Here is a 57,671-nt window from a genome sequence, read left to right on the forward strand (position 1 = left end):
GGATCGGCGTATATATTATAAGCATATGCTTTGGTCGAAGCTTGATCAGCATCTGCGCCAAAAAGTAACTGATGTTTGATACTTCCCGTATTGAAATTACCCGTCAGGTTTAATTGTTGATTCTTAGTAAATTCTTCTGTGGCACTGCGGCTTAAAGCTCTAGGAGCTAGACCTTGTGCATTGGCCTGTAATCTATCCGAACCATAATAATTGCGATTGTAGTTTTGTAAACTCGCTATTGCTGACAATTTCCAATTTTCATTGAAATTATGATCCAAAGCTACCTGACCATTCGTAGAATTGGTGTTATTGAAAGCACCATTTACATTTAAAAACGTTTCACGACCGACTTGATCATTGATTTTTCCCTCAACTGAGCCAATTCCAAAGTCAGGGGTGTAATTTGATTTCAGGTAATCAAAATTGAAGTTTAATTCGGTTTGATCCGAAATCTTATATAATACAGATGGATTTACATAGATTCTATCAGATTTTACTACATCCCTATAGCTATTGGCTGTACTTCCTGTACCTACAAATCGGAATGCTATCTTTTCTGATAGTGGTCCATAAATATCCAGCGTAGGCTTATAGGTGTCCCAAGATCCATAGCGCATGGAAACTTCGCCACCTAATTCAAATTTTGGTTTCTTGGTAACCAAATTGACAACAGCACCGCCAGTCACGCCGCCATATAATAGTGCGGCAGAACCTTTAAGTATTTCAACGGATTCTAATGTACTGGCTTCGATTTGTCCACCATTATTGGTTCGTGCACCGTTTTTGAAAATATTATTTCCACCCAGACTATAGCCTCTAGAAAAAAAATTTTCACCAACACCACCACGATTCGCACCCAAGGCTATACCATTTGCATTTTTTAATGCATCTCCGAGCGTGTTTATTTGTTGATCGCGAATTACTTGCTTGTTGATAATTTGTACGGATTGAGGCAAGTCTTTGTCTGTAATTCCTGATTTGGCAACACCTACTTTTTTATTGTTTACTGAATTGTAACCATGTATTTCAACTTGATCAATCTCATTGTGCGCTTTATGCACGACGAAAGGCTGCAAATTTGTTTCACTGCCTTTGGGCGATACGCGCAAGCTATCATTACGGTAACCAACACCTGATACAGTTAGGGTAAAATGACCAGTTTGTGGAACGTATAATTGAAAATGACCTGTGCTGTTTGAGGTTGTTTTGGCATTCGCTACTGAAATATTTACATTCGAAATCCCATTTCCTTGGTGGTCTACTAATTTACCTTTTACAGTTGTCTGGGCATGTGCAACAGCGCCTATACTCATGACACTCAGCAAAGAATAATATATTTTTGTTTTCATCCTTATTTAAACTAATTCTAAATTGAGAGCAAAACTAGTTTGTTGAATGAAATCAAAAAATAAATAATCCGATAAAAAGTTTAATAATCCGAAATAACTTGTGTATTTCAGACTTACATATATACCTTAAATGCAAAACGCCATCCCTCGGGATGGCGTTTAAAATATTTGTAAATGATTAATCAAATTTCCATCTTACAAAAGCTTCGATAGCTTCGTAATCTGCAAGACCCAATTGGTGGTACAAACCTGCAGTGTACGTTGTTCTATCTTCTGCTCTCACCCAGAACTCACGTGGATCATCACCAGGGAATACAGGAAGATCTTTTTGCGATTGGTGTTTGAAGATCGCTAAACGTTTGCGCTTAACCTCTTGTGGAGAAAGTGGAACTGCCATTTCGATCTCGTGGATAGGGAATTCGTACCATGCACCACGGTACAACCACAACCAACAATCTTTAGCCCATTCTTCCGTAGCACGTAATCTTGTCAATGCTTCCAAAATAATATCGAAACAAACCTTGTGCGTGCCGTGTGGATCGTGGAAATCACCAGCAGCAAATACTTGATGCGGTTTTACTTGACGCATCAATTCCATTGTTTGTTGTATATCATCCTCAAACGATACATCTTTCGAGAATTTTTGACGATCGTAGAAAGGTAAATCTTGGAAATGAATATTTTCATCAGGTAAACCAACAAAACGAGATCCCGCAATAGCTTCACCTTTACGGATGAATGCTTTTACTTTACGAATGATATCTGGATCGATTTCTTTCGGTTGTTTCTTCGCAAAATATGCATTAGACTCTTTATATAACTCGTCCAATTTAGAAGTATCTTCGCCTAATTCTTTTGTGATATCAGTCGCAAATTCTAAGAATCTTCTCGCATCATCATCCCATACCGCATTATTACCAGAAGTTTGGTAAGCTACGTGTACGTTATGACCTTGATCTGCCAAACGGATGAATGTACCACCCATTGAAATTACGTCATCATCAGGGTGTGGTGAGAACAAAATCGCATTTTTGCGTGCTGGTTCTGCACGCTCTGGACGATTTGAATCATCTACACCTGGTTTACCACCTGGCCAGCCTGTGATCGTACGTTGTAATTCGTTGAAAATACGGATATTGATGCTGTAAGCAGGACCTTTCGTTGTCGAAAGACTTGCCATACCATTGTTGTTATAATCGTCGTCGGTTAATTTTAAAATTGCTTTGTTCAATTTTAATGACAACCATACTACCGCTTTTTTGATTAATGAATCCGTCCATTCTACATCATGCGCTAACCAAGGTGTGTCAAAACGTGTCAACAAGCAAGCAGCACCTTCGTCCAAGATAAACTCTACATGATCAGAAAGTTGAAGGAAAGTTGCTGGAATATCCGAAGAGATTTCGCCTTCTACCGCTTTCTTAACGATTTCAGCTTTCTTCTCGTTCCAAGCCATTAAGATAATCTCTCTAGCTTTGAAAATCGTACCAACGCCCATTGTGATCGCTTTTGTAGGCACATTTTCTTTACCTCCAAAATCATGTGAGGCATCACGACGTGTCAAATCATCCAAAGTAACGATACGCGTACCGGAGTTTGGAGCAGATCCCGGCTCATTGAAACCGATGTGGCCTGTACGACCAATACCCAAAATCTGAATATCTAATCCACCTAAATTTGTGATTTTTTGCTCGTATGCTTCGCAGAAGGCTTGTACTTCGTCCTCATTTAAAGTTCCATCAGGAATATTGATGTTTTCGCGTGGAATATCCACGTGGTCAAACAAATTTTTATTCATGAAAGTAACATAGCTTTGCGCAGCTGTAGGTTGCATTGGATAGTATTCGTCCAAATTGAAAGTTACAACGTTTTTGAAGCTCAAACCTTCTTCTTTGTGAAGACGAACTAATTCTTTGTACACTTTAATGGGTGTCGCACCTGTAGCTAACCCTAATACAGCAGTCTCGCCCTTAGCTTGCTTCTCTTTAATGATAGAGGCAATACGATTTGCAACTTGAATCGAAGCAACGTCTTGATTTGGGAATACCGTAACCGGTACTTTTTCAAAACGTGTTTCCTCTAATAAATTTAATCTTGCCATTTATGAGGTATATATATGATAAATCGTGAATTGCAAATTTAACAATAAAAAGCCCTTGTTAATAAATAAAAAGCTAAATATTTATTATTTACTAAATAAAATAAAAAGTCAAACCGTTGCGCAATTTATAGGCTTAGCAAGTTTTGTAACGCCTGATTAAGAGTCTTCTCCTTTTTTGCAAAGCATATTCGGAGTAAATTTTGGTTAACCTCATTACTGTAGAACGCAGATACAGGAATTGTCGCTATTTTGAACTCTTTAGTAAGCTTTTCTGCAAAGTCTAGCTCTTTTTCTTGTGCTATCGCACTATAATCTACCAATAAAAAATACGTTCCTTCACATGGTAAAACCTTATATGGGCTAGAACTTAATTTATCTACCACAAAATCTCTCTTTTGTTGAAATAATGGAGTCAAAGATTGATAATAATCGACACCACTCAAATAATCTGCTACCGCAAATTGAATAGGGGTATTGACAGAAAAAACATTGAATTGATGGATTTTCCGAAACTCCGCCGTCAAAAATGGATTTGCCACGACATAACCCATTTTCCAACCTGTAGCATGCAATACTTTTCCAAAGGAAGCGACCACAAAACCATTCTGACGTAAAATAGCAGATTCTAAAATAGAAATATGCTTGTTCCCGTCAAAAACAATATGCTCATAGACTTCATCACTCAATACAAAAACGCCAGTTTCTTCCACGATATTCTCTAGTGCGGCGATATCTTCTTTAGCTAAAATTCTTCCTGTTGGATTATTGGGGTTGTTTATAATAATTAGCTTCGTGCGTTCTGTGATTTTTGATTTCACATAATTCCAATCAATAGCAAAATCAGGCGCATGGAGTTCGATTGGAACTACTTTTCCGCCAAAAGATTGTATACTCGGACTATACGAATCATAAGCAGGCTCGAAAATAATAACTTCATCGCCTGGATGTATCAATGTTCCAATCACCGAATACAATCCCTCCGTCCCTCCAGCAGTTATGGTAATTTCATCGTTCGGATCTAGCGCTATTTGGTAGTAATGGTTGTACTTCTCGCTAATCGCTTTTCGGAGCTCAATAGTTCCCGGCATGGGCGCATATTGATTAAACCCTTTCTGCATATATTGAGTCACAAGTGTTGTCAATTTTGGATCAATGTCAAAATCAGGAAATCCTTGTGAAAGATTAATAGATTGATGCTGCTGCGCGAGGAGCGACATTCGTGAAAAAATACTTACTGTCGAGTGGGGTAGCTTAGATTTAAAATTGCTTTGAAAACTTTGTGTCATTTTTGATTTTATAACTATACTAAAGTAGTAGATTATTTTATATTTGAACAATAAATCTTACTGGAATGAAAAAAATACTTTTTATAATAGCTCTCGTTTTTCCTGTATTAATTTTTGCGCAAACAAAAGAAGAAAAGATTAAGCAGATTTTGGAAAACCCAAAAGATCCTAACGTGCTTCAAGTTATTCAACGTTTGGATACGTATAATCCGGATTACAAAGAAATGCGTACGTATTTCAAAAAAGTGGATAAATCTGTTCGAAAATCTTTACAAGGAAAGATATTTGATCGGTATTTGAAAGCATTGGAAAATTCCTCTGTAGGGAAAAAGGCTCCAGGAATCACGCAGTTTGATTTAGCAGGGAATCCCTATTCTTTGCAAGATTTAAAAGGTAAATATGTTTTGGTTGATTTTTGGGCTTCCTGGTGTCCTCCATGCCGTGAAGAGAATCCGAAATTAGTGGCGATTTACAATGACTTTAAACACAAAAACTTTGAAATATTAGGCGTTTCTTTTGACAAAGACATCAATGCGTGGAAAAAAGCCATTGAAGATGATAAATTGACATGGAAGCATATTTCGGACTTACAGCATTGGAACAATGGCGCGGCTGGTGTGTATGGTATAAAGGCTATTCCACAAAATGTTTTAGTCAATCCCGAAGGGATAATTGTTGCGCGTAATTTGCATGGCGATGATCTGAGAAAAAAATTGGAAGAGGTATTGAAGTAGGATAAGCAGGAATTGAAAATATAAAATGCTTTATACAATACATCCGGGTAAAGCATTTTTATGTAATAATAAAACAACAAACCTCGCTTAAAAGAGTCTTTAAAGAGGTTTAATATTTTGATTTGTAGACTTTTAGGGGGGTTGTGCAACAGTTACAGATGTTGGTGGCAGTTTTTGTTTTTTATAAGGTTTTCGTTTAGAGTTTTTAATAGTTGATTATAATTTGTATTCATTGTTGCAACAGAAATATTATAAGGTGAACTATAATTTTCAAGATTAAATCTCATCAGTTTTTTTCTCAGCTTGTTGTCTTCTTTCTTAATATATTCCTCTGCATTATTGATTTGAATAATAATTATTTTTACGCTATTGATTTTTAGTTCTGCAAATCCTTCAATATCACCCCATTTTATATATTCGTTTTTTTTAGGGTTCACATTTACTCCATTTTCATCAATTATTAGCATTAATTTATTTTTTAATAACTTTTTTATTGAGACAAAAACACCAAAGCCAAAAAATAAAACTGATGTAATTCCTGAAATTTTTATGAACAGAGGATTTCTGACTCTGTAGCTAGCCATATTTTCAGCATTTAGAAAAAGATAGATACCAAGTATTACAAAAATTAAGGAACCTATTAGTAATAAAAGTGCTTTCTTTTTATTGGAGTAAAATTCTATTTTATTCATTTGTGGACGGGAGTTTGGATCATATATCGCCTAACCTTTAAATATACGCAACTATTTTAAAGTTGCTAGTTCAATATATTGATATACTGCTAAATCTACCGAGTTGTTTAAAAAGGAGGGCTTGTTAGTAAAAGGGTATCTGCGAATTAGCTATAGAATAAGTTAATTTGTTCCTCATTGCGATGAGGGAGGAAGAGAAATCTAAAATTAGTATTGACTAAGATTAAGGATTTAGATTTCTCTCTTTGTTCGAAATGACGGTTAATCTTAAACATTAAGATTACTTCGTCGCAATGACGATTGTCTTAATAGGTCGTGCAACCTACCCAAATAACGCCCTAAATATATCTTCTAATTTTGCTACAGGTCGGATAGCGATATTGTATTTCTTCGGATCTAGTCCTTTGGTATTGTGTTTTGGGATAAAAATTCCTTCAAATCCTAATTTCTCGGCTTCTGCTATACGTTGTTCGATACGGTTTACAGCGCGTATTTCACCGGATAAACCTACTTCTCCAGCAAAAGTAATATTTGTTGGCAATGCGATATCTTGTTGTGAGGAAATTATGGCTGCGATGACAGCCAAATCAATTGCAGGATCTTCTACACGTAGACCTCCTGTAATATTTAAAAATACATCCTGTGCACTTAGACGAAAACCAAAACGTTTTTCTAATACAGCTAGGAGCATATTCAATCTTTTGGTGTCAAATCCCGTAGAACTACGCTGTGGCGTACCAAAGGCAGAATTTCCGACCAAAGCCTGTACTTCTATCATCAATGGACGAATGCCTTCGAGCATCGTAGCAATTGCTACACCGCTAGTTGGTTCGTCGCGTTGAGAAATCATGATTTCGGAAGGATTGGACACCTCACGCAATCCCGAACCTTGCATTTCATAGATTCCTAATTCGGATGACGAGCCAAAACGATTTTTAACCGCACGTAAGATGCGGTACACGTGGTGACGATCACCTTCAAATTGCAATACGGTATCGACCATATGTTCCAACACTTTTGGACCAGCGATAGAACCATCTTTCGTAATGTGTCCTACAATAAATACAGGAACATTGCTCTCTTTTGCATAGCGTAATAATTCCGCAGTACATTCACGAACTTGCGAAACAGATCCTGGTGCAGATTCTATTTGTTGCGAATGCAAAGTTTGGATAGAGTCAATCACAACCAAATTCGGTTCAACTACTTCCGCTTGTTTGAATATATTTTGCGTTGAAGTTTCTGTTAAGATATAGCAGTTTGCTTTCGAATGTTGGGAAAGACGTTCTGCACGCATTTTAATTTGTTGTTCGCTCTCTTCTCCGGAAATATATAATACCTTAATCTGTGGTATAGAAAGTGCCAATTGCAACATCAATGTGGATTTACCAATGCCCGGCTCGCCGCCAATCAAAACCAAAGAACCTGGAACAATTCCACCTCCCAATACACGGTTAAATTCTTTGTCTGGTGTGATGATGCGCTGCTCTTCACTGTAAACAATTTCGTGAATGATGGCGGCTTTGTTCTGTCTTTTTGGTGAGCCGATTGTTGTCGTACTACGCCATTCGGGTACGCGCGAAGACGCTGGAGCAACTACTTCTTCTACAAAAGTATTCCATTGCTTGCACGATGGACATTGTCCAAGCCACTTAGGCGATTCATTGCCGCAAGATTGACAGAAATATGCCGATTTTGATTTTGCCATTAGGCTAAATTACTAAATTTTGAAAGTCACCAAAAAATATTTGCTGCAAGTTGTAACAATATCTACTTATTTTCGACCTATTAGCAATTATGAAAAAAGAAATCGAAAACGAGTTTACTAGTTTGCTGGAGTTACACCAAAATATCTTGCACAAGATATGTAAGTTCTATACCACGGATATCGATTCGCATAAAGATTTATTTCAGGAGATGGCCATTCAGATTTGGAAGGCTTACCCAACTTTCAGAGGCGATGCCAAATTTACGACTTGGGCTTATAGAATAGGGTTGAATACAGCCATTACGCTATATCGTGGTTCAAAACGAAAAGTAAGCACCGTTAAATGGGATATTTCGATTGAAAATATGCGATACGAAGAATACAATTCGGACGAAGAGCGCCAATTGCAACTCATCTATGCAGCCGTTAGGCAACTGAATGACATCGAAAAGGCAATGATCTATATGTATCTGGAAGATAAGGATTATGGCGAAATTTCGGAAACTCTGGGTATTAGCGAAGTGAATGCAAGAGTAAAAATGAACCGTATTAAAACTAGAATTAAAACTAAAATTGCTCAACAAGGAGGATTATCATGAATGAATTAGATTTATTAAAAACACATTGGCAAAAAGAAGAAGACTTTATAAAATTCAAACAAGAAGATATTATTACGATGATTCACAAAAGTTCGTCATCTATCGTAAAATGGCTGTTGATAATCTGTTCTTCAGAATTATTGCTGGGGTTAAGTTTATCTTTATTTCCTTTTTTTATATTTGAAATTCCTAATGAATTAACTATAGAATTTATTACTAATTGGGTGTTTGCAATTGCTTTTTATATCGTAATTATTTATTTCATATTTAGTTTCTTAAAATTATATAAAAGCATCAAAAGTTTTCAAAGCACAAAATTGTTACTTGATGGTATACTAGCAGTTCGAAAGAATACTGATCGTTATATCAAGTTTAATTTATTATGGTTGGTAGTTGCATTTATTAATCAGTACGTTTTTTTCTTAATTAAGGAACGTAATGAAATAGCAATATGGGGTAAAATTATATTTATAAGTGTGTTTTTAATTTTGTTTTTTCTGCTAATCAGAAAATTAGTAAAACTTTACTACAAATTGGTGTATGGATTCTTGTTAAAGAAATTGATGATAAATTACGATCATTTAATAGCAATAGATTCAGAAGAAAATTCTTAAACAAGCCTACCATTTTTATTCCAACACATTCAAAATAAAAGATTGTTTTAATATTTACTTACTATTCGAGCATAACTATTAATATTTGATTTCAAGTGCATTGGCAACTCCCCGTTTTTCCTTAGTTTAGAATATCTAATTCATTATTAATTAACTGTTATATGATAAAAATACATTCCAAATCAATCTACTTACTGCTTCTATTCACTGTATTCGGTTTTTCATCTTTTGCACAGGCAACACAAGATTCAATGAGCGCAGCTCCTTTATTCAAAGATGGTCAAGCGCAAATTGTACCTGCTTTTCAGGATGCGAAGAAATGGATACGCCATGACTTGTGGGTAGAAACTACATTTGATACGGATGGTGATGGAAAGCTTGACCGTATGCATGTGAGTGTTACACGTCCTTATCAAACAGAAAACAAGGAATTGAAATTGCCTGTTATCTACGAAACAAGTCCGTATTATGCAGGTGTAGCAGATGATATAGACGGCATCATGTGGGACGTAAATCATGAACTTGGTACTAAACCACCTAAACCTCGTGTGCATCCAAATGTAGTGCGAACAGGTAAAAGACCTATTATTTCAAATACTTTAATTGGGACATGGGTTCCTCGTGGATTTATCGTTGTGCATTCTTCTTCTCCGGGTACAGGTCTATCACAAGGTTCACCAACAGTAGGCGGTATTAATGAATCCTTAGCTCCCAAAGCTGTCATTGAATGGCTTTCCGGCAAAGATAATGGCTATACAACCCCTGATGGAGAAGAGAAAATAAACGCATTTTGGAGTACAGGCAATGTCGGAATGACGGGAACTTCCTACAATGGCACGCTTCCAATAGCTGCTGCGACTACTGGAGTTGAAGGATTGAAGGCGATAATTCCAGTTGCGCCAAATACTTCCTACTACCATTATTACCGTTCCAATGGTTTGGTGCGTAGTCCAGGTGGTTATTTGGGTGAGGACGTTGATGTATTGTACGATTTTATTCATAGTGGGGCAGAAGATAAGAGAGCTTATAATAATAAGACGTATCGCGATGGCGAAATATTCAATGGTATAGATAGAGCAAGTGGAGATTATAATGCTTTTTGGGCGGGTCGTGACTATTTGAATGCGATGAAAAACTTTAAGGCTGCGTTGTTAATGGCGCATGGTTTCAACGATTGGAACGTAATGCCCGAGCATAGTTATCGTATTTACTATGAAGCAAGAGCAAAAGGATTACCTGTGCAAATCTACTATCACCAAGGGGGGCACGGTGGTGAACCTCCTCATGCAATGATGAACAAATGGTTTACACGTTTTCTATTTAATATTGAAAATGGAGTGGAGAAAGACCCAAAATCTTGGATTGTACGTGAAAATGACAAACAAAACAATCCTACATCTTATGCTGATTATCCTAACCCTGCGGCTACAGATGTCAAGCTGTATTTGGGGAAGGGAGGCAATTCCGCAGGAACATTGCAATTGGTGAAACCAACAACTAAAAGCAAAGAAGTATTGGTAGATGATGTCTCTTTTTCGGGTAAAGATTTGGCAACGGCTAAAGAGTCTGAAAATCGTTTATTATACGTAAGTCCTGTGCTAAAACAAGACTTGCATATCTCAGGTATTGCTAGTGTATCAGTTAAATTAGCCGCAAGCAAATCTGCTGCGAATTTCTCTGTGTGGTTGGTCGCACTACCTTGGTCGGCTGATGAAAAATCCAAAATAACAGATAACATCATTACACGCGGTTGGGCAGATCCCCAAAATTATAAGTCAATTACCAAAGGAATTCCTTTAAAGGCGGGTAAATTCTATGACTTGAAATTTGATTTACAACCCGATGATCAAATTATACCAGCTGGCAAGCAAATTGGTTTAATGCTTTTCTCAAGTGATAAAGAATTTACGTTATGGCCAAAAGCTGGAACAGAAATTACAATAGACTTAAATGGAACAAGCATTAGCTTACCAATTGTAGGCGGTAAAGAGTCGTTTTTGAAGGCTACGGAATAAGTTATCACTAGTATATAAGAAGCGTTACCATATTAAATGTTAACGCTTCTTTTGTTAAACCTAGATTATGCATTAGCTTTTGATATTTTGTTGTAAGTATTTAACTTTAAGTATCTTATTTGTGTAATAATGTTCACCATTATGGTTAATTTGCCAATTGAATATTCAGACAAGCCCGTTACTGCTTTTGGAGGTATGAGTTTATTGAAACGCCTAGTTGATAAAGTTGGGATTATGGAACAACCTTCCCAGCTCTCGCTTCCATCCCCAGGCTCCAATCGAGGTTATAAACCTGAAGACTTAATCTTATCGTTTTGGCTTGGGATTTGGACAGGTGCTTCTCGTTATATTCATTGTGATTGGTTACGTCATGATAAGGTGTTGCAAGATATTTTCTGTTTGAAACAGATGCCCTCTCAAAGTACTTATAGTCGATATTTTGGTGAATTTAATCAAAGGGTAAACACCGAAGTATTCCCCGTTCTTCAAGACTGGTTTATGAATCAGTTTGATATCAATAACATCACTGTTGACTTCTATAGTACAGTTATTACCCGTCATGGAGAACAAGAAGGTAGTGCCAAAGGTTATAATCCTAATAAACGAGGTCGTAACTCACATCATCCCTTGATGGCTTTTATCAGTCAAACTCGCATGGTCGCTAATGCGTGGTTGCGCCCCGGTAATACAGCAGCAAGTTCTTCTTGTGTTAGTTTTATGCGAGAAACTTTTGAGCAATGTCTTAGCAGTAAAAAAGTAGGTTTGGTACGCGCAGATAGCGGATTTTATACAGAAGATATTTTATCCTATCTGGAAGAAGAAAAAAAAAACTATGTGATTGCTGTTCGTATGTATTCGACGGTAAAATCTGAGGTATTAGGTAATCGTGAGTGGATCTCTCTAGCTAAAGGTATTGAGCTTTCTGAAATGCGGTTTTCCCATCCTAATGGAAAACCCCATCGGTACATCATCGTTAAAAAACGTATGGAAGAAAGACCTAATAGTGGAGGGAAGTTATTCGAAGACCTTCCTGGATATCGATTCAGTTGTTATGTTACTAACTTGGATCTACCTCTAGATCAAATATGGAATTTGTATAACAGCAGAGCGGATTGTGAAAATAGAATCAAAGAACTTAAACAGGATTTTGGTTTAGAAAACTTCTGTCTAAAGGATTTTTGGGCTACAGAGGCTTCCTTCAGAATGATCATAGTAGCTTATAACTTAATCAGTTTATTCCGACATTTTGCACTTAATGAACGCAATACGGCAACACATCGAACATTGAAATCCTATTGCTTTGCATTAGGAGCTTGGACGGCTAACCATGCTGGAAAGAAGGTGCTAAAAATAGCATTACCTGTAAAAAGAAGACAATGGATGGACTCAATATTTACCAAAATTGAAAACCTTCCCCCTAAGCTTAATTATTCCTAATGCATATTGCGGGTTAAATAGTGTTAATAACAACTAATTTTCATTTTCTGCTGTAACCCTTTATGTTTTATTATCGTCTTATAGTAAAAGCAAGTTATTATGAAACAAAATAGAATTAAAATTTTAGGCTTATTAGTAGCCTTTATAGCATTATCAATTCAAGCAATGGCTCAACAAGTGATTACAAAACAAGATTTGTCCATATTTCCAAAGCCAGAAGCAGGATATAAGAAAGTCATTATAGAAGTGCCGCATTCGGATAAAGATGACCAGAAGAAAATAGAATTTTCAGTTGGTAAATGGATGGAAGTGGATGGCTGTAATTATTTTAATTTACAAGGCACTTTGGAGACAAAAGATTTGCAAGGTTGGGGATACAACTATTATGTATTCAAAACAAATGGTCAAGTTACTTCCACGATGATAGGTTGTCCTGATGCCGCAAAAAGAAATCTTTTTGTAACGGCGCAGCCCGAAATGGTTCGTTATAATGGGAAATTGCCGATTATAATTTACGTCCCTGAAGATTATCAAGTACAATTCATAATATACAAAGCTGAAGAGGAAACATACTTTGCAGCAGAAGAAAGATCAAAATAATTTTTAATGTTTTCTATAAAATAACAAAGCCTCGAATCACTGATTCGAGGCTTTGTTATTTTATAGTATGATTCCAATATTATTGGTATTTTTTAGCATTCACTTTACGCTCATTCTCTGTTAAGTGAATTTTACGTAAACGAATTGATTGCGGAGTTACCTCAATGTATTCATCAGCTTGGATGTACTCCATACATTCTTCTAGAGAGAATTTAATAGCTGGTGCAATACGTGTATTGTCATCCGTACCTGAAGCACGCATATTCGTTAATTGTTTTCCTTTAACAATGTTAATCGTTAAATCATTATCGCGGATGTGCTCGCCTAAGATTTGACCTTCATAGATGTCTGCTCCTGGATCAACAAAGAATTTACCACGATCTTGTAATTTATCAATAGAGTAAGCTGTTGTAGTACCTTTATCCAATGAGATCAATACACCGTGAAGACGTCCAGGAATAGTTCCTTTCCAAGGCTCGTAACCTTTTAGACGGTGCGCCATTACAGCCTCACCAGCAGTAGCAGTCAATACGTTGTTACGTAAACCGATGATACCACGTGAAGGGATTTCGAACTCTAAGTGTTGCATTTCACCTTTAGTTTCCATGATCAACAACTCACCTTTACGTTGTGTTACCAATTCGATCACTTTACCCGAAACTTCAGCAGGAACATCAACTACTAATACCTCGATAGGCTCACATTTTTTGCCGTCGATCTCTTTCAAGATTACTTGAGGTTGACCTACTTGCAATTCGTAACCTTCACGACGCATAGTTTCGATTAATACTGATAAGTGAAGAATACCGCGACCATATACCAACCACGCATCAGGAGATTCTGTAGGAACTACACGTAATGCTAAGTTTTTTTCTAATTCTTTTTGTAAACGATCATGTATGTGACGAGAAGTAACCAATTTACCTTCTTTACCGAAGAATGGAGAGTTATTAATCGTGAACAACATGTTCATCGTAGGCTCATCGATGCTGATAACTTCTAATTGCTCAGGATTTTCAAAATCTGCGATAGTATCACCAATGTCAAAACCTTCGATACCCACAACCGCACAAATATCACCACAAGCTACTTCAGCAACACGACGACGGCCTAAGCCCTCGAAAGTATGCAATTCTTTTACACGTGATTTAACAATTTTACCATCACGTTTTACTAATGAAATAGGCTGGTTTTCTTTGATTGTACCACGTGCAACACGACCAATAGCGATACGACCTACGAAAGTAGAATAGTCTAATGACGTGATTTGCATTTGTAATGTACCTTCCACAAATGGAGAAGGAGGGAAGTGATCGATGATGGCATCTAACAATTCAGAAACATCCTCTTTAGGTTCTTTCCAATCTGTAGACATCCAACCATTTTTAGATGATCCGTATAATACTGGGAATGCTAATTGCTCTTCTGTAGCATCTAAGCTAAAGAACAAATCAAAAACATTCTCATAAACTTCTTCTGGACGACAGTTTTCTTTATCTACTTTGTTAACAACAACAAGCGGTTTTAAGCCTAAAGCTAAAGCTTTTTGTGTCACGAAACGAGTTTGAGGCATTGGGCCTTCAAACGCATCTACTAATAACACAACACCATCAGCCATTTTCAATACACGCTCTACCTCACCACCGAAATCGGCGTGACCTGGTGTATCAATAACGTTAATTTTAACGCCTTTATATTGAACTGAAACGTTTTTAGCAACGATTGTAATACCGCGTTCACGTTCTAGATCATTGTTATCTAAAATTAAATCACCTGTACCATCATTATCTCTAAAAAGATTTGTGAAATGTAAGATTTTGTCTACTAGCGTAGTTTTCCCGTGATCGACGTGAGCGATAATCGCGATATTTCTAATATTTTGCATTGAGCGATAATGTATTATAAAATAATTTGAGGTGCAAAGATACTAAAAGAGAATAGAAAATTTATGATTTTTTTTAACCTATTGTATTAGGTCTCATTAGATTATTGAATTTTTGGTCTTAATTGAACCGAGCCAACAGGTAATAATATTTTATAATCTAGCTTAATAAGATATAAATGTTACACTGAATGCATTAGAATACCTATTCATAGTTATTTAATGGATTGATAATGTGGGGTATATTTGGTTTGTGAAATCACTTTTAACTACTGCCACGATGGAAAAACAAAAACATAAGCTTATCTATGTCAAGCCAATCATTAAGGTTGATAAAGTTAAATCAGGGTTGTTTTCTGTAAATAAAGCTATTTCCAAAGATAAACGTAGAGGAGTGGAAAAGTTGAATTAGGACACTTTCAATCATTATTTAAATCAAACTATATAAAGGGGCCATTAAGAAATTATGACCCCTATTACTTTAGTAATACTTATATTAAGTGACGCCCGACTCTTTTTCCACTTTGTTAGTGCAAAGAGATTAATCAGGTTTATTGTATTGCCCCATAAATAAAATGAGTCCAGATGAAGCTTCACGTAATAAGAAGATGAAAGGTTCGTCGTATTTAATTCTTGTTGGGACGCTTGAACTAATCGAACTATAAGTCATTTCTACTACCGTAACTGTTGCTGCTTCTGATCCTGCTTCATGCACATCAATCACTGCCTTTTGTCTTACTTTATCTATAAAAAGTCGCTTATTATCTGCCATCCTTGAAAAATCAGCCACATTATAGAATGCATCAGCATTATAGAATGCATCAGCCATACCAAATTGTTGTAACATATTATTTAATTCGATTTCATATTCAAATTTAAATTTTGGCATTGAGAGAATTAGAGAGGCATCTTTGAATTGGTTATCCATTTCTTGAACAGCTTCATTTCTAGTGAATTTTTCTTGCAATGTTTTTAATGTCGAATTTGATGAAGGCTTAACTATTATCATTTCAAATTTCTTGTCTTTATAAGGAAGCTTCACCGCTTGATATGAAGTTGTTGTGGCCATTTCAAAACTATGGGTAATTTCCATAAAGTCAGTTTGAACTGTATTCCCAGCTTGAAGGTAAAAAGTATCTTTCTTCGTTTTTCCTTTATCAAATTTTTTATCCCATTCGCCTTTGAAATAAATAGCATTTACAAGAAGCATTTTCATTCCGGCAGGAAGATTTGGAAAGAATTCTGGAATCATCTGCTCGGTTTTTCGGCCAATAAATCCATTTATATCCTTTAAGGTTTCATCCGCTTTGCTGTAATCCAGCACGGCTATTCTTGATTTATAATCTTCCGTAACCGTACTTTTGAAAGTGGGTAGTATATTGAGATCGGGAGTATGCCATATTCCGTAAGCTATGTTTAACTTCGTGGAATTGCTAATAAATGGTAAGGTAGTTAGCAATTTATATTGATAGTTATTTATTTGGTCTTCAGAAAATTTATCAAAATTTAATGCCTTATACATTTGTTCATACGTATTACCGGCAGCACCATTTGCTGTCATAGACAATACCGAACTCATACTTACGCCTGAATAAAATAGATTTTCATTAGGTTTTAAATCATTACTTAGGAGTCCATAAGCTTTCAAGGTAAATTCATTGCTAGCTTTTGCAATTTCCTTCTCTTGAGCAGAGAAATCTAAAGATTTTTCTTCAAAAATTTCAGTGGACTTTTTACAAGAAGTAGCGATTACTAAGGTGAACATTGCCGCTAATATGGCAGTATTGATAGCTTTATTCATAATCAAGTTTTTTGGTTAAAACCATAACGAATGAATATAGGTAATTGCTACAAGAGAACAAAAAATAAGAGATTCAGCAAATCTGAATCTCTTATATAGTATAAAATTAGAGATATTTTATTTAATCACACCTAGCTCTTTACCCACTTTGGTAAATGCAGCTATAGCCTTATCCAAATGTGCGATGTCGTGTCCAGCAGATATTTGGGTACGGATACGCGCTTTACCTTGGGGAACTACAGGGTAGTAGAAGCCAATAACGTAAATGCCTTCTTCCAACATTTTGGCCGCAAATTCTTGTGCTAACTTGGCATCGTACAACATTACTGGTACGATAGGGTGAAAACCAGGTTGGATATCAAATCCCGCTTCCGTCATTTTCTCACGGAAATATTTCGTATTTGACTCCAACTTATCACGAAGTTCAGTCGTTTCACTCAACATATCCAATACTGCAACAGAAGCACCTGCGATAGCTGGAGCCAAGGTATTGGAGAATAAATAAGGACGAGAGCGCTGACGCAACATATCGATGATTTCTTTTCTGCCAGAAGTAAAACCTCCTGAAGCACCACCTAATGCTTTGCCCAAAGTACCAGTGATAATATCAACACGATCTATTACATCAAATAATTCGTGTGTACCACGACCTGTCTTACCAATAAAACCAGAACAGTGCGACTCGTCGATCATTACTAAAGCATCGTACTTATCTGCCAAATCACAAATTTTATCCAAAGGAGCTATTGATCCATCCATTGAAAATGCACCATCTGTCACGATAATCCTATGTCTTGCGCCAGCAGCAGCTTGTAGTTGTGTTTCCAAATCTGCCATATCGCAGTTTTTATAGCGGAAACGCTGTGCCTTACACAAACGTACGCCATCAATAATCGAAGCGTGATTTAACTCGTCAGAGATTATAGCGTCTTCTGCACCTAATAATGGCTCAAATACACCGCCATTGGCATCAAAAGCAGCGGCATATAAAATCGTATCTTCAGTACCTAAGAATTTAGATAGCTTTGCTTCTAGCTCTTTGTGAATATCTTGTGTACCACAGATAAAACGTACCGATGACATACCATATCCGTGTGTATCGATTGCTTTTTTCGCAGCCTCAATTACTTGAGGGTGTGAAGACAATCCTAAGTAATTGTTAGCACAAAAATTAATCACTTCTTGCCCTGTACTAACTTTGATGTCAGCACCTTGAGGTGTTGTGATAATGCGCTCTTCTTTATATAATCCAGCTTCTTTGATAGCGGCCAACTCTTTTTCTAGCGCCGGCTTTAATGTTTTATACATAGTATATGAGATTAAGTATGAACTACTAAAACAAAGATAGCATATTTACATACTTGAATTTTGTGAAATCGTTTGTGTGATTTTAAATAAAGAAGGCGACAAGATAAAATTGCCGCCTATCCCTAGTTATTAATAGTGTGTTTGTTTATTTTGTGGCTGTCCAAGTTTGAGTTCTTCCTATAAGTGAAAATCCCATATAACCACGTACATTCAATTTGTCTCCGTCTCGCGTGATCGTACATTTATACGTTTTTCCCGATTTTGGATCAGTGATATTGCCTGCTGTATATTCGTTACCCTCTTTTTTCAATCCGCGGATAATCTCTAATCCTAAAAGAGGTTTGTTTTTGCGATCATCTTTACAGTTGACACAATTTTCATTTTCTGGTTTTTGTAACAACTTTACTATCTTTCCATAATATTTTCCATCCGATTTCTTGAATATCTCCACAATAGATTTAGCTTGCCCCGACTCATCATCAATAGTCATCCACTTACCCAAAATATCAGTTGATTGTGCCTGTGCAAAGAATGCTATTAAAAGAATATAGCATGTTATAAGTATCTTTTTCATAATGTTTCCAAATTAGTATATGTAAATATAAAAAATAAAAATTATGCAAGCATAGTATTATAAAAATGTTATGTTTGATTATTACCAAAACCCTTTTGTGTTGGCATTACTTTTGAAGTTGAAAAACTTAGAAATTAACGTATATTTTAAATACATTTGGCATTATGAGATTCATTATTTCTTTACTTCTAACAGGATTGGTTGTTGCGGTGGCGGCATATCTAGTTCCTGGCGCTCAAGTTGCTGGTTTTGGTTGGGCAATTATTACTGGACTTGTTATTGGTTTGGTGAATGCTTTAATTGGCGGACTTTTAAGATTGTTCACATTTCCATTGAATTGGTTGACATTTGGGTTGATCTCTTTTATTATCACGGTATTAATGGTCATGTTAAGTGATTCACTTTTAGGTTCAAAATTTGACGTAGGTGGATTCTGGAATGCAACATTATTTGCTATTGTGGTAGCTGTATTAGAAATGATTATAGGAAAAGTGAGAGGAGACGAAAAATAATATATTTTCAATATGATATTAAAAAGGTCCGTAAATTTTGAAATTTACAGACCTTTTTAATTTAGAAAATCCTCTTGATAAGATTAAGGACTTGTTTAGTTCTACTGTTGTAAGGATACCAAAAGAATTTACTCATAGGGAAGAAGTTAGCCTTTAATGTCGCACGTTCGTGTGAAAAAGATTTAAACCCATAATATCCTAAAGATTGTCCAATACCTGAATTATTCACACCACCAAAAGGTAAATTCGGATGAATGATATGTATCATCGCGTCATTGATGGTTGTACCTCCGGCAGTTGAATTGTTCATAACATGATCTATATATTCTTTTTCGTGACTGAAAATATATAAGGATAAAGGCTTTTCTTTCTTAGCTACTATATCCAACGCTTCTTGAACATCTGTGTAATATAGAATTGGCAATATTGGACCGAAGATTTCATCTTGCATAATCTTTGCGTCTAACGGCAAATTTTTAATCACTGTAGGATGAATGAATAGAGTGGATCTATCATGCTCACCTTTGACAACCCATTTTGTTTCTGAATTTTGGAGTTCGTCCAAATAGCTAATCAGTCTATCGTATTGTTTTTGGTTAATAATACGTGCCAAATCATTGCTTTCTCTTGGATTCTCACCGAAAGCGTTTTGAATTTCTTCCTGTATAGCGTTATCAAAATCTTTTTCAATGGACTTATCCACCAACAAATAATCTGGTGCTATACAGGTCTGACCCATATTGACAAATTTTGCCCAAATCAGGTTGCGTGCTACTTCTTTGATATTAATGTTTTTATCAACAAAAACGGGACTTTTGCCACCCAGTTCTAAGGTGATGTCCGTGAGGTGCTTTGCAGCAGCTTCCATGATTATTTTACCAACAGCTGGAGATCCTGTAAAATGAATTTGATCAAACTTCAGTTTTAGCACATGTGTGGTTTCTTCCACTTCTCCCTCTAAAACAGCGACATGATTTTTGTCAAATAGGTCTGCTAACAACTCTTTTATGACCTTATTTATATGTGGTGTAAACTCGGATAATTTGAGAATGACTGTGTTTCCAGCCGCAATACTACCTGCAAGATGCACAATAGGAAGCTGAAAAGGGTAGTTCCAAGGGGTGATAATTAGTGTATTACCCTTAGGCTCGTAAACCAATTTTGCTGAAGTGGTAGCAAAAAGCAACGAAGTACCAACAGATTTTGGTTTAGCCCATTTCTTTAAATTTTTGATGATATGATTTAGTTCTAAAATGCTTGCTAAAATTTCCGTAGTATCCGTTTCAATAGCTGACTTACGAAAATCATTATAGATAGCCGCTTTTATTTTAGATTCATTTTGGTGGATCAGGTTCTTTAATTTCTTAAGCAAGTTTACTCTTTCGCTAATAGAAATGCGCTTCGCTTGATCTTTAAAAGCGACTTGGGCTTGGTACAACTTGTTTATATAGTCAAAATTTCTGTCCTCCATATGTTTTATATTAAATGGGTTTTAGTTTTTCAGGAGCTATATGCTCGATTAAAGCTCTAGCTAAAATTCTATTGGGGTCAACCGTTGGTATGCCAAAATAAGATTTTTCTGTCAAAGCTAAAGGTAATTCCGTACAAGCTAGAACAATTACTTGTGCACCTTGTTTTTTCAAAGCTGAAATCGCTTGAATCAGGTTGTCCGTTGCTTTGGACGTGACAGGTGATGAAAATGCTTTTATTCCATACTGCTCATTATATATCGCTTCATGCACAAGCGGTTGAAGTTCATCATCTGGTGCAATATTAGAAATACCAAAATTTGATAAAATATCTGCGTACAATCTTGTGTCTCGCGTTCCAGTTGTGCTCAATACGCCAACCATTTTATCGGGGTGGTTGGATTTAATAAACTTTGCGGTTTCTTCTACGATATGCAAAAGCCTGATATTTGATTTGGAATCTTGAAGTTGTCTTGTGATAATATCAAAAATAGCTGGTGCATGTGCCGTATTGCACGGAATGGCAACAACCTCTGCACCTGAATTATCTAATTCCTCAATGATTTTTAATAACGCATAGCCCGGATTTTCATTCGAATTTTGAAGTAAAAACGCTGTTCTATCCGCTATGCGATGCGGTTTTGACGAGAGAATCACAGGTAGATGTTCCTGGTCTTTTGTCGCAATTGTTTCTTCAATGATTTTTTTAAAAATATCGAGTCCCGCTAATGGACCTACTCCTCCTACAATTCCTATCATTTTGTTTAATCTTACATTAATTCGATTTAAGAATATATGTTTAGCCCTCATGCCGGGTAGGCAGTTACTTTTTTCCACAAAAAGTAACCAAAAACTCGTCGCTGTACCGAGTTGCCACAATGTTTCGACATTCCTGCAAATGGCAACTCGCTAAGGCGACATTTTTCACGTTACAACGGTATTTGCATTTACTGAATAGGAGTGTGTTATTTTAAATCTCTCTAGTCAAGCTCGTGGACCTACTCCTCCTACAATTCCTATCATTTTGTTTAATCTTACATTAATTCGATTTAAGAATATATGTTTAGCCCTAATGCCGGGTAGGCAGTTACTTTTTTTCCTCAAAAAGTAACCAAAAACTCGTCGCTAAGGCGACATTTTTCACGTTACAACGGTATTTGCATTTATTGAATAGGAGTGTGTTATTTTAAATCTCTCTAGTCAAGCTCGTGGACATACTCCTCCCACAATTCCTATCATTTTGTTTAATCTAATTCTCCTTCCCGCCAATCGTACGCCCAGAAAGTTTGTTTGTTGTCTAGAAATAGTTGCATTAATTTCTTCATCGCTGGGAAACCTTCGTCCGTATTCATAAAGGCTACTAATGTTTCTTTGGATTTTGGGTATGTAATAAAAAAACAGCGAAATCCTGGATTTGAACCTGTATGCCAATAGGCTGTCCCTTTTTCGTTAATCTGCATTCTAGAAATCAATGCACATGGCACGTATTTGTCCGTAGGATCGATTTCTTTGCCTTTTTTCGCTTGGGAAGCTTTTTCTAACAATAATTTATGCGTAGATTTTTTTAATCCAAATCCTTCAAAGAATACTTTTTGTACAAATTTTGTATAATCCTCGGCTGTGGTATAAAGTGTATATGCAGCGTTAGTTTTGGCGTATTTACTCAATCTTCTTGGTTTTTCTAAGGAATAATGACCATAGGCAGCATTCGATTCTAGAGAATCGTTCCATACGATATTGCTGTTTTTTAAGCCTAAAGGTTGCAAGACTTCTTCCTCTACCAAAGCTTGAAAAGATTTTTTGGTGATATATTCCAAAGTTTCTTGTAGAAAATAAAATCCTTCACCCGAATACATATAATCTGTTCCAGGTTCAAACTGCAAAGTCAAAGGCGTTGCGCGCCATGTCGCAGATGGAACATCGCCTTCCCAATTCAGCAATCCTGTGCGATGTGTGAGCACCATTCGCGCTGTTATTTTTTCAGCTCCAGCAGTGTTGCATAACCTGTTGTAGCTGTAATAACTTAATAAAGGCTTGTCTAATTCAATAACACCTTTATCGAGTAAGCGAAAAAACGTGTAAGCAGCGACAACTTTTGTTAGTGATGCGGCTTGAAATCTTGTGTGCTTATCTATCGCATCAGCTGTATCAAATTTCTTTGTACCATGTGTATACACCTGCATCTTACTCCCCTTGGCGTAAGCAATCTGCATTCCCGGAATTCCGACTTCTTTAGCAATTTCACTAAGCCTTTCTTCTTTGGATTGCGCTTTAGTAACATTAATGCTGCCTACAATAAAGAGCAAAACAAGAAAATTACTTCGAAATAGCTTTTGGTAATTTATCATGATTCAATGCGTTGTATTTTTTCAAAATTTCCAAAGTCTCTTTGATAGGCAGTGCTTTCACTGTACGGTTGTTTATTCCTGTCATATCTTCTGCCATAAACATCGAATTCAACAAGGCTTCTTCCGTTGCTTCCCATACCGCCATAAATAATGCGGAGAGCTCGTCATTATGCACATCCTTCACGTCTATTTCAATTTGATTTTTGTTGTTATACGGCACGCGAACTGCTGGATTTGTAGAGAAAGCTATAGAATAATCGCCCGAACCATTGGAAGAAAATCCCCCAACATTACCAAAGGAAATATATGAACGCTTGGCAAGTCTTTCGAGATTACGCGAAGATAACGGTGCATCCGTAGCAATTATAATCATACACGATCCGTCGGCTTTGTATGGCTCTTTTTTCTCCATCATATAGAAGTTTTGGAGTTCTCTTCCGACAGGAGCACCGTTAATTTGCAATACGCCTCCGAAATTGGATTGCACCAACACACCAACGGTATAGCCGCCTTTGGAAGCAGGTAACTTACGCGAAGCTGTCCCGATGCCGCCTTTGAATCCTAATGTTTCCGTACCCACACCCGCACCAACATTTCCTTCGGCTACAGAACCTGAAGTGGCTTTAGTCAAACTTTGTAATACATGTTGCGCTTGTACATGGCGACCACGAATATCATTAAGCCCGCCATCATTCGTTTCACCGATAACAGAGTTCACTGAGCGCACACGTTCATTTCCGGGAAGTTTAATCATATAATCTATAAGCGCATCTGCAACTTTAGGAGCGTTCAGTGTATTGGTCAATAGGATAGGGGTTTCAATATTTCCCAGTTCTTGAATCTGCGAAATGCCCATCATTTTTCCGAAACCGTTACCGACATAAACTGCAGCAGCAACTTTATCTTGAAAAATATTGCCTTCATGTGGGATAATAGCAGTTACACCCGTGCGAACATTATCGCCTTGTATAACAGAGGTATGACCAACTTTTACGCCAGTAACATCCGTGATAGCATTCCATTTTCCTGTTGGCAGTATACCCGTCGTTATACCCAATTCACGGGCACGACTTCTTTTTTCTTGTGCAAAGGTTTTTGATTCTAATAATGTGCTAAAGCCAATAGCCAAGCACAAGGCAGAGGTAAGTATTTTCATAGGTGGCATTAAAATGCTTGAAAATACTAAAAGAACTTAATAAGGGAAAGTTATATTTTAAAAGAATTGAGGAATTAGGAGATTTGGCGTTGGGGTTCTCGCTGGAAAGACTTAAGCGAGGTTAAATATTTTTGATTTTTAACTTTTAACAGGAGTTGTGGAATGGATACCCTTGTTATGCATTGGCTTTTTTACCATTTCAATTTTCCCTTTTTCCATAAAACGAAAGACATAATATTCAGTAATATCGCTAGCCCTAGAACTGTAAAACCCAACTGATTTTGAAATCCATTGCGAACGAAATATGATTGACCATTTTTGTCAATAAATTGGGAAAACCTATTCAGACCAATATTTCTTGTGTCAGAAGTTTCGTAGTAGTATATGTCAATTTTATCTCCAACTTTTAAGTCGTCTATAGTTTTTTCAGTCGGCTTACTATTTGGCTCATATATCTCAAATAGATAGGGATAGGAGTCAATTTTTAAATAGCGAAAATCCCCTTTGTGTCGTATTGGAAGCTCTCGAAATTCCTTGTCATAGTATTCAATAATTCCTGTCGACTTGTCGTATTCTATCTTGTTTTTTGAGTTGTTGATAGTCACAAAAAGTCCAAGTATAAGGACTATGATTGAAGCGAAAATTACTCCACGAACGCTAATTAATATAGGAATTATCATTCTTTTTTTTCTTTAAGCTTGTGCATAACACCATTATATACGCAATATTAGCTATTTTTCTATAAGTGTAATAATGCGTATATAAAATAGGTTATTAAGAAATAGTATAACGCATTATTAATAAATCTACCAAAAATAAAGGGTATATTTTTTTAAAATCCGCAATATAATTTTATTAGAAAAGACATAAGGTTGCACACTACTTCTGGCTTTCATATTCTTGGCTTAGCCGATCCATTCGGCGTTGTATCGCGACATCTGTACGATGCGGTACAAGATGATTTAGTGCATTTTTCTCTATATCTACATTGGATGCCGATTCAAAATTATGGACTATATTTTGGTTTGTGATAGCTACGTCATACGCGTCTTTGTGACTCATTAATTTGACAAATACAGGTAAGCATTCGAAGAATACAAAAAGAAGTGTAATAAAAATAACGGCATATTCTGTAGATTTTTCAATCGACCCATCAGGCTTCTTGTGCAAGTTGCTTAGCGCGGCGTTGCGATCCGCAAATCCTGCTACATTGATGGCGCTATCCAAACTTTTATCTGTCAGGATTTTTTCATCCATGATACCTTCTTTGACTTTGCGTTGGGAGAGTAAACTTTCTTTAGTTTGAATACGAGCGCGTAATGTGTCAAGATAGACTTCCTGTTTATTGAGATTCGCTTCCTTCATCTTGGCGTATGGACCATAGCCCAATACACCAGAAGTTTCTTCCGTTTTCGTTCCGAAAATTTCGTGATTCAACTTCTGTCTATCGGCTTTTAGCGTAGCCTCCAAAGAATCTGCTTGTGTTTTTATCCCATTCAATTGTGTAAATTCTGCAGCATATTTATTCTCAAAAGTCTTTTGCAGGGTATCGATATTCGCCTGTTGTTGTTTTAGATAATCAATTCGCAAATGTTCGCGTATTTCTTTGTCAAATATTTTTAATTCTAGTGGACGTGAAATGACAAAACCAATCAATACCGCAAGTAGAATTCGGGGTAATGCTTGCAATATCTGCTTAAATGTCCCTTTAGATTTATCTATACTGAGGACGATATATCGGTCAAGATTAAAAATCGCCAATCCCCAGATTGCACCAAAAATTAAAGCATAAAAGACCGCAAAATCGCTGCCGCTAAAAACAAAATAAAGGGCATAGCCTCCTGCTAAAGCCGCGAAAAGTCCCGTAAAAAAGATAGTAGCTCCAATGCTTATGTATTTATTATGTTCTTCGGGGAATTTATTTAGGGTTTCTTTATGTACTCCAGCGCACCACCAAAAGAAATTTTTAATATTGTTCATCTATTTGTTATTCAGATTAAAAGAATAATCAAATATAATTATCTGATTGCATTGGTTATGTAATTTTCGGTTAAAATAGGATAAATGTCGGTGAAATTAGTTTTGTCTTCAAATTTGACGGTTCGGCTTAATATTTTTATATTGTCAGCTTTGCTTGATTCCAGTATTTCCTGTTTGCATGAAATATTGTTTACTTTTGCATCACATATCTAAAAAACTAAATAAATTGTAATGAATAAAAAGAGTTTCATTCCATTTTTGGTTGTTGCATCCATGTTCGTCGGATGCGGTAGCGAAAACAAATTGCAGTCAGACAATCCACTTTTAGCAGCGTACGAAACGCCATTCAACGTTCCTCCTTTCGATAAAATTAAAGACGAACATTTCAAACCAGCTTTTGAAGAAGCGTTAAAACAACATAATTTAGAAATTGATTCTATAGTCAATAATGCGGACGAAGCGACTTTCGAAAATACGATAGTAGCATTAGAAAATGCAGGTTCATTGTTGTCCAATGTATCTACCGTTTTCTATAACTTAAATTCGGCTAACACGAATGATAGCATTCAATCCTTAGCAAAGGAATTAGCACCACAAATTTCAGCACATAGTGATGAGATTAGCTTGAACGGAAAATTATTTGAGCGCGTAAAATCAGTTTATGCTAACAAAGATAAATTTGCATTAGATGCTGAAGATTTGAAATTGTTGGAAGAGACCTACAAAGGTTTCGTTCGTTCGGGAGCTAATTTGTCCGATGCGGACAAAGAGTCTTTGAAAAAAATCAATTCAGAACTTTCTGTATTGACTACCCAATTTGGACAAAACTTGTTGGCAGAGACAAATGCATATGAACTTGTAGTTGAAAAGAAAGAAGATTTAGCGGGTTTGCCAGAAGGTCTAGTATCTGCAGCGGCAGATGTAGCGAAAGCAAAAGGTAAAGAAGGTAAATGGGTTTTCACTTTATCTAATCCTTCTGTTATGCCATTTTTGCAATACGCGGACAACCGTGATTTGCGTAAAAATATTTGGGATGCTTACCAAAAAAGAGGTAACAACGACAACGAAAGTGACAACAAAGAGATTTTAGTTAAGATTGCAAATCTTCGTTTGGAGAAAGCAAAATTATTAGGATACAATTCGCATGCAGCATATGTATTGGAAGAAGCTATGGCGGCAAATCCTGCGAATGTATATCAGTTGTTGAACAAGTTATGGACTCCTGCGCTTAATAAAGCAAAAGTAGAAGCAACGGATATCCAAAAGGAAATCGACGCAGCTCAAGATACATTCAAAGTAGCGCCTTACGATTGGAGATATTATGCAGAGAAAATTCGTGTGAAGCGTTTTGCGTTGAATGAGGAAGAAATTAAGCCTTATTTTAGCTTACCATCTGTACGTGAAGGTGCTTTTGAAACAGCAAAAAAATTATGGGGTATTTCTTTCGTAGCATTAAATAATGTGCCTACATACCACGAAGAAGTAGAAGTGTATGAAGTGAAAGACAAAGATGGTTCTCACTTAGGTTTATTATACGCTGACTTTTTCCCACGTGAGTCGAAAAGAGGCGGAGCGTGGATGACTTCATACCGCAAGCAATCTACTGTTGATGGTAAGCGTGTCGCTCCAGTGATTTCTATCGTATGCAATTTCACAAAACCAGTTGGTGACCAACCAGCTTTATTGACTTTCGATGAAGCAAGTACATTATTCCACGAGTTTGGTCATGCATTACACGGTTTGTTATCTAACGTAAAATACAAATCTTTATCAGGTACATCAGTATCTCGTGATTTCGTAGAATTGCCATCGCAAATCATGGAAAACTGGGCTTCAGATCCTGAAGTATTGAAAACTTACGCTAAACACTACAAAACTGGCGAAGCTATTCCAGATTCTTTAATTACGAAAATGGAAAATGCAGGAACATTTGATCAAGGTTTTGCAACAACAGAATATTTAGCAGCTTCTTTATTAGATTTAGATTTCCACGCGACACAAAAGCCTATTTCGGGTGATGTAAATGTGTTTGAGAAAAAAGCAATGGACAAAGCTGGTTTGATCGATGCGATAATTCCGCGTTACAGAAGTTCATATTTCCAACATATCTTCTCAGGCGGTTATTCAGCAGGTTACTATGCGTACATTTGGGCTGAAGTATTGGACTCAGATGCTTTTGCTGCATTTAAAGAGAAAGGTTTGTTTGACCAAGTAACAGCAGATTCATTCCGTAAAAATATTTTGGAAAAGGGTGGCACTGCCAATCCTGCGGATTTATACAAAGCTTTCCGTGGACAAGAGCCAGATCCTGTGCACTTAATGAAAAAAAGAGGATTAAATTAGTTTATTCTAATTCATAACGAAAGGCTTGTTTCAAATTTGAAACAAGCCTTTTTTGTTAAATTTTAGCTCAACATTTGTTATTTAGATTATCTTATTTATATTTGATCTAAATAAAAACAATATGTGTCAGTCCGTAAATCTTACCACAAAAGGGAATACTTCTATCAACTATTGTAGCAAATGTAATTTTCATTATGTGTGGCAGAAATCTTATGTGTTGACTTTTTCTTCTTTTCAATACGCTTGTTTTCTGGACGAAATAAGGAATAGGGTGGGCAATGAAGAGTTCTTGGCTTTTCCAGATGACGAAGAGAGAATGTTTTTAGCCACACCAGCACCAGAAATTCTGTTCACATTTACAAAGGAAGAATGGTATAATTTCACGACAGCTCTAGAAGAAGCGAACTATATGCGCGAAGTGTATCGAATTATTCAAGAATAAAAATATTAAGACCTAGTCTTCTTACTGCATTCTCTCTTATAAATAGGTAGGCTAGGCACAACTTAAAACTTCCCTTTATTATTTTGATAAAGGGAGTTTTTTGCGTTTAAACAAAGATCTGACGACTTCTATTTTTTCTTCAATTTCTGAATTATTGCGAGCAAAGCTTTGCGGTTTTTGGCGTCGTGGTAAAATTTGGGTAAACGCTCCAATAATGTAAAACCAGTTCTGTCTTTATGTTCTCTAAGATCTGCTGTAATATATTGCTCCAAATAAGTAAGATGATCCGCATTAAAGGCTACGAATACATCATTTTTAAAAGGATGTTGCAACCAGAGCTCTGCAACAAAATAACTGTGTGCGGCTATATTCCAATTTCCATTTATCCCATGTACAGTAGCCTCTGTTGATGTTTGTTTATTGAATCCACAATTTTCATAAAATAGTGTTGCCTTTTTCAATTCGTAATCAACTTTAGCAATAGCTTTTTTCGCACAATTTGGGCACATTACTCAAACTTCAGTTTGGTAGTCTTTAAGTGTTTTATTTTGGTCAGTGAAGCGAACAGGCATAACAATTTATTTAATCGTAAATGTCGCTAATAGGCCTTTGTGATCCGTTGGCCACACAGCTTTGGGTAATATAAAGTCATCTTGGCTATCTTTCTCTTGTTTCTGTGCATAGCGTACAGTAGCCTCAGGGCCTACTATTTTTATGTCTTTTAAATTGAGCTTTTTATTCGGTGATTTATAATAGATGTAATCGATGCGGTCACGGTCATCCGCTTCGGGAGTCCACGCCAATTTGCTGATAGGTACGTCAGGATTGTAACTCGGATAGGTAAAGCCGGGATGCGTTACAGGATTGGGATAAATAATACGAAAAGCGTCTTTAAATCCAGCTGTATACAGCATCAGCGAACAATCCCATGGAACCACTGCGCCACGACGATCGTACAAATGTTTATTCTCTTCTATCCAGTCCAAGTGTGATGGTTCATTAAAATCTCCAGCAATGATAATACTGTACTTTTTTGATTCCTTAGCGGCATCTGCAATCACATCGCGTATAGCTTCATCACGCTTTCCTTTACGATTCGCGGTTAAGATTTCTTGTACGTCTGTAATCGGCTTATCCATCTTCTTCCAGGTTACACCGTCGTATCCTCTTGGTAAATAACAAGCGTAATTGGTGTAATCTAGGTGTAAGGAGTAGAAAATTAATTGTTGATTGTGAATAGTAATTTTAGTTTTCAAAACTTGTCCTTGTCGATTTTCCTTTTCATACAAAGTAGATTGATCGAGAATCGGAAATTTTGAAAGTGTTGCGACATCTACCGAATGTTCACTGGAAATTCCGTAGTAGGTCTGTCCTTTTTGTTTTAAATCTTTAAGAAGTTTTGTTACAAAATCAACACCGTTCTTATTATTAACCTCACTCAAAAGTACAACATCGGCATTTTTATCGATTATTTCATCAACAATGGCTTCATAGCCTTTCGGTACAGAATTACCTTCGTGCCATATATTAAGTTGAAAGACTTTAAAGGACTTTTCCTGAGCAAGGCTATTAAAATTATATAAAAAGCAAAGGCAACAGACTATTCGAATAAGCATATGCTGTAAATAAGTTTATAATTAATCATTAAAAGTAATAAACTTATCTACAAAATAGAGTATGTTGAACTGTTAAATACCCGCTGAATCGAATTGCAAATCGTAAAGTCGTTTGTAATAACCGTCCATCGCTAACAACTCTTGATGGGAGCCAATTTCTTTGATTTCACCTTTCTCTAAGACAATTATTTTGTTGGCTTTCTGAATAGTAGAGAGTCTATGTGCGATCACAATAGCGGTACGTCCTTCCATCAAATTATCGATAGCGGATTGAATCATTAATTCCGTTTCAGTATCAATGGAAGAAGTTGCTTCATCCAATATCAAAATACGTGGATCGTGCACCAATGCGCGAATAAACGAAACCAATTGCGCTTGACCAGCTGACAGTGTTGCACCTCTTTCTTGTACCTTATAATCCAAACCTTCTGGTAGACGCATAATGAAATCATATGCCCCTACGCGTTTTGCTGCATTGATAATTTCTTCATCCGTAATGATTGGATTCTGCAGTGTTATATTGTTTTTAACAGTATCAGAGAACAAGAATACATCTTGTAAAACTGTTGAAATATTCTTGCGTAGGAAGTTCAATTCGTAATCACGAATATCTACGCCATCCAATAAAATTTGCCCTTTTTGGATTTCGTAGAAGCGACTTAGAATATTGATCGTAGAAGACTTTCCGGCTCCTGTAGCACCGACCAAAGCCAATGTCTCGCCCGGTTGTACTTTAAAGCTAACGTCTTTCAATACCCATTTCTCATCGTTGTATGCAAACCATACATTCTTAAATTCGATTTCACCGCGAATATGCGCAGGCTTATGTGTGCCTGAGTTTGGGTTAAATTCGTTCGTATCCAACACATCAAAAATTCGTTCTGCCGAAACCATACCCATTTGCAAGGTGTTGAACTTGTCAATTAGCTCACGAATAGGTCGGAAAATCATATTGATATACATCAAAAACGCAACAACAACCCCTGGTGAAATAACATCGGCTAAAACTTGCTTTGAGCCATACCACACCAAAAGTCCTGTCGCAATCGCAATGATAATTTCCAATACAGGAAAGAATATAGAGAAGTACCAATTGGCACGTACATGCGCATTGCGATGCTCTTTGTTGATAGTATCAAATTTCTTCATCTCTTGCTCTTCACGCGCAAAATACTGAATGACAGCCATACCCGAAATGTGTTCTTGTAAGAACGTATTTAAATTCGAAACCCAAAGACGCACATCTTGAAATGCCGATTTCATCGCTTCTTTGAAAATATACGTTGCCCACAGCATCAACGGCATTGGAACAAGAATGATCAAAGTCAATCGCCAATCGGTGTAAAACATGACTCCCAAAATAACCACCAGTTGCAATAAATCGCCGATAATCTGGATTAGACCTTCAGAAAAGATATTCGCAATAGTTTCTAAATCGGAAATAGTTCGGGTTATTAGACGCCCAATAGGTGTATTGTCAAAATATTTGAGGCGTAAGTTTGTAATATGTTCAAAGACTTGAATACGAATGTCGCGAATCACAGACTGCCCTAAAGTATTAGTCATCAAGGTGTGGAAATAACGCACTACGGTCTGCGCAATAAGCAACAGCATCATAATAATGAGCATCATGTCCAATCCTTCGTATTCCCCATTCAAGATATAGTTGTCGAGCGTATATTCAATCAACATTGGTAAAGCTGGCGCAACTGCCGCCAACAGAATCGTCAACACGAAAGATACCCAAAAGATGGTTCTGTATGGACTCATATATTTGGCTAGACGACCCAACAATTTGCTATCGTATGCTTTTCCTGATATTTTATCTTGTTTCAAAATCTATTTTTCTTGAATATATGGGTAAATAACACGTGTCAAATACAATCCATGCGCAGGCACTGATACACCTGCTTTCGAACGACTTTTGCTTTCTAAGACCTCCTGAATATACGAAATAGGTTTTCCCTTCACGCCAATCTCTAGCAGCGTCCCCACAATAGCACGAACCATGTTACGCAAAAAGCGATCTGCCGTAATGTGAAAAACAAAATGGTCACCGTTTTGTTCCCAACGCGCTTCTTTAATGGTACAGATATTAGTAAAGACCTGGGTATTCGATTTGCTAAAACATTCGAAATCTTTTGTGCCTAACAAAAATTTTGCTGCTTCATTCATCTTTTCTACATCTGGAATATCGCGCAGAAGCCAAGATTTATTTATCAAAAAAGGATTTTTCTTGCTGTGGATGTGGTATTCATACGAGCGTTCAGTTGCGTCAAAGCGCGCATGTGCATCGTCCGCAACTAATATTATGCGCTGCACAGAAATATCGTAAGGCAGCAGTGAATTGATAGAAAGTAAGGCACGGTTTGGATTTTCTGTTAAGACATTATTTGCACTATCAAAATGCACATACAATTGTTTTGCATGCACACCTGTATCGGTACGTCCTGCACCAACTGTTTCGACTTCTTCACGTAAAAATGTGTGTAAAGCATGGTTTAATTTTTCTTGTACGGCGATAGCATTTGGCTGAATTTGCCAACCGTGGTAGGCTGTTCCGTCATAGGCTATTTCTAAAAAAAATCTTTTCATGTCATTCACACGACAAAGGTAAAAAAATACTACTAGCGAAACGGTAGAACAAAGTCATATTTCTGTGGTTTATACTATATTTGTAATATTGTCATAAGATTAAAAAACAGATATGATTCAACGCATTCAAACAATTTGGTTGTTATTAGCAACAGTAATTATTTTAGGATTATTTATGTTCCCGTACTTAAATTATATCGATTTGGTGGGGTTGGGCAAAAAGTTATTTGTCACTGGCGAATATTCTGCTGTGAATAATGAATCCGTAAAGCAAAGCAATTTTCTATTGCAAACAATAGCAACGATAGTTGTTGCATTGGTGCCTTTAGCAACTATTTTTCAATTCAAAAACAGAAAACTTCAAATTAAATTGATCTTTGTTTCCATAGCTTTAATAGCGTTATTGGGTGTTTGGATGTACTTTACCTCTGCTGCTACATTGGATTTGATATCACAAAGTTTCGGCGCTAACAATATAGGTGTAGGGTTTTTCTTGTTGCCTATTTCAATTATCTTTTTAGCAATGGCATTGGGCGGCATTCGTAATGATGAGAAATTAATCAAGTCAGCAGACAGATTACGTTAATTATCTTATGAAAAGATTTTTTCTGGTTCTAGCAATTACATTAGGTGTTAGTTTTTCTTTTGCGCAAGAGAAGGAAGAACGCAAATCCACAGATATCAACGAAATCGAGGTGTGGACTAAGGGTGTACAAGTTTCAGCTAAAGGTGATACGGCGACAGTAGAATTGTATTTGCAATCATACTTGAAAAATCCACGTGAATTTAAGTTAAATACATTTTCAACGGGATTGTTGAGTGGTAGTGAAAAACCTTTATGGTATCATACGATGCAATTGGGAAAGGTTCTTGTGCGTCTGGAAGACAGGCAAAATTATCTTCGTTATTTGCTTACACGTAATGAACCAGTGGTATTGACAATCAAAACTGGAGATTGGAAAAAGCAATGGGGCAAACCAAAACAATTAAAACTAGCCTTTGAAGATTTTCAGGAAGAAGGGAAGATATTAGAATTTGTTATAGATTTATAATACAAAAGCCTCGAAAAATTTCGAGGCTTTTGTATGTTTTTATCTTGAATAACGAATTTGTTGTCTGTCCATCATTCCCATTTGATCTTTCATCATTTTGATTTGATCTGCTAACAATTTGTTCTTATCTGCGCGTTTCGCTTCTTGCAAATATTTCTCTGCTTCACGTTTATTACGTTTTGCCATCATTACACCAGCTAGACTCAACTTCGCTAAAGCTACATTGTGATCCATATGCAAACCTAATGAAAGAGCTTTCTTAAAGAATTTCTCCGATTGCAAAGGCGCACGTTGAGATTCCATTAGACCTAATAGTAAATGATAATATCCGTGTTGTGCAGGAATAAGTTGTTTCTCGTAATTTGTGATCTTACTCAACCATTTTTCCGCATTGACAGTATCTTGCTTACGAAAATACCATTGAGTAATAAGCATATATTCGTGAAAGAAAACAGTCACCCAAGCCAAAATTGTAACCAGAATACCCAAAATACCCCAGCCCCAATATCCAAACCAAAATAATACTACTGTTCCTACCAAAAGTAAACAGCTAATAATAATACGCACTAAATTTGACATTTCTTCTTGTTGTAGTTTTTAAAACGCAAATATCCATTAATTTAAGTAGTTATGCAAACTTGTTTATAGGTTTAAGCCTTAAAAATGTACTTTTGTTTTATGGAAAATCTGTACGACGAAAGTTGGGCTCCCATCTTAAAGCCTTTGATGCAACAAGATTACATGCGAAAACTATCTGCTTTTGTACAACAGGAGCGTACTCAATTTGAAGTTTATCCGCCTAAGAGTTTAGTATTTAATGCTTTTCGTTTGACGCCCTTGAACGATGTCAAAGTGGTGTTTTTGGGGCAAGATCCTTATCATAATATTGGTCAAGCACATGGATTATCATTCTCAGTGCCTCAGGGAGTAGCTTTTCCGCCTTCGTTAAAGAATATATTTGCTGAGCTATCCACCGATATTGAAGGTTTCCAAATACCAAGCTCTGGCGATTTGACCAAATGGGCAAAACAAGGTGTGATGTTGTTGAATGCAACACTTACAGTACGCGCACATCAAGCTGCTTCACACCAAAAGCAAGGCTGGGAAACGTTTACCGATCAGATTATTGAAAAGATTTCTTCCGAATTGGAAAATGTAGTTTTTGTGCTTTGGGGCTCGTACGCACAAAAAAAATCCGTTCTTATTGATGAAAAAAAACATTTGATTCTAAAAGCGGTTCATCCATCACCACTTTCTGTTTATCGTGGATTCTATGGTTCTAAACCTTTTTCAAAAGCAAATAATTATTTAGTTGCTCATGGCAGAAATCCAATTGATTGGAAGTTGTAGTTAAGCGTAGCGTTCTTTGAGGTTTTCGAAATCGTATTTCGCGTTCTCTAATCTTTCGATATGGTTAATGCGGATTTTTTTGCCATTTTGCTCAATATGTGTAACTAACAAATGGCTGTCGTAAGCTATTTTATACGGAGTTTGTAGATCCACAAACTCTGTGGCTTCTCCACGAACGACGTACTCAAGCTTACCAAAAGTGTTAAATCTTTTTACGATAAATTCATTGATGGTTTCTGTTGGCGTCACTGTAAACCAAGCGCCATCACCCACACCGCCTAAATACATGGCATCTTTTGGTAGCGTTATTGGTTTGAAACGATAATTCATGCCTCCGATAATCAGGTCATTAGGGAATAATGCTGATTTTTTACGCGAAATATTATCACCTAATTGTTTCAGCAAAAACCAAAAAGACTGAAATCTATTCATACGGAAGCTTTTGATGCCTTCATCGGGAACGTAAGAATAGATGATACGATCTTCCGCAGTATTTACAAGATTACTTACTGGGCTACTTTTGATTGTCTCTGGAAGATTGATGTAATGCCAAAAATGGTATTTGGGACACGATTTCATCAACATTCGGGTGATGAATCGAGAGCAATTATTGTTGTTTTTTGCGACTGCGCCATAAGGATAAGTGCCTTCAGTTACGCACTGATCACCATAGGCTCTTGCCTTTTCAAAATTAATTCCTTTCACAATTGAAAAGAACAACTTGCCATCACCATACATTGCTGGCTTAAGGTCTTCAAAAAGTTTGATTATATCTTCTAGGTTGGTAATGCTATTATTTTGTATTTCTGCTTTCAGCGAAATATCCAACATAGGATCAGAGAATTTGGAACGTGCGCGACCATAGCCTCGTGGCGCGATATAACGACCAAAGTCGTAAAAAAGCATCTCGCCATCTAGGTGATTTACAATCACCACACCTGTATGCCCGACCTTAAAATTTAGATTTTTGACAAGACCTATTTTTTTAAAGAACATCATCCATTTTTCATCGCCTCGAATTGTTGCATCTGGCCATGTTAAGATAATCGCAAAGTCTTGATAGTCTGTATTCATTTAATATTCTAACGGCACAATAGGTTCTTTTTTCGAAGTCGACATAATCATCATCGTCTGAAAAGTTTTTACAAACGGAATTTTAGAAATCTTCTCCATGATCACTGCCTCATAGGCTTTGATGTCTTTAACGTATACTTTGAGGATAAAGTCACAGTTACCCGTGACGTGATGACATTCCGTGACTTCAGGAATAGCTTTTACGGCTTCCACAAACTCGGGAATAGCATTGTGGGTGTGAAAATCCAACGAAATCTGAATAAAAGATTTAATACCTAAACCTAATTTTTCTTCATCAACGAAAGCGTGATAACTCTTAATAAATCCAGAGTTTTCCAATTTGCGTACACGCTCTAATGTAGGTGCAGGTGAAAGACCGATATTTGTAGCAAGCTGCAAATTCGTAATACGGCCATTTTCTTGCAAGAGGCGTAAAATCTTGAGATCAAGTTTGTCAAGTTGGTAGGACATATAATTTCTTTCTTCGAAATGTAAATATAACAAATATTATACAATACTATATCTTTTTGGGTAAGTAAAAGCACTGTGTAAAGTCTTCTTTGGAAAATTTTGTTAGGTCTGAAATGTTCGAATGTGAAATCTCTCTGGAAATTTAATAAATAGACCATATCGACTTTTTTGATTATTAAACGTTATTTCGTATAGTTTACATCTATGATGATTATTCTTCGAAATAGAATTTAACAATATCGAATCATTTTTTTGTCAAAAAATTATGTTAAAATCGTCTTGAACACACAAAGAAGTGACTTTTGTCATAAATTGACCTACTTTCACGTTCAGAGAGACCAAAAAATGCTATATTATTAGTATTTATATCGTAACTTTGTGTTCCCAAAAAGGTCTGCTATAATGGTTTGACGTGTAAAAAGGGAAGCATTAAATATGAGTACCAAAGACGACGAATTACTGAAAGAGCTGGAGCAAGAAGAATACAAATACGGTTTCACGACTGATATTGAGATGGATATTGCTCCCAAAGGATTGAATGAAGATACAATTCGCCTAATATCATCTAAAAAAAATGAACCAGAATGGTTATTGGAATGGAGATTAAAAGCTTTCCGCCATTTCCTTTCTATGGATATGCCAACTTGGCAAAATTTTGATAATCCAGAAGTAGATTTTCAAGAATTATCATACTACGCTGCACCAAAGCCCAAAAAGCAATTGGAAAGTTTAGACGAAGTGGATCCTGAATTATTGGAGACTTTCGCCAAACTAGGCATTCCTTTGGACGAGCAAAAGGTATTAGCAGGTGTGGTTGCTGTGGATGCAGTATTTGACTCGGTGTCGGTAAAAACTACATTCCGTGAAAAATTGAAAGAAAAAGGAGTTATTTTCTGTTCATTTGGTGAGGCTGTTCAAGAATATCCTGAATTAGTTAAAGAATATTTGGGCACTGTAGTTCCGCAAACGGATAATATCTATGCGGCATTGAACTCAGCTGTATTCTCTGATGGTTCATTCGTTTACATTCCAAAAGGCGTTCATTGTCCAATGGAATTGTCTACATATTTCCGTATCAATGCACAAAATACAGGTCAGTTTGAACGTACATTAATCGTTGCGGATGAAGGTTCTTACGTTTCTTATTTAGAAGGATGTACGGCTCCGATGCGTGATGAGAATCAATTGCACGCTGCTGTGGTAGAATTGATCGCCATGAAAGATGCTGAAATTAAATATTCTACTGTTCAAAACTGGTATCCTGGTGATAAAGACGGTAAGGGTGGTATTTTCAACTTCGTAACTAAGCGCGGTATCTGTAAAGGTGATAACTCGAAGATTTCTTGGACACAAGTAGAAACGGGTTCGGCGATTACTTGGAAATATCCAGGCGTAATCTTAAAAGGTGACAATTCTGTAGGTGAATTTTACTCTGTAGCTATGACGCGTAATATGCAAGTAGCGGATACAGGTACAAAAATGATTCACTTAGGTAAAAACACGAAATCTAAGATTGTTTCGAAAGGTATTTCTGCAGGTAAATCACACAATAGCTATAGAGGTTTGGTGAAAATTGGTCCTAATGCGGACAACTCACGTAACTTCACACAATGTGACTCTTTGTTGATTGGTGACCGTTGTGGAGCGCATACTTTCCCTTATATCGAGAACAAAAACAAAACGGCTAAACTAGAGCACGAAGCAACAACCTCAAAAATAGGTGAAGATCAAGTGTTCTACTTAAATCAACGTGGTATCGATTCAGAAAAAGCTGTTGGATTAATCGTAAACGGTTACGCAAAAGAAGTGCTTAACCAGTTGCCAATGGAATTTGCTGTTGAAGCACAGAAGTTATTAGCGATCTCGTTAGAAGGTTCGGTAGGTTAAGGAAATTTGAAAATTAGATAATTTGAAAATGTGAGCAGGATAGAATCTCAATACTCACATCTCAATACTCAATACTAAAAAAGAAATGTTATCAATAAAGAATTTGCAAGCGTCTGTTGAAGACAAACAAATATTAAAAGGATTAAACTTAGAAGTAAAAGCGGGTGAAGTTCACGCAATCATGGGACCTAACGGTGCTGGTAAAAGTACATTGGGTAATGTATTAGCTGGTCGTGATTCGTACGAAGTGAATGGTGGTGAAGTAACGTTGGATGGAAAAGATTTATTGGATCTTTCTCCAGAAGATCGTGCGCGTGAAGGTTTGTTTTTGGCTTTCCAGTACCCAGTAGAAATTCCTGGTGTGTCAAATATCAATTTCTTGAAAACTGCTGTAAGTGACATCCGTGAATATAGAGGTCTTCCTCCATTAGAAGCGAAAGAATTCTTAGCAATGGTAAAAGAGAAACAAAAATTAGTAGAATTCTCTGCTAATTTGGCGAATCGTTCGTTGAACGAAGGTTTCTCTGGTGGTGAGAAAAAGCGTAACGAAATCTTCCAATTGGCGATGTTGAATCCTAAATTAGCGATTTTGGATGAGACGGATTCAGGTTTGGACATCGATGCATTGCGTATTGTAGCAAATGGCGTAAACCAATTGCGTTCGAAAGACAATGCTTTCGTGATAATCACACACTACCAACGTTTATTAGATTATATCGTTCCAGATTTCGTTCACGTATTGCACAATGGTCGCATTGTCAAAACTGGAACTAAAGAATTGGCATTAGAATTAGAAGAAAAAGGTTACGATTGGTTAAAAGACTTAGATGCGCAAAATGCCTAATCTAATCGGTCACCGATAAAAATTTAAGGTCATGAGCGGATTGATAACAAATAACATGAGTACAACAATAGCAAACTCTTTATTCGAACAGTTGACGTTTACTTTTCAAGAATTGGAAGTGACTAATGAGCCTTCTTCATTGAAAGCAATTCGTCAAGAAGCTTTCGGAAAATTCGAAAAAGCAGGTTTTCCAACAGTTAAGAATGAAGAATGGAAATATACAAACATTCATGCTTTAATCAACAAAACATATTTGTTGAATGAAGATGTGGATGTAGCAAATTTGGATTTGAGCAAAGCGGATATTCCAGAATTGGATGCACACCGTATCGTATTGATCAATGGTCAATATGTGTTGGCTTTCTCTTCGTTGGAAGATGAGGTTGGCATTACGGTAAAACCAATTGAAGAAGCTGTAGAAGAAGCTAATTTCCAAAAACACTTTGCCCAATATGCAGATAAAGCGGATAATGCATTGGTGGATTTGAATACAGCTTTATATACTTCGGGTATTTATTTATCTGTTGGCAAAAATAAAGTAGTTTCTAAACCATTGCATATCGTGCATGTAGCGACAGGTGGCGAAGAGTTTTTCGCACAAACAAGAAACTTATTCGTTGTAGAAGCTAATGCTGAAGTAGAAATCATTGAATCATTCATCACATTAGAAAATACAGCTAAAAACTTGCACAATAAGGTTACGGAAATTGTATTGGACGAAAATGCAAAAGTTCAGCACTATTACCTTCAAGTAGCTGATGCAGTAAGTAACTATATCAACCATACCGAAGTTTACCAAGCAAAATACAGTTTGTACAACAATTACAATTGTACTTTCCCTGGTGCTACTTTTGTACGTAATAATATCAATGTGCGTTTGGATGCGGAAAATGTGGAGTCACATTTATACGGTATCAATTTATTAGCTAACAAACAATTGGTTGATAACCATACGGTAGTAGATCACTTAAAGCCACACTGTGAATCGTACGAGTGGTACAAAAACATTCCTCAAGACGAATCAACAGCAGTATTTAATGGTAAAATCTTCGTTCGTGAGGATGCACAAAAAACAAACGCTTTCCAACAAAATAACAATATGTTGATTGGTGATAAAGCAACGGTTTATACAAAACCTCAATTAGAAATCTTTGCAGATGATGTGAAATGTTCGCACGGATGTACGATGGGTCAATTTGACGATGAAGCTTTGTTCTATTTAAGAGCAAGAGGTATCGGCGAAGAGTCTGCACGTATTTTATTGGTACACGCTTTTGCTTTTGACGTGACTTCACGTTTTTCAAATGAAGTGGTTCGCGCTTATGTAGAAGATCTTGTGGCCAAAGGTTTAGACAGAAAAAATTAGTAGTGTAGTTTTATATTAAAAGCGTCTAGGGAGAAATTCTTAGACGCTTTTTTTGTTTTCTATGTTGACAAAATATTATCGACCAGTCAGATCCAAACGAATGGGTAGACTATAAGCAACTCTAACCAGAACACCGCGCATGTATCCTGGAGTCCATTTTTTAGCTCTTTTTAAAACGTTGATTGCAGCATCGCCAGTTCCAAATCCTAAATCTTCGTCTATTTTCATATCAACCATTTTTCCTTCTTGATCAATAACAAAGGAAACTTTAACAGTACCTTTTACCCTAGCATTAATTGCTTCCTTGGGATAGTTGTAATTATTCGCAATAAATGTTCGTATGGCTATTATATCTCCAGGATAAATAGGTGGTTGATGATAGTTCTTGTCATCATAAAAGTATTCCTTATTCAAGGAATCTTTTGTAACCCCTGAGATAAGCTTCCCATTATCGTATGTCTCTTCAAAGCTGTATTTGTCACCCATAAAACTTCCAGTCCATTTTCCTGTGCGTTTGTGTTTTTCGTAGTTTCCTTTTTCTACGGTAGAGTTACTCAATTCAATTTCAGCGTACCCATTGCCATTGTAAAGATGACGTTTGCCTAAGGAATCGTGATAAACAAGTATTAACGTATCCGTAACTTTAATTTTTTCTTTTTCTTCTTTATAAGGGTATTCAAACGCTAGTTTTAGCTTTCCGTTAGAATAATAATAGTAAGCTGTATCAATCAAAACTCCATCTGGACTATAGGTTTCTTTTGTTTTTATTTTTCCATTTTCGTAAGCCTCCAGCTTTTGTCCAATAAATTTTTTGCCTTTAATGTTTGGAAATGTTCCTATTAATTTGGTTTTATTGGTTTGAATATATTTTTCTATTACGCGGACTTGAGCGTTTTCTAATATAGATAATTCGCGATAATAATGAGCTTGCTCCTTTTCTTGGTTTCTTTACCCTCTTTCGTATATAAAGTTGTAAATGATAATTGGCCGTAAACAATTTGAATAAGCAAGCTTATCAATATTGTGCTGAATAGTCTTTTCATCTTAAGTTAATCTTTTTGTCTTAATCGTAAATATAATGTTTTGAGTCTAAAACCAAAAACTTATCCTAGGACAGGAAAACACGAATTAGAGTCAAAACCTGATGATTCAGAATTCACAATGGTATATTTGAGCAAATTTTGAATAATGATACACGAAAATTGGTTCAAAACATATATATACATCTGGATAGGGCAGTTTGTCTCCTTATTGACTAGCTCGGCAGTCAATTTTGCAGTAATTATATATTTGAGTTTACATTACAAGTCTGCTGAAGTATTGGCATTTGCTGGAATTGCAGGATTATTGCCACAAGCAATTATAGGACCATTCGCGGGAGTATATATTGACCGTTGGGATCGTAAGAAAGTCATGATATACGCGGATGCTTTTATTGCATTATGTACTTTTTTGATGTCATTTGCATTTGTGAAAGGCGAAGCGAATCTGATATTTGTGTATGCACTTCTTGTTTGTCGTTCATTGGGTCAAGCTTTTCATACGCCAGCAATGCAGGCTATTGCTCCTTTGATTGTGCCTGAGGATAAATTATTGAAAGTATCAGGGATAAATCAAATGCTACAGTCTGTCAGTATGATTGCAGGACCAGCTGTGGGTACTTTAGCGATTACTTTCTTGCCTATTTCAAAGGTTTTGTATTTGGATGTGATTGGCGCTTGTTTGGCGATAGTTTCTTTGTTATTTGTGACGATTCCGAAGTTGACAAAGCAAAGTGAAGATAATGATATATCGACTGTATTGACAGATTTGAAATTAGGCTTCGCTGAAATTCAAAAAAATAAAGGTCTATATATGTTATTCGTCTATGCGATGTTGACTACATTTTTTGTGATGCCTGTTGCCATTATGTATCCATTATTGACAATTGAACATTTTGCAGGGGGCAAATGGGAGATGAGCATCATCGAAGTGGTGTGGGGTGCTGGTATGTTAGTTGGTGGTGGAATCTTAAGTGCATGGCAGGGTTCTATCTCTAAAGTTATCTTAGTCAATGCGATGCATATATTTCTGGGGTTGACATTTGTGTTTTCGGGATGGATAAGTAGTGATTTATTTTGGATATTTGTGGCTATTACAACTCTGGGCGGAATAGGAATGTCTTTCTTCAATGCCTCTTTTATGACCATTATTCAAGAAGAAGTTAAGCCTGAATTTTTAGGACGTGTGTTCTCGATGTACTTTAGCTTTGCTATTATCCCAAGCGTTATTGGCTTACTTTTTACAGGTTGGATAGCAGACAAAATCGGGGTGGTCAATGCTTTTATAATCAGTGGATTGGCAATGTGTGTGGTTGGATTGTTATCATTTCTAACACCTGCTGTAATGAATCTAGGGAAGAGTAAGGAATTAGGTTCTGAAGTATTACCAAATGATACCAAATAAAAAAAGCTTCTCAATTTGAGAAGCTTTTGAGCGAAAGACGAGATTCGAACTCGCGACCCCAACCTTGGCAAGGTTGTGCTCTACCAACTGAGCTACTTTCGCTTGTTTGTGATACAAAAATAATGCTTTTTTAATTTTTGTCAAGCCTTATTTTTAAAAAATATATCAAAATCACTTGATTCGCTTAATTTTTAGTCACTTAAATTTTTATAGCATCCACACAATTAATCCCGTCAATAGCTGCGGAAACAATTCCTCCCGCATAACCAGCACCTTCAGCACATGGATATAACCCTTTGACCTGTGGATGTTGTAAAGTTTCTTTATCTCTCGGAATGCGAATAGGCGATGAAGTGCGCGATTCAACACCGAGAAGAATAGCTTCATTCGTATAATAGCCTTTCATTTTCTTTCCGAAAATTGGCAATGCTCCACGTAAAGCTTGATGTACAAAGTCTGGTAATACTTCATTCAAATCTACAGAGCGTGTGCCCGGTTTGTAAGAGTTTTCGGGAAGATCACGTGAAACTCTGTTTTCTACAAAATCTACCATGCGTTGAGCCGGCGCTACTAAATTGCCACCGCCCAATTGAAATGCTTGTTGTTCAATCTGCCGTTGGAATTCTAATAAGGCAAAAGGATTTGTCGCAGCATCAGGGACATCTTCCAAATTTATTTGAATGACTGTGCCTGAATTGGCATGCGGGTTATTTCGTTTGGATGGAGACCAACCATTTACGACTATTTCATTGTGCTCCGTCGCACAAGGTGCTATAATTCCACCTGGACACATACAAAATGAAAAGACACCACGGTCATTCACTTGCTCTACCAAACTATAATAAGCTGGCGGAAGATTTTCATGACGTGTACTACAATGGTATTGTGCTTTGTCAATGATTTCTTGCGGATGCTCAATACGTACGCCTAGAGCAAAAGGCTTTGCTTCCAATAGCCAGTTTTTGGATCGGAATAATTCATAAATATCGCGAGCAGAGTGTCCAGTAGCTACGATAATATGTTCGGCTTCAAAAGATTTTCCATCGGCAGTTTTTACACCTGTCACTTGCCCAAATTGTTCGGTAATATCGACAACTTTCGTGTCAAAATGTACTTCCCCTCCCATTTCCAAGATGCGATTACGCATATCCTCGATGATATGCGGTAATTTATTAGTACCGATATGTGGTCGAGCATCGATCAAAATATCTTGATCTGCACCATGCTCTACAAAAATCGAAAGCACTTTGTTGACATCACCACGTTTATTAGACCGTGTATACAGTTTGCCATCCGAATACGTACCTGCGCCACCTTCTCCATGACAATAGTTGGATTCTGGATTGACAATGCCTTCTCTATTAATTTTCGCAAGATCACGACGTCGTTCGCGCACAGCCTTTCCGCGTTCTACAACAATAGGTTTTAAACCGCGTTCTAGGCAACGGTATGCGGCAAACAAGCCTGCTGGTCCTGCACCAATGATGATCACAGGTTTGCCTTCTTTTACATTTTGTAATGTGCTGCTGAAAGATTCAGAGACTGGTTCTTCGTCAATAAAAAATACCACACGTGTACGGTATAAAACTGCACGGCTTCTGGCATCTATAGATCGTTTGCGGATGTGGTAACCTTTGATTCTATGTGGCTCAACTTTTAGTTTTTGAGCACCTTGTTTTGTAATATAATTTTCATCGTAGATGAAATCTGGACTAATCGCCAGCTCAATTTCTTTTTGCATATGTCTTACACTTGGGTATCTATCCCAAAAGATTGACACAAAGTTACAAAAATGATGATGAATTGTCAGTATGCAGATTTTGGCATTTGCTTTGACTTTGTATTTTAGATTTTTAAAAACTTATTTGTACATTTAGACAAACAGATTGAATTTATCACACATGAAAAAATTATTATTTGCCCTAGTTGGCTTGTTTATTACGCTTTCTTTTAGTTCTTGCGGATACAATACAATGGTATCAAAAGATGAAAACGTGAAAGCAAAATGGGCACAAGTTGAAAACGCGTATCAACGTCGTGCAGATTTGATTCCTAATTTGGTGTCGACAGTCAAAGGTGCTGCACAACATGAGCAAGGAACATTGACAGCTGTAGTCGAAGCACGTGCTAAAGCAACTTCTGTAAGTGTAAATCCTGATGATTTGTCTGATGAGTCTATTGCTAAATTTCAGCAATCACAAGATGCGTTATCGCAGTCTATAGGTCGTTTGTTAGTAAGCGTAGAAGCATACCCTGATTTAAAAGCAAATTCTAATTTCCAAGAGTTGCAAGCGCAATTAGAAGGAACGGAAAACCGTATTTCAGTAGAACGAAGAACCTATAATGAGGCTGTTCAAGACTTCAATACGACTGTTCGTAGCTTCCCTAACAATATAATGGCGGGTATTTTTGGCTTTAAAGCAAAAGGTACTTTCCAAGCGGCAGAAGGTTCAGATAAAGCTCCTACAGTTTCATTCTAGACTTTTTAATCCATTGTATATTAAGATGAATATTGGAGTTATATATAGTCCAGTATTCATCTTTTATTTTTAGTAATGATATGGCTATTTTAAATTCAGATGAGCAAGAGCGCGTGGTGCACGCAGTAAGTGTTGCGGAGAATATGACTTCTGGTGAAATCCGCGTTGTCGTAGAAAATGTAGTTGGAAATAATCTTACTGCAATTCAGAAGGCAGAAAAATACTTTTTCGAACTCAATATGCATAAGACGTTACGCCGCAATGGCGTGTTAGTATACTTGGCTGTTGCAGATCATCAATTCGCTATTATTGGTGATGCAGGTATTAATGCTAAAGTACCAAGTGACTTTTGGGAAAATACAAAAAACAAAATGTTAGCACATTTTAAAGTTGGTGATTTTGCATCGGGATTGGTAGAAGGCATTCATGATGCAGGAGAGCAATTGCACCAATTTTTTCCGCGTCAAGAAGACGACGTGAACGAATTACCAAACGACATTCATTTTGGTCATTAATATTGATTCTATGATTTCTCTAAAGAAAAATAAAATTTTACCTTCCTTATTTTTTACAGCTCTATTGTTCATTAGCGCAATTACGACGCTATTCGGACAAGATTTGCCGCCTGTATCTCGTACGATTGTTTCGGATTTTACCAATACATTATCCTCATCACAACGAGATGCTTTAGAACGTAAGTTGGTTGCATTTAATGATACGACATCGACTCAAATCGCAGTGGTATTGGTAAATAGTACGGATGGCTATGATGTATCTGACTATGCGGTTCGCTTAGCTAAAAAATGGGGTATAGGTGATGCCAAATACAACAATGGAGTCCTATTGTTGGCTGCTATTGGTGATCGAGCAGTAACTATTCAGACGGGGTATGGTGTTGAAGGAGCATTGCCAGATGCAATTGCGTACCGAATTATTGAGAACGATATCAAACCAGCTTTTAGATCTGGTGATTATTACGCTGGATTGGATAATGCAACAAACTCCATTATTTCTTACACCAAAGGTGAATATAAAGCTGAAAAAAGGTCTTCTAAATCTTCTGATGGTGGTGGGGGCATTAGCGGAATTTTTGTTATAGTGGTCATCGTTATAATCTTTGCTTTGATATCAAAGGGTGGAGGCGGCAATAATAGAGGTGGTAAAGTGATTAATGGCAAAGGCTCAAATGATCTATTCTGGTGGATGCTACTGAGTGGCCTAGGTGGTGGCGGAAATTCCCGTGGCGGCGGCGGTGGTTTTGGCGGTTTCGGTGGCGGAGGTTCTGGAGGTGGCTTCGGAGGTTTCGGAGGAGGTGATTTTGGCGGTGGTGGCGCAAGCGGACGCTGGTAACTGTTAATTGGTGTTAAAAATTCGTAAAAGGAAAATAATTAATCAGTATAAAATCTATATTTGATAGATAACTAAGATACAAGATTAGATGAAGAATATTTTATTTGCAATGCTAGTGGGGGTACCTGCATTGTCATTTGCTCAAGAAGATTATACAGTTAAAGGTAAAATAGGTGCACATAATGCACCAGCTAAGGTGTATTTACAATATGTAGATGGTGCTGCACGAAAATTAGATTCTGCGGAAGTTAAGAATGGACAGTTTACATTAAATGGTACGGTATCGGCTCCTGTTGAAGCCTATGTAATTCTTTCGCCAGAAGGTAAAAGCCTTCGTGAGTTGAGCAATCCAGATTTTGGAAGCCTTTATTTATCAAAAGGCGTAATCAATTTAGAAGGTGAAACCTTAAAAGCTGCAAAATTATCAGGTAACTCTGTTAATGAGGAATATGTGAAATTCAAAAGTTTAACAAAAGATACAGAGCAAGCTATAGATGTTGTAAACCAAGAATATTATAACGCGACAGATGAACAAAAGAACGATGAAAACTTTGTGAATGCTTTGCGTGAAAAAATTGGACCATTGTACGAAAAACTTGAAGCGTCACAACAGGAATATTTAACAACATCTAAAAGCATTATTGCACTTAATATAATTGAGGAAAACCTTAGCGCAGAAAATGTTATAGAATATGAAGGCTATTTCAAAAGTTTTCCATCAGATTTGCAAAATAGCGCAAAAGGAAAATCTATCACGGAGAAAATGAGTAACTTAAGAAGTGTAGCCATCGGTGCTGTAGCTCCTGATTTTACATTGCCTACTCCAGATGGTAAAGAAATTTCGTTGTCTTCGTTAAAAGGGCAATATGTGTTGGTTGATTTTTGGGCATCATGGTGCGGACCTTGTCGTCAAGAAAATCCAAATGTTGTAGCAGCATACAATAAATTCAAAGACAAAGGTTTTACGATTCTAGGCGTATCTTTGGATTACCCAGGTAAAAAAGACGATTGGGTAAAAGCTATTGAAGATGATCAATTAGAACAATGGGCAAATGTTTCTGAATTGAAAGGTTGGCAATCGGAAGTTGTGAAGTTGTACTCATTACGCAGTATTCCTCAAAACTTTTTATTAGATAAAGAGGGCAAAATTGTGGCGTCAAATTTAAGAGGCGAGGCGCTGGAAGATAAACTTGCCGAGCTATTGAATTAGTATTGTATTTCAATATATCATAAAGGACCTTGATTTCTAATCAAGGTCTTTTTTTGTATATTTAATATAAATGTATCATTATGAGGGAAATACTTTTTATTCTACTATGTTTTCCAACATTAACATTTGGGCAGGAAAAATATCATATTATTGGTGAGATTGATCAGTTGAAAGACTATAAAATAGTTTATCTGGAATATGGTTTAATTGGCGAAGAGGAGATAGATTCGGCTATAGTTGTGGATGGAAAATTTGAATTTAAAGGTGAGGTCACCCAACCAACTTATGCACAAATCACAATTAGAAATAATAAGGTTTGGGATGGTCTGCCGCAATATATGGAGTTATTCTTGTGTTCGGGTAATACTTATATTGAAGGTGAGAAATTAGATTCTAAAATCTTGAAGGGAAATGAATTGAATGAAACTTTTGCTAAGTATAAGAAAGAGTTAGAGCCGTTGCAAAAGTGGAGAAGAAAAGAAAATGTTTTTGCAAAGGAAAATCATGATATAGTAACTAAAGGACTTGATGATGAACGTGCATTTGACTATTCATTTTTAAATTCTAATCCCTTAAATTATTTATCATTTAATTTAATGCAGAGATTATTGTCAGAAGAGACTGTGTTAGAATTTGAGGCGAAGTATGAAAAACTAAATCATTTAAATATAAGCGAAAAGCATAGAACTTTATTCGAAGATCGACTTAAACGATATAAAAAAAGAGCAATTGGGCAAGAAGCTATTGATTTTTCGTTTCAATCAGTAGATGGTGAAATTTTAAAACTATCAGATCTCAAAGGTAAGTTGGTTTTAATTCGATTTTGGGATGCAGCAGCAAATGGATGGAAGGACAAAGGTAACTTGAAAGAAGTTGACAGATTATTAGAAGAACATCAAATGTTGGATTTTGTAATACTTCGTATTTCGCTTCTTGTAGATAATAAAAACTTAAATTGGAAAAAAATGGTTCAGGAAAACACATTGAAATATGTCAGAGATGTTTGCTTGGATAGTGAAAATAGAAAATTAGTAATCGATAAATATGCTAAATATGTGAATGGGTATAGTGTTGATGATATGTTTAGTAGTTTTTTAATAGATCAAGAAGGTAAAATAATAATGGCGGGTGTAGGAGTGAAGAAATTAGATAATTATCTAAAAAAGTTGTAATCTACCTAATACTTACCGCTAAGCATTAGGTAGATTATAAAATTATATTTTACCAATTGCTTGTTCCCAGTCGGCAATAATGTCATCAATATGTTCAATACCTACAGAAATACGCAACATACCTAATGTGATGCCTGAGATTTTTTTCTGTGTCGAAGAATGATGCGATCCCCACATACTCGCTGGATGTACTACCAACGATTCTACCCCACCAAGGCTAGCTGCATTCGCAAATAATTGCAAATTGTTCAATATTGTTTGCGCATTTTTAAATTCATCTGATTCGTCTTTTCCAGCGACTTCAATGCACAACATACCTGTATGACCTTTTAGCTGTTTTGCGGCTAACTCATGTTGAGGATGCGATTTCAAACCTGTATACGACACTTTCTTGATAGCTGGATTTTTTTCTAGCCATTCGGCTAATGCCAAAGCATTTGCATTGATTTGATGTACGCGAAGTGACAGCGTTTTCAACCCACGCAATAATAACCAAGAATCAAAAGGACTTAAGCTGGCACCTAACGTGATTGAACGTCTCCAAGCTTTGACAATAAATTCTTTGCTTCCGCAAATGACACCAGCCGTCAAATCGGAGTGACCACCCAAATATTTTGTAGCACTATGTAAGATCACATCTATACCAAATTCTGAAGGCACCTGATTAATCGGTGATGCAAATGTATTATCTACCATCGTCAAAATGCCTTTATCCTTACCTAGCTTTCCAACAAATTCTAAGTCTGTAATATCTAAATTCGGATTGGAAGGAGTTTCCAAGTAAATCAATTTTGTATTTGGTTGAATCGCATCTACAAATGCCTGATTATTGGTTTGATCTACGTGAGTTATCGTTATCCCGTATTCCGAAAGAAATTCCTTTAGAAAAAGCATAGCACCCGAATAATGTGCATTCTGTGCAACGATGTGATCTCCTGCTTTCACAACAGCCAAGATAGCCGTGCTAATTGCTGCCATGCCCGTTGCTAGTACCAATGCATCTTCTGTCTTCTCCAACTTAGCTATAACAGCAGCTACCTGGCTATTCGTTGGATTACCGTGCCTATGGTAGAATTCAGGATGTTTTGGTTCAGTTGCTGCTGCAATATATTCCTGTGGATCTTGGTCTGCAAAATAAGTAGAAGTTTGATATATAGGAGCTACTACAGCTTTTGTTTTGTTAAATTCTTCGCCAGTATGTATCAAGTTTGTTTCGATCTGTCTCATCTTTATATAGGTCTTTTTTCCAAAGCTAACAAAATATCTATTAATTTGATAGGGTATTTTCAACAGATGTTCATTCCACTTTGTAGCGGATTTATTTCTATATTGCGTATACCTTAATAGCATTATGAAAAAGATAGTATTACTTCTGCTAACTGTATTTACTTGCTCCACAGTATGGGCACAATTAAAATCGCCAGAGGAATTTTTAGGTCGTCAAATCGGAACTAAAATTACACCACATTGGAAAGTTTTGGAATACTATAAGCATGTTGCAGAACAAGCTCCACAACAGATTAAATTTCAGCAGTATGGTGAGTCGATCGAAGGAAGACCAATGTATGTTTTTTTTGTTTCTTCTGCTAAGAATATTGCACGATTGGATGCAATCCGCAAAAACAATCTAAAAATAGCTGGAGAAGAGACTGGAAATACAGAACTTGTGGATATGCCTGCGATAATTTGGATGAGTAACAATGCGCATGGAAATGAGACATCCTCTATGGAATCTTCGATGATGACTCTTTACCAATTGGTCAATCCAAAGAATTCTGCTTCACAAAAGGAATTGGAAAATACGTTGGTGATTATCGATCCATGTTTGAATCCAGACGGTACGGAACGGTACAACAATTGGCAGAACGGAATTTTGGGTGCTCAATACCATCCTGACTTGTATGCCAGAGAACACAGTGAGCCTTGGCCAGGAGGTCGAGTCAATCATTATTACTTTGATTTGAATCGTGATTGGGCATGGCAGACGCAATTGGAAAGTCAGCAACGCATGCAAATTTACAATGATTGGTTGCCGCATATTCATATTGATTTCCACGAAATGGGAATCAATGCGCCTTATTATTTTCCGCCAGCGGCAGAACCATTGCATGAAGTTATCACACCTTGGCAGCGCGAATTTCAAACCACTATTGGTAAGCACAATGCCAAGTATTTTGACAAACAAGGATGGTTATATTTTACGAAAGAACGTTTTGACTTATTCTATCCATCATACGGGGATACCTACCCGATGTACTCTGGAGCTATCGGAATGACTTATGAGAAGGCGGGAAATACTTCTGCTGGTCTGGGGGTTTACACTGATCAAAAAGATACGTTGACTTTGGTAGATAGAGCGATTCAGCACCATGCTTCTGGAATGAATTTAGTAGAAGTGGTTTCACAAAATTCAGCAAAAGTAGTGGAAGAGTTTAAGAAATTCTATAAGCAAGCAAATGCTGGTGATTTGGCAACATTCCAGAGTTACGTCATTAAATACGAGCCAAATCAGGAGTCTAGTATCCGTTCGTTGCTTGAATTACTCGATAAGAATAAAATTCGTTATTATGCTGCCGAAGGTACGTTCAGAGGTTTGGACTACTCGACAAAGAAAAGTATAACATACACCGCAAAAGATAAAGATTTAGTTATTCCGGGCAATCAGCCAAAAGCTGCTTTGGTTCGTGTCCTATTTGAGCCGGAGGCTAAACTGTTGGACTCCGTGACATACGATATTACAGCTTGGTCGATGCCTTATGTGTATGGCCTTTCCGCTGTAGCAAGTCAAAATAAAATTACTTCTACAAAACCTTACAGTTTAGAAAAAGTAAGTAATAACCTAGCGGAAAGCTTTGGTTATGCGATTAAGTGGAATGGATTTTCGTCTGCACGAGTGCTAGCAGAACTTTTACAAAAGAAAATTACTGTTAAACGTTCGGATTATGCATTCAAATTGAATGGTGAAGATTTTCCCAGAGGTTCGTTGTTGGTAATGTCCAGCAACAACAAAGCTGTGGATATCAAGAAGACCCTGAAAGAAGTAGGAGACCAGCACGATTTGAAAATACATGCAATCAGTTCGGGTATCATTGAGGGCGCCAAAGATTTTGGTAGTTCGGATGTGAAAACCATTAAAGCACCAAAGGTCTTGATGTTGGCTGGAGAAGGTATGCGTGCTTTAAATGTGGGTGAGGTATGGCATTATTTCGATCAGCAGTTGAAATATCCTATTATTTTGGTAAATCCTCGAGAAATGTCTCGTGTGAAATGGTCCGAAATTGATGTGTTTATAATGCCGGGCGGAAGTTATCCATTTTTACAAGATAAGATCCAAGCAGAAAGTTTTTCCAATTGGGTACGTGCTGGCGGTAAGGTTATAGCGCTAGAAAGTGCTGTGTCGCAATTGTCTGCACAATCTTGGGTAAAACTCAAACCAATCAAACAAGATACAACAATCAAGGCTAAAGAGAATCCATTAAAAGTGTATGCGGATCGTGAGCGCGAATCTTTGAAAGAATATACAGCAGGTGCGATTTATAAAGTTGATTTTGATGCGACACATCCGTTAATGTACGGCAACAAAGAATATTTCACCTTGCGCCAAAATGGTACGCTTTACCAATATTTCAAAGATGGCACGGGATGGAATGTCGGTTATATCAAAGAGAATGCCTTAATGAGTGGCTTTGTAGGGCAAAACCTTAGCAAGCAAATCAAGAATGGTTTAGTTTTCGGAACAGAATCCGTAGGAGCAGGCACAATCATTTACCTTGTGGATAATGTCTTATTCCGCAATTTTTGGGATACTGGTAAATTAGTGATGGCAAATGCTGTATTTCAAGTGGATTAGTAATGAAAGCACTTGGTATTATGTTTAACTACACCGGTGCTACTTTTGCAGAATAAAAATTAGAGGAGACAACTACATAGTAAACAAAAAATGCTGTAAGTCAAGCTTACAGCATTTACTAATCCCTTATATGGATATTATTTAAATCAATCCTTTTTTCGCTAATAATTCAGCTACTTGTACAGCATTTGTTGCCGCACCTTTTCTCAAATTATCTGCTACTACCCAAAGGTTAACTGTTTTATCTTGTGATTCGTCACGACGAATACGTCCTACGAAAACTTCATCTTTACCGTGTGCATCTTTCGGCATTGGGTATTCCAAATTAGCAGGATTATCCACTACAACAACACCTTCTTGTGCTGCTAAAGCTGCACGTAACTCCGCTAAATCAAAATCATTTTCGAATTCAATATTTACAGACTCCGAGTGACCACCCATTACTGGGATACGTACCGTAGTTGCTGTAACTTTGATCGAATCATCTTGCATGATTTTATTCGTCTCCTTAATCATTTTCATTTCCTCTTTCGTATAGCCATTATCTTGGAATACATCGATTTGAGGAATCACATTTAAGTCGATTTGGTAAGGATACGCTTTCTCACCTTCCACGCCTGCACGCTCGTCGTTCAATTGTTGAACCGCTTTTACACCAGTACCTGTTACAGATTGGTAAGTCGATACGACAACGCGTTTGATTTTATATTTTTCGTGCAATGGTTTCAACACCACTACCATTTGAATAGTCGAACAATTTGGGTTAGCGATGATTTTATCATCAGCTGTCAATACATCACCGTTCACCTCTGGTACTACCAATTTTTTAGTAGGATCCATACGCCAAGCCGATGAATTGTCAATTACGGTAATACCCGCTTCAGCAAATAATGGAGCGAATTCTGTCGAAGTGCTGCCGCCAGCTGAGAATAAAGCCACATCTGGTTTAAGTGCAATAGCTTCTGTTGGAGTAACTACCTTATACTTATTTCCCTTGAATTCAATTTCCTTACCCTTACTTCTTTCTGATGCTACTGGAATTAATTCTGTTACGGGAAAGTTTCTCTCCGCTAATACTGTCAACATTTCGGACCCAACTAAACCAGTTGCGCCAACTACTGCTACTTTCATTTCTTTACAATTGTGCTTTAATATTTTGTGAATACTCTTTTTTTAATGGATTCAAACATAAGAAATTAAAATCAGTAAACACACAAAAATTTTAATTATTCGCATTATTTTAGGCTTAAAATTTAAAAACACACCTGATTTATGGTTTAAAAATTACGATTTTGTTAATTTAAACGGATATTAGGCTGAACAAACGCAATGTAATTTTTAATTGTAGAGAAAAATATTCTGTAAATTGCCTCGACAAAGAATCATACGCTAATAGGCTAAAAACTAGGCATGAGAATTACATTTAAGCTTTATTTAATTTCGCTTATCCTCACTTGCTTAACATACCACAAAGGTTGGACACAATCTTCAGGTTCGCTTGTTATCAATGAGCTCATGATTAACCCAAACAATGTTGCCTCATTACCGGCATTTGAGTTTATAGAATTGTATAATAATTCTTCAAACACCATTGATTTAAAGTCCGTAACCTTACATGTAAATAACAATCAAGTGACTTTGCAAAGTTACAAGATTCCGCCGAGTCAATATGTAATCTTATGTGCTGCTGAATCTGAAGCTCAATTCACAAGATATGGAAATGCCCTGGCGCTGTCGAGATGGTATGCATTGAACAATTCTGCTGCAACTATAAAGCTTACACAGGGAGATAATATAATAGATGAAATAACGTATAGCGACAGTTGGTATAATAGTTCTACGAAACGAAATGGCGGCTGGAGTTTGGAACGTATTAACCCCAATTGGAATTGCAATATAAAACTGAATTGGTCTGCGACAAATTCCTTGAGCGGTGGTACACCGGGAAAAAACAATACGATTCTAGATAATAAATTTATTCCTCAGCCATCTATCTCAAGCTACAAAATCGTACAGAATCGAGTTGAATTAAATTTGAGTATTGAACACAAATATTTTTCAAATATCAGTTCGGCAAAATTTACTTTGGATGAGGGAATTGGTAATGCTGAAAAAGTTGAATTGCTAAATGAACAAATAGTTCTGAGCTTTTCCAAAAATCTAAATCCCCAAAAATTGTATACTTTACGAATAGAAGGGTTAAAGATTTGCAATCTTGTATTACCAATATTTGAAACCAAGCTTTTTGATCAAAAGGAAATTAAAACAAGTGATATTATCATCAACGAAATTCTATTTAATCCCAAAGAAGGTGGAGTCGATTTTGTGGAATTATATAATCAAACTGAATTTCCCATTAATCTGCAAAACTTCAAATTAGGCAATAGGGTAATTACCAATCAGTTTTTTTTACTGGAAGCTAAACAGTATTTAGCAATTACAACCAATAAAAAAATAATTGCACAACATTATCCTAATGCCATTCAAGAGAATATTTTCGAAACGGCTTCATTGCCTCCGTATACGAATCAACAAGGCGTAGTGACGTTATTTTCAAATCAAAGTATCTTTATAGATTCAGTGTATTATTCAGCGGATATGCATTCCAAACATGTGATTGATCCAAAAGGAATTTCACTAGAACGCACCAATAATGCTGAAAATACTTTTCACTCTGCATCAACAGTATATGGTGGTGCAACTCCGGGATATCAAAATTCTACAATGGAATTAAATATTCCCCAAAATAAAATCTACCTAACCTCCAATACCTTTTCTCCAAATGATGACGGCTATGAAGATGAATTAGAAATTAATTACGAGCTCATCCATCCGAATTACATCATCGCTGTAGAAATATACAATGAAAAAGGCCAATTGGTTAAAAAATTAGCGCATCAAAACCTTGCTGGTACGCACGGCAAAATAATTTGGGATGGAAAAAGCGATGCAGGACAACGCTCTGCTAGAGGTCATTACATTTCGTTTGCTCAAATTTTTGACCACAATGGTATGACATAAAATTTTAAACAACCGTTTGTGTTAATCAACTCATTGACAAGACATTGAAAAACGAATAACTTTGTTCACATATATGAAAGAAACAATAATTATCCTTGGGGCGAATGGTCAGATTGGGTCTGAATTAGCTTTAGCACTTCGAAACAAATTTGGTAGCCAAAATGTTATCACGACTGATATAAGACCTCCTCACGATTTAGAGGAAGGTGATATTTTCGAAACGGCTAATGTGCTGGATAAAAATCTTCTGAAAGAATTATTTATCAAATACAAACCTACGCAGATTTATCTTTTGGCAGCAATGTTGTCTGCAACAGGCGAGCAATATCCTATGAAAGCTTGGGATCTAAACATGAATGGTTTATTGAATGTGTTGGATCTGGCTGTTGAATTAGGCATCAAAAAAATATTTTGGCCAAGCTCGATTGCTGTTTTTGGACCGAATTCTCCAAAAACCGAAACACCACAATACTGTGTAATGGATCCCAACAGTATCTACGGTATTAGTAAGTTAGCTGGCGAAAGATTGGTGGAATATTACCACGCAAAATACGATTTAGATATTCGAAGTATCCGCTATCCGGGAATTATTTCATGGAAAACAGCACCAGGAGGTGGTACAACAGATTACGCCGTACATATTTTCTTCGAAGCATTGGCAAAAGGCAAATACGAAAGTTTCTTGTCCGAAGGGACTGCTCTTCCGATGATGTATATGGACGATGCGGTACGAGCGACAATCGAATTGATGGATGCTCCAGCAGAAAACCTGACGATCCGCTCGAGTTATAATTTGGCAGGTATTTCCTTTACTCCTGCACAGATTGCCCAAGAAATTAAAAAAATTCTTCCTAATTTTGAGATGTCTTATGCAGAAGGCGATCCACGTCAAGCCATTGCAGATTCTTGGCCTAAAAGTATCAATGATGAATACGCCC

The 57,671-nt window shown here is 36.7% G+C and carries 51 protein-coding genes and 1 tRNA gene (2 of these 52 cut by a window edge); 25 read left to right on the forward strand and 27 right to left on the reverse strand.

Annotated elements, in window-relative coordinates; all coding sequences use genetic code 11:
- The 3 genes from GOQ16_RS03530 to GOQ16_RS03540 all read right to left on the reverse strand — a co-directional run.
- Window positions 1-1,349 carry the 5' portion of a TonB-dependent siderophore receptor gene (locus tag GOQ16_RS03530; protein ID WP_160067958.1) on the reverse strand. It extends 1,114 nt beyond the left edge of the window, so only the first 1,349 of its 2,463 coding nucleotides appear in the window; it begins with the start codon at window positions 1,347-1,349; its stop codon lies off the left edge, out of view.
- Between the two features lie 178 nt (window positions 1,350-1,527).
- Complete coding sequence (gene nagB, locus GOQ16_RS03535) at window positions 1,528-3,450, reverse strand: glucosamine-6-phosphate deaminase (protein ID WP_160067960.1); 1,923 nt, start codon at window positions 3,448-3,450, stop codon at window positions 1,528-1,530.
- A 125-nt stretch (window positions 3,451-3,575) separates the two neighbouring features.
- Window positions 3,576-4,736, reverse strand: coding sequence for a methionine aminotransferase (locus GOQ16_RS03540; RefSeq protein WP_160067962.1), 1,161 nt, complete (start codon window positions 4,734-4,736; stop codon window positions 3,576-3,578).
- Window positions 4,737-4,801: 65 nt separating this feature from the next.
- On the opposite strand from GOQ16_RS03540, the gene GOQ16_RS03545 reads away from it, so the two are divergent.
- Entirely contained in the window at window positions 4,802-5,470 is a 669-nt protein-coding gene (locus tag GOQ16_RS03545; RefSeq protein ID WP_160067964.1) for a TlpA family protein disulfide reductase, read from the forward strand.
- 152 nt (window positions 5,471-5,622) lie between these two features.
- Here the strand turns inward: GOQ16_RS03545 and GOQ16_RS03550 are convergent, their stop codons facing one another.
- Together GOQ16_RS03550 and radA are read right to left on the reverse strand one after the other, a co-directional pair.
- Window positions 5,623-6,162 (reverse strand): STM3941 family protein, encoded by a 540-nt coding sequence (locus tag GOQ16_RS03550; protein WP_160067966.1) that lies wholly within the window; start codon window positions 6,160-6,162, stop codon window positions 5,623-5,625.
- 322 nt (window positions 6,163-6,484) lie between these two features.
- The gene (gene radA / locus GOQ16_RS03555) at window positions 6,485-7,870 is read right to left on the reverse strand and encodes a DNA repair protein RadA (RefSeq protein ID WP_160067968.1); all 1,386 of its coding nucleotides are present in this window, start codon (window positions 7,868-7,870) and stop codon (window positions 6,485-6,487) included.
- An 89-nt stretch (window positions 7,871-7,959) separates the two neighbouring features.
- Here radA and GOQ16_RS03560 point away from each other — a divergent pair, with 89 nt between their 5' ends.
- The 5 genes from GOQ16_RS03560 (at window position 7,960) to GOQ16_RS03580 (ending at window position 13,135) form a co-directional block, all read left to right on the forward strand.
- Window positions 7,960-8,469: an RNA polymerase sigma factor gene (locus tag GOQ16_RS03560; RefSeq protein WP_160067970.1), complete on the forward strand. Its 510-nt coding sequence runs from the start codon at window positions 7,960-7,962 to the stop codon at window positions 8,467-8,469.
- Window positions 8,466-9,083 carry a DUF8845 family protein gene (locus GOQ16_RS03565; RefSeq protein ID WP_160067972.1) on the forward strand — a complete coding sequence of 206 codons (618 nt, stop codon included), beginning with the start codon at window positions 8,466-8,468 and terminating at the stop codon, window positions 9,081-9,083. The genes GOQ16_RS03560 and GOQ16_RS03565 overlap by 4 nt, the downstream gene beginning before the upstream one ends.
- A 161-nt stretch (window positions 9,084-9,244) precedes the next feature.
- Window positions 9,245-11,098: a Xaa-Pro dipeptidyl-peptidase gene (locus GOQ16_RS03570; protein WP_160067974.1), complete on the forward strand. Its 1,854-nt coding sequence runs from the start codon at window positions 9,245-9,247 to the stop codon at window positions 11,096-11,098.
- Window positions 11,099-11,227: 129 nt separating this feature from the next.
- Window positions 11,228-12,535 (forward strand): IS1380 family transposase, encoded by a 1,308-nt coding sequence (locus tag GOQ16_RS03575; protein WP_160067976.1) that lies wholly within the window; start codon window positions 11,228-11,230, stop codon window positions 12,533-12,535.
- A 99-nt stretch (window positions 12,536-12,634) separates the two neighbouring features.
- A complete protein-coding gene (locus GOQ16_RS03580) occupies window positions 12,635-13,135 on the forward strand; it encodes an ecotin family protein (RefSeq protein WP_160067978.1) in 501 nt (166 codons plus the stop codon).
- 79 nt (window positions 13,136-13,214) lie between these two features.
- Here the strand turns inward: GOQ16_RS03580 and typA are convergent, their stop codons facing one another.
- Complete coding sequence (gene typA, locus GOQ16_RS03585; RefSeq protein ID WP_160067980.1) at window positions 13,215-15,020, reverse strand: translational GTPase TypA; 1,806 nt, start codon at window positions 15,018-15,020, stop codon at window positions 13,215-13,217.
- A 277-nt stretch (window positions 15,021-15,297) separates the two neighbouring features.
- Here typA and GOQ16_RS17995 point away from each other — a divergent pair, with 277 nt between their 5' ends.
- Window positions 15,298-15,429 (forward strand): hypothetical protein, encoded by a 132-nt coding sequence (locus GOQ16_RS17995; RefSeq protein ID WP_262886246.1) that lies wholly within the window; start codon window positions 15,298-15,300, stop codon window positions 15,427-15,429.
- A gap of 129 nt (window positions 15,430-15,558) precedes the next feature.
- On the opposite strand, the gene GOQ16_RS03590 is transcribed toward GOQ16_RS17995, so the two are convergent.
- The 3 genes from GOQ16_RS03590 to GOQ16_RS03600 form a co-directional block, all read right to left on the reverse strand.
- On the reverse strand, window positions 15,559-16,818 hold the full coding sequence (locus GOQ16_RS03590; protein ID WP_160067982.1) for a serpin family protein: 1,260 nt from the start codon (window positions 16,816-16,818) through the stop codon (window positions 15,559-15,561).
- A 117-nt stretch (window positions 16,819-16,935) separates the two neighbouring features.
- Window positions 16,936-18,126: a glycine C-acetyltransferase gene (gene kbl / locus GOQ16_RS03595; RefSeq protein ID WP_160067984.1), complete on the reverse strand. Its 1,191-nt coding sequence runs from the start codon at window positions 18,124-18,126 to the stop codon at window positions 16,936-16,938.
- Between the two features lie 145 nt (window positions 18,127-18,271).
- Window positions 18,272-18,700 carry a DUF2147 domain-containing protein gene (locus GOQ16_RS03600; RefSeq protein ID WP_160067986.1) on the reverse strand — a complete coding sequence of 143 codons (429 nt, stop codon included), beginning with the start codon at window positions 18,698-18,700 and terminating at the stop codon, window positions 18,272-18,274.
- Window positions 18,701-18,864: 164 nt separating this feature from the next.
- Between GOQ16_RS03600 and GOQ16_RS03605 the strand changes: the two genes are divergently transcribed.
- Entirely contained in the window at window positions 18,865-19,212 is a 348-nt protein-coding gene (locus tag GOQ16_RS03605) for a phage holin family protein (RefSeq protein ID WP_149914753.1), read from the forward strand.
- Window positions 19,213-19,273: 61 nt separating this feature from the next.
- Here the strand turns inward: GOQ16_RS03605 and GOQ16_RS03610 are convergent, their stop codons facing one another.
- The 6 genes from GOQ16_RS03610 to GOQ16_RS03635 form a co-directional block, all read right to left on the reverse strand.
- Window positions 19,274-20,683: an aldehyde dehydrogenase family protein gene (locus GOQ16_RS03610; RefSeq protein ID WP_160067988.1), complete on the reverse strand. Its 1,410-nt coding sequence runs from the start codon at window positions 20,681-20,683 to the stop codon at window positions 19,274-19,276.
- 10 nt (window positions 20,684-20,693) lie between these two features.
- Window positions 20,694-21,440 carry an aspartate/glutamate racemase family protein gene (locus tag GOQ16_RS03615; protein ID WP_160067990.1) on the reverse strand — a complete coding sequence of 249 codons (747 nt, stop codon included), beginning with the start codon at window positions 21,438-21,440 and terminating at the stop codon, window positions 20,694-20,696.
- 485 nt (window positions 21,441-21,925) lie between these two features.
- Window positions 21,926-23,029 carry a serine hydrolase domain-containing protein gene (locus GOQ16_RS03620; RefSeq protein ID WP_160067992.1) on the reverse strand — a complete coding sequence of 368 codons (1,104 nt, stop codon included), beginning with the start codon at window positions 23,027-23,029 and terminating at the stop codon, window positions 21,926-21,928.
- Entirely contained in the window at window positions 22,998-24,185 is a 1,188-nt protein-coding gene (locus GOQ16_RS03625) for a DmpA family aminopeptidase (protein ID WP_160067994.1), read from the reverse strand. The genes GOQ16_RS03620 and GOQ16_RS03625 overlap by 32 nt, the downstream gene beginning before the upstream one ends.
- Window positions 24,186-24,376: 191 nt before the next feature.
- Complete coding sequence (locus GOQ16_RS03630; protein WP_160067996.1) at window positions 24,377-24,865, reverse strand: hypothetical protein; 489 nt, start codon at window positions 24,863-24,865, stop codon at window positions 24,377-24,379.
- Window positions 24,866-25,064: 199 nt separating this feature from the next.
- On the reverse strand, window positions 25,065-26,165 hold the full coding sequence (locus GOQ16_RS03635; protein ID WP_160067998.1) for a DUF4407 domain-containing protein: 1,101 nt from the start codon (window positions 26,163-26,165) through the stop codon (window positions 25,065-25,067).
- A 231-nt stretch (window positions 26,166-26,396) separates the two neighbouring features.
- Here GOQ16_RS03635 and GOQ16_RS03640 point away from each other — a divergent pair, with 231 nt between their 5' ends.
- Together GOQ16_RS03640 and GOQ16_RS03645 are read left to right on the forward strand one after the other, a co-directional pair.
- Window positions 26,397-28,508 (forward strand): M3 family metallopeptidase, encoded by a 2,112-nt coding sequence (locus GOQ16_RS03640; protein WP_160068000.1) that lies wholly within the window; start codon window positions 26,397-26,399, stop codon window positions 28,506-28,508.
- 121 nt (window positions 28,509-28,629) lie between these two features.
- Window positions 28,630-28,950 (forward strand): hypothetical protein, encoded by a 321-nt coding sequence (locus GOQ16_RS03645; RefSeq protein WP_160068002.1) that lies wholly within the window; start codon window positions 28,630-28,632, stop codon window positions 28,948-28,950.
- 128 nt (window positions 28,951-29,078) lie between these two features.
- Here the strand turns inward: GOQ16_RS03645 and GOQ16_RS03650 are convergent, their stop codons facing one another.
- The 4 genes from GOQ16_RS03650 to truA form a co-directional block, all read right to left on the reverse strand.
- Window positions 29,079-29,459 (reverse strand): hypothetical protein, encoded by a 381-nt coding sequence (locus GOQ16_RS03650; RefSeq protein WP_204987413.1) that lies wholly within the window; start codon window positions 29,457-29,459, stop codon window positions 29,079-29,081.
- A gap of 69 nt (window positions 29,460-29,528) precedes the next feature.
- Window positions 29,529-30,566 (reverse strand): endonuclease/exonuclease/phosphatase family protein, encoded by a 1,038-nt coding sequence (locus GOQ16_RS03655; RefSeq protein ID WP_160068004.1) that lies wholly within the window; start codon window positions 30,564-30,566, stop codon window positions 29,529-29,531.
- 72 nt (window positions 30,567-30,638) lie between these two features.
- Window positions 30,639-32,336, reverse strand: a complete 1,698-nt coding sequence (locus GOQ16_RS03660; RefSeq protein WP_438865725.1) for an ABC transporter ATP-binding protein — start codon at window positions 32,334-32,336, stop codon at window positions 30,639-30,641.
- 69 nt (window positions 32,337-32,405) lie between these two features.
- Complete coding sequence (gene truA, locus GOQ16_RS03665; RefSeq protein ID WP_160068008.1) at window positions 32,406-33,161, reverse strand: tRNA pseudouridine(38-40) synthase TruA; 756 nt, start codon at window positions 33,159-33,161, stop codon at window positions 32,406-32,408.
- Window positions 33,162-33,273: 112 nt separating this feature from the next.
- Here truA and GOQ16_RS03670 point away from each other — a divergent pair, with 112 nt between their 5' ends.
- Window positions 33,274-33,747, forward strand: coding sequence for a DUF4293 domain-containing protein (locus GOQ16_RS03670; RefSeq protein ID WP_160068010.1), 474 nt, complete (start codon window positions 33,274-33,276; stop codon window positions 33,745-33,747).
- Between the two features lie 7 nt (window positions 33,748-33,754).
- Entirely contained in the window at window positions 33,755-34,213 is a 459-nt protein-coding gene (locus tag GOQ16_RS03675; protein ID WP_160068012.1) for a hypothetical protein, read from the forward strand.
- 39 nt (window positions 34,214-34,252) lie between these two features.
- Here the strand turns inward: GOQ16_RS03675 and GOQ16_RS03680 are convergent, their stop codons facing one another.
- Window positions 34,253-34,792: a tetratricopeptide repeat protein gene (locus GOQ16_RS03680; RefSeq protein WP_149914738.1), complete on the reverse strand. Its 540-nt coding sequence runs from the start codon at window positions 34,790-34,792 to the stop codon at window positions 34,253-34,255.
- A gap of 99 nt (window positions 34,793-34,891) precedes the next feature.
- Between GOQ16_RS03680 and ung the strand changes: the two genes are divergently transcribed.
- On the forward strand, window positions 34,892-35,563 hold the full coding sequence (gene ung / locus GOQ16_RS03685; protein WP_160068014.1) for a uracil-DNA glycosylase: 672 nt from the start codon (window positions 34,892-34,894) through the stop codon (window positions 35,561-35,563).
- Here the strand turns inward: ung and GOQ16_RS03690 are convergent, their stop codons facing one another.
- On the reverse strand, window positions 35,564-36,637 hold the full coding sequence (locus tag GOQ16_RS03690) for a DUF6695 family protein (protein WP_160068016.1): 1,074 nt from the start codon (window positions 36,635-36,637) through the stop codon (window positions 35,564-35,566).
- Window positions 36,638-37,108, reverse strand: coding sequence for an Lrp/AsnC family transcriptional regulator (locus GOQ16_RS03695; protein ID WP_132777368.1), 471 nt, complete (start codon window positions 37,106-37,108; stop codon window positions 36,638-36,640).
- A 435-nt stretch (window positions 37,109-37,543) separates the two neighbouring features.
- Here GOQ16_RS03695 and sufB point away from each other — a divergent pair, with 435 nt between their 5' ends.
- The 3 genes from sufB (at window position 37,544) to sufD (ending at window position 41,205) form a co-directional block, all read left to right on the forward strand.
- Entirely contained in the window at window positions 37,544-38,995 is a 1,452-nt protein-coding gene (sufB, locus tag GOQ16_RS03700; RefSeq protein WP_160068018.1) for a Fe-S cluster assembly protein SufB, read from the forward strand.
- A gap of 85 nt (window positions 38,996-39,080) precedes the next feature.
- Window positions 39,081-39,839: a Fe-S cluster assembly ATPase SufC gene (gene sufC, locus GOQ16_RS03705; protein ID WP_160068020.1), complete on the forward strand. Its 759-nt coding sequence runs from the start codon at window positions 39,081-39,083 to the stop codon at window positions 39,837-39,839.
- A 55-nt stretch (window positions 39,840-39,894) separates the two neighbouring features.
- A complete protein-coding gene (sufD, locus tag GOQ16_RS03710) occupies window positions 39,895-41,205 on the forward strand; it encodes a Fe-S cluster assembly protein SufD (protein WP_160068022.1) in 1,311 nt (436 codons plus the stop codon).
- 75 nt (window positions 41,206-41,280) lie between these two features.
- On the opposite strand, the gene GOQ16_RS03715 is transcribed toward sufD, so the two are convergent.
- Window positions 41,281-41,937 carry an energy transducer TonB gene (locus tag GOQ16_RS03715; protein ID WP_160068024.1) on the reverse strand — a complete coding sequence of 219 codons (657 nt, stop codon included), beginning with the start codon at window positions 41,935-41,937 and terminating at the stop codon, window positions 41,281-41,283.
- A gap of 456 nt (window positions 41,938-42,393) precedes the next feature.
- On the opposite strand from GOQ16_RS03715, the gene GOQ16_RS03720 reads away from it, so the two are divergent.
- The gene (locus GOQ16_RS03720; RefSeq protein WP_160068026.1) at window positions 42,394-43,650 is read left to right on the forward strand and encodes an MFS transporter; all 1,257 of its coding nucleotides are present in this window, start codon (window positions 42,394-42,396) and stop codon (window positions 43,648-43,650) included.
- A 29-nt stretch (window positions 43,651-43,679) separates the two neighbouring features.
- On the opposite strand, the gene GOQ16_RS03725 is transcribed toward GOQ16_RS03720, so the two are convergent.
- Window positions 43,680-43,752 (reverse strand) — tRNA-Gly (locus GOQ16_RS03725).
- Window positions 43,753-43,849: 97 nt separating this feature from the next.
- Complete coding sequence (locus GOQ16_RS03730) at window positions 43,850-45,391, reverse strand: NAD(P)/FAD-dependent oxidoreductase (protein ID WP_160068028.1); 1,542 nt, start codon at window positions 45,389-45,391, stop codon at window positions 43,850-43,852.
- Window positions 45,392-45,551: 160 nt separating this feature from the next.
- On the opposite strand from GOQ16_RS03730, the gene GOQ16_RS03735 reads away from it, so the two are divergent.
- From GOQ16_RS03735 to GOQ16_RS03755, 5 genes are all read left to right on the forward strand, one after another.
- A complete protein-coding gene (locus GOQ16_RS03735; protein WP_149914728.1) occupies window positions 45,552-46,130 on the forward strand; it encodes a LemA family protein in 579 nt (192 codons plus the stop codon).
- 80 nt (window positions 46,131-46,210) lie between these two features.
- Complete coding sequence (locus GOQ16_RS03740) at window positions 46,211-46,645, forward strand: TPM domain-containing protein (RefSeq protein ID WP_160068030.1); 435 nt, start codon at window positions 46,211-46,213, stop codon at window positions 46,643-46,645.
- Window positions 46,635-47,480, forward strand: coding sequence for a TPM domain-containing protein (locus GOQ16_RS03745; RefSeq protein WP_240140955.1), 846 nt, complete (start codon window positions 46,635-46,637; stop codon window positions 47,478-47,480). Before GOQ16_RS03740 ends, GOQ16_RS03745 begins: the two co-directional genes overlap by 11 nt.
- Before the next feature lie 88 nt (window positions 47,481-47,568).
- Window positions 47,569-48,690 (forward strand): TlpA disulfide reductase family protein, encoded by a 1,122-nt coding sequence (locus GOQ16_RS03750; protein ID WP_160068032.1) that lies wholly within the window; start codon window positions 47,569-47,571, stop codon window positions 48,688-48,690.
- 80 nt (window positions 48,691-48,770) lie between these two features.
- Entirely contained in the window at window positions 48,771-49,862 is a 1,092-nt protein-coding gene (locus tag GOQ16_RS03755) for a DUF4369 domain-containing protein (RefSeq protein ID WP_160068034.1), read from the forward strand.
- Between the two features lie 42 nt (window positions 49,863-49,904).
- On the opposite strand, the gene GOQ16_RS03760 is transcribed toward GOQ16_RS03755, so the two are convergent.
- Window positions 49,905-51,089, reverse strand: coding sequence for a trans-sulfuration enzyme family protein (locus GOQ16_RS03760; protein WP_160068036.1), 1,185 nt, complete (start codon window positions 51,087-51,089; stop codon window positions 49,905-49,907).
- 124 nt (window positions 51,090-51,213) lie between these two features.
- Between GOQ16_RS03760 and GOQ16_RS03765 the strand changes: the two genes are divergently transcribed.
- A complete protein-coding gene (locus GOQ16_RS03765; protein ID WP_160068038.1) occupies window positions 51,214-53,712 on the forward strand; it encodes a M14 metallopeptidase family protein in 2,499 nt (832 codons plus the stop codon).
- 141 nt (window positions 53,713-53,853) lie between these two features.
- Here GOQ16_RS03765 and GOQ16_RS03770 read toward each other — a convergent pair whose 3' ends face one another.
- Window positions 53,854-54,843, reverse strand: a complete 990-nt coding sequence (locus GOQ16_RS03770; RefSeq protein ID WP_149914722.1) for an aspartate-semialdehyde dehydrogenase — start codon at window positions 54,841-54,843, stop codon at window positions 53,854-53,856.
- 279 nt (window positions 54,844-55,122) lie between these two features.
- Here GOQ16_RS03770 and GOQ16_RS03775 point away from each other — a divergent pair, with 279 nt between their 5' ends.
- Window positions 55,123-56,733, forward strand: a complete 1,611-nt coding sequence (locus GOQ16_RS03775) for a lamin tail domain-containing protein (protein ID WP_160068040.1) — start codon at window positions 55,123-55,125, stop codon at window positions 56,731-56,733.
- 73 nt (window positions 56,734-56,806) lie between these two features.
- Window positions 56,807-57,671, forward strand: partial view of an NAD-dependent epimerase/dehydratase family protein gene (locus GOQ16_RS03780; protein WP_192922503.1) — the 5' portion only. Its footprint extends 77 nt past the window's final position; only the first 865 of its 942 coding nucleotides appear in the window; its start codon is at window positions 56,807-56,809; its stop codon lies off the right edge, out of view.

This window comes from Sphingobacterium bovisgrunnientis (genome assembly GCF_009829085.1).
Taxonomy (GTDB): Bacteria; Bacteroidota; Bacteroidia; order Sphingobacteriales; family Sphingobacteriaceae; genus Sphingobacterium; species Sphingobacterium bovisgrunnientis.

Bases quoted from the DNA above. Each gene is read 5' to 3' on its own strand.
- GOQ16_RS03575 (WP_160067976.1), top strand. From the start codon at position 11,228: ATGTTCACCATTATGGTTAATTTGCCAATTGAATATTCAGACAAGCCC.
- GOQ16_RS03770 (WP_149914722.1), bottom strand. From the start codon at position 54,843: ATGAAAGTAGCAGTAGTTGGCGCAACTGGTTTAGTTGGGTCCGAAATG.
- truA (WP_160068008.1), bottom strand. From the start codon at position 33,161: ATGAAAAGATTTTTTTTAGAAATAGCCTATGACGGAACAGCCTACCAC.
- GOQ16_RS03580 (WP_160067978.1), top strand. From the start codon at position 12,635: ATGAAACAAAATAGAATTAAAATTTTAGGCTTATTAGTAGCCTTTATA.
- GOQ16_RS03610 (WP_160067988.1), bottom strand. From the start codon at position 20,683: ATGGAGGACAGAAATTTTGACTATATAAACAAGTTGTACCAAGCCCAA.
- GOQ16_RS03590 (WP_160067982.1), bottom strand. From the start codon at position 16,818: ATGAATAAAGCTATCAATACTGCCATATTAGCGGCAATGTTCACCTTA.
- kbl (WP_160067984.1), bottom strand. From the start codon at position 18,126: ATGTATAAAACATTAAAGCCGGCGCTAGAAAAAGAGTTGGCCGCTATC.
- GOQ16_RS03720 (WP_160068026.1), top strand. From the start codon at position 42,394: ATGATACACGAAAATTGGTTCAAAACATATATATACATCTGGATAGGG.
- sufD (WP_160068022.1), top strand. From the start codon at position 39,895: ATGAGTACAACAATAGCAAACTCTTTATTCGAACAGTTGACGTTTACT.
- GOQ16_RS03755 (WP_160068034.1), top strand. From the start codon at position 48,771: ATGAGGGAAATACTTTTTATTCTACTATGTTTTCCAACATTAACATTT.
- typA (WP_160067980.1), bottom strand. From the start codon at position 15,020: ATGCAAAATATTAGAAATATCGCGATTATCGCTCACGTCGATCACGGG.
- GOQ16_RS03670 (WP_160068010.1), top strand. From the start codon at position 33,274: ATGATTCAACGCATTCAAACAATTTGGTTGTTATTAGCAACAGTAATT.
- GOQ16_RS03635 (WP_160067998.1), bottom strand. From the start codon at position 26,165: ATGAACAATATTAAAAATTTCTTTTGGTGGTGCGCTGGAGTACATAAA.
- GOQ16_RS03620 (WP_160067992.1), bottom strand. From the start codon at position 23,029: ATGATAAATTACCAAAAGCTATTTCGAAGTAATTTTCTTGTTTTGCTC.
- GOQ16_RS03735 (WP_149914728.1), top strand. From the start codon at position 45,552: ATGAAAAAATTATTATTTGCCCTAGTTGGCTTGTTTATTACGCTTTCT.
- GOQ16_RS03775 (WP_160068040.1), top strand. From the start codon at position 55,123: ATGAGAATTACATTTAAGCTTTATTTAATTTCGCTTATCCTCACTTGC.
- radA (WP_160067968.1), bottom strand. From the start codon at position 7,870: ATGGCAAAATCAAAATCGGCATATTTCTGTCAATCTTGCGGCAATGAA.
- GOQ16_RS03750 (WP_160068032.1), top strand. From the start codon at position 47,569: ATGAAGAATATTTTATTTGCAATGCTAGTGGGGGTACCTGCATTGTCA.
- GOQ16_RS03675 (WP_160068012.1), top strand. From the start codon at position 33,755: ATGAAAAGATTTTTTCTGGTTCTAGCAATTACATTAGGTGTTAGTTTT.
- ung (WP_160068014.1), top strand. From the start codon at position 34,892: ATGGAAAATCTGTACGACGAAAGTTGGGCTCCCATCTTAAAGCCTTTG.
- GOQ16_RS03640 (WP_160068000.1), top strand. From the start codon at position 26,397: ATGAATAAAAAGAGTTTCATTCCATTTTTGGTTGTTGCATCCATGTTC.
- sufC (WP_160068020.1), top strand. From the start codon at position 39,081: ATGTTATCAATAAAGAATTTGCAAGCGTCTGTTGAAGACAAACAAATA.
- GOQ16_RS03540 (WP_160067962.1), bottom strand. From the start codon at position 4,736: ATGACACAAAGTTTTCAAAGCAATTTTAAATCTAAGCTACCCCACTCG.
- GOQ16_RS03560 (WP_160067970.1), top strand. From the start codon at position 7,960: ATGAAAAAAGAAATCGAAAACGAGTTTACTAGTTTGCTGGAGTTACAC.
- GOQ16_RS03730 (WP_160068028.1), bottom strand. From the start codon at position 45,391: ATGCAAAAAGAAATTGAGCTGGCGATTAGTCCAGATTTCATCTACGAT.
- GOQ16_RS03650 (WP_204987413.1), bottom strand. From the start codon at position 29,459: ATGTGCCCAAATTGTGCGAAAAAAGCTATTGCTAAAGTTGATTACGAA.
- GOQ16_RS03545 (WP_160067964.1), top strand. From the start codon at position 4,802: ATGAAAAAAATACTTTTTATAATAGCTCTCGTTTTTCCTGTATTAATT.
- nagB (WP_160067960.1), bottom strand. From the start codon at position 3,450: ATGGCAAGATTAAATTTATTAGAGGAAACACGTTTTGAAAAAGTACCG.
- GOQ16_RS03625 (WP_160067994.1), bottom strand. From the start codon at position 24,185: ATGAAAATACTTACCTCTGCCTTGTGCTTGGCTATTGGCTTTAGCACA.
- GOQ16_RS03645 (WP_160068002.1), top strand. From the start codon at position 28,630: ATGTGTCAGTCCGTAAATCTTACCACAAAAGGGAATACTTCTATCAAC.
- GOQ16_RS03660 (WP_438865725.1), bottom strand. From the start codon at position 32,336: ATGAGTCCATACAGAACCATCTTTTGGGTATCTTTCGTGTTGACGATT.
- GOQ16_RS03740 (WP_160068030.1), top strand. From the start codon at position 46,211: ATGGCTATTTTAAATTCAGATGAGCAAGAGCGCGTGGTGCACGCAGTA.
- GOQ16_RS03765 (WP_160068038.1), top strand. From the start codon at position 51,214: ATGAAAAAGATAGTATTACTTCTGCTAACTGTATTTACTTGCTCCACA.
- GOQ16_RS03570 (WP_160067974.1), top strand. From the start codon at position 9,245: ATGATAAAAATACATTCCAAATCAATCTACTTACTGCTTCTATTCACT.
- GOQ16_RS03680 (WP_149914738.1), bottom strand. From the start codon at position 34,792: ATGTCAAATTTAGTGCGTATTATTATTAGCTGTTTACTTTTGGTAGGA.
- GOQ16_RS03630 (WP_160067996.1), bottom strand. From the start codon at position 24,865: ATGATAATTCCTATATTAATTAGCGTTCGTGGAGTAATTTTCGCTTCA.
- GOQ16_RS03690 (WP_160068016.1), bottom strand. From the start codon at position 36,637: ATGAATACAGACTATCAAGACTTTGCGATTATCTTAACATGGCCAGAT.
- GOQ16_RS03760 (WP_160068036.1), bottom strand. From the start codon at position 51,089: ATGAGACAGATCGAAACAAACTTGATACATACTGGCGAAGAATTTAAC.
- sufB (WP_160068018.1), top strand. From the start codon at position 37,544: ATGAGTACCAAAGACGACGAATTACTGAAAGAGCTGGAGCAAGAAGAA.
- GOQ16_RS03605 (WP_149914753.1), top strand. From the start codon at position 18,865: ATGAGATTCATTATTTCTTTACTTCTAACAGGATTGGTTGTTGCGGTG.
- GOQ16_RS03655 (WP_160068004.1), bottom strand. From the start codon at position 30,566: ATGCTTATTCGAATAGTCTGTTGCCTTTGCTTTTTATATAATTTTAAT.
- GOQ16_RS03565 (WP_160067972.1), top strand. From the start codon at position 8,466: ATGAATGAATTAGATTTATTAAAAACACATTGGCAAAAAGAAGAAGAC.
- GOQ16_RS03615 (WP_160067990.1), bottom strand. From the start codon at position 21,440: ATGATAGGAATTGTAGGAGGAGTAGGTCCATTAGCGGGACTCGATATT.
- GOQ16_RS03695 (WP_132777368.1), bottom strand. From the start codon at position 37,108: ATGTCCTACCAACTTGACAAACTTGATCTCAAGATTTTACGCCTCTTG.
- GOQ16_RS03550 (WP_160067966.1), bottom strand. From the start codon at position 6,162: ATGAATAAAATAGAATTTTACTCCAATAAAAAGAAAGCACTTTTATTA.
- GOQ16_RS17995 (WP_262886246.1), top strand. From the start codon at position 15,298: ATGGAAAAACAAAAACATAAGCTTATCTATGTCAAGCCAATCATTAAG.
- GOQ16_RS03600 (WP_160067986.1), bottom strand. From the start codon at position 18,700: ATGAAAAAGATACTTATAACATGCTATATTCTTTTAATAGCATTCTTT.